General features: G+C 65.8%; 31 protein-coding genes. 13 read left to right on the forward strand and 18 right to left on the reverse strand.

The window, feature by feature from the left end:
* Positions 1–168: 168 nt before the first annotated feature.
* The 10 genes from EG244_RS16605 to EG244_RS20495 form a co-directional block, all read right to left on the reverse strand.
* Positions 169–1,542, reverse strand: a complete 1,374-nt coding sequence (locus tag EG244_RS16605) for a phosphomannomutase (RefSeq protein ID WP_124966302.1) — start codon at positions 1,540–1,542, stop codon at positions 169–171.
* Complete coding sequence (locus EG244_RS16610; protein ID WP_124966303.1) at positions 1,542–2,969, reverse strand: mannose-1-phosphate guanylyltransferase/mannose-6-phosphate isomerase; 1,428 nt, start codon at positions 2,967–2,969, stop codon at positions 1,542–1,544. The genes EG244_RS16605 and EG244_RS16610 overlap by 1 nt, the downstream gene beginning before the upstream one ends.
* A 51-nt stretch (positions 2,970–3,020) precedes the next feature.
* Positions 3,021–3,902, reverse strand: coding sequence for a glucose-1-phosphate thymidylyltransferase RfbA (gene rfbA, locus EG244_RS16615; RefSeq protein WP_124966304.1), 882 nt, complete (start codon positions 3,900–3,902; stop codon positions 3,021–3,023).
* On the reverse strand, positions 3,899–4,753 hold the full coding sequence (gene rfbD, locus EG244_RS16620; RefSeq protein ID WP_124966305.1) for a dTDP-4-dehydrorhamnose reductase: 855 nt from the start codon (positions 4,751–4,753) through the stop codon (positions 3,899–3,901). The genes rfbA and rfbD overlap by 4 nt, the downstream gene beginning before the upstream one ends.
* On the reverse strand, positions 4,750–5,799 hold the full coding sequence (gene rfbB, locus EG244_RS16625; protein WP_124966306.1) for a dTDP-glucose 4,6-dehydratase: 1,050 nt from the start codon (positions 5,797–5,799) through the stop codon (positions 4,750–4,752). Before rfbB ends, rfbD begins: the two co-directional genes overlap by 4 nt.
* Entirely contained in the window at positions 5,796–6,368 is a 573-nt protein-coding gene (rfbC, locus tag EG244_RS16630) for a dTDP-4-dehydrorhamnose 3,5-epimerase (RefSeq protein ID WP_124966307.1), read from the reverse strand. Before rfbC ends, rfbB begins: the two co-directional genes overlap by 4 nt.
* Positions 6,369–6,591: 223 nt before the next feature.
* Positions 6,592–8,394, reverse strand: coding sequence for an ABC transporter ATP-binding protein (locus EG244_RS16635; protein WP_124966308.1), 1,803 nt, complete (start codon positions 8,392–8,394; stop codon positions 6,592–6,594).
* Between the two features lie 693 nt (positions 8,395–9,087).
* Positions 9,088–9,714: a LysE family transporter gene (locus EG244_RS16640; protein WP_158617340.1), complete on the reverse strand. Its 627-nt coding sequence runs from the start codon at positions 9,712–9,714 to the stop codon at positions 9,088–9,090.
* 129 nt (positions 9,715–9,843) lie between these two features.
* Positions 9,844–11,586: a calcium-binding protein gene (locus tag EG244_RS16645; protein WP_124966310.1), complete on the reverse strand. Its 1,743-nt coding sequence runs from the start codon at positions 11,584–11,586 to the stop codon at positions 9,844–9,846.
* Positions 11,587–11,591: 5 nt separating this feature from the next.
* Positions 11,592–11,756, reverse strand: a complete 165-nt coding sequence (locus EG244_RS20495; RefSeq protein ID WP_158617341.1) for a hypothetical protein — start codon at positions 11,754–11,756, stop codon at positions 11,592–11,594.
* A 188-nt stretch (positions 11,757–11,944) separates the two neighbouring features.
* Between EG244_RS20495 and EG244_RS16650 the strand changes: the two genes are divergently transcribed.
* On the forward strand, positions 11,945–12,955 hold the full coding sequence (locus EG244_RS16650) for a glycosyltransferase (RefSeq protein ID WP_124966311.1): 1,011 nt from the start codon (positions 11,945–11,947) through the stop codon (positions 12,953–12,955).
* On the opposite strand, the gene EG244_RS16655 is transcribed toward EG244_RS16650, so the two are convergent.
* Positions 12,931–13,752: an ABC transporter permease gene (locus EG244_RS16655; protein WP_233589045.1), complete on the reverse strand. Its 822-nt coding sequence runs from the start codon at positions 13,750–13,752 to the stop codon at positions 12,931–12,933. The two genes, EG244_RS16650 and EG244_RS16655, sit on opposite strands and share 25 nt — an antisense overlap.
* 104 nt (positions 13,753–13,856) lie before the next feature.
* On the opposite strand from EG244_RS16655, the gene EG244_RS16660 reads away from it, so the two are divergent.
* The 6 genes from EG244_RS16660 (at position 13,857) to EG244_RS16680 (ending at position 20,486) form a co-directional block, all read left to right on the forward strand.
* Positions 13,857–15,173: a sugar transporter gene (locus tag EG244_RS16660; RefSeq protein WP_148097639.1), complete on the forward strand. Its 1,317-nt coding sequence runs from the start codon at positions 13,857–13,859 to the stop codon at positions 15,171–15,173.
* A gap of 4 nt (positions 15,174–15,177) precedes the next feature.
* A complete protein-coding gene (locus EG244_RS16665) occupies positions 15,178–15,867 on the forward strand; it encodes an ABC transporter ATP-binding protein (protein ID WP_124966313.1) in 690 nt (229 codons plus the stop codon).
* The gene (locus tag EG244_RS21335) at positions 15,864–16,565 is read left to right on the forward strand and encodes a UDP-galactopyranose mutase (protein ID WP_267900295.1); all 702 of its coding nucleotides are present in this window, start codon (positions 15,864–15,866) and stop codon (positions 16,563–16,565) included. The genes EG244_RS16665 and EG244_RS21335 overlap by 4 nt, the downstream gene beginning before the upstream one ends.
* Positions 16,566–16,579: 14 nt before the next feature.
* Positions 16,580–17,038 (forward strand): UDP-galactopyranose mutase, encoded by a 459-nt coding sequence (locus EG244_RS21340; protein WP_267900296.1) that lies wholly within the window; start codon positions 16,580–16,582, stop codon positions 17,036–17,038.
* Positions 17,035–18,507: a glycosyltransferase gene (locus EG244_RS16675; protein WP_124966314.1), complete on the forward strand. Its 1,473-nt coding sequence runs from the start codon at positions 17,035–17,037 to the stop codon at positions 18,505–18,507. Before EG244_RS21340 ends, EG244_RS16675 begins: the two co-directional genes overlap by 4 nt.
* A gap of 68 nt (positions 18,508–18,575) precedes the next feature.
* Entirely contained in the window at positions 18,576–20,486 is a 1,911-nt protein-coding gene (locus tag EG244_RS16680; RefSeq protein WP_124966315.1) for a calcium-binding protein, read from the forward strand.
* Here EG244_RS16680 and EG244_RS16685 read toward each other — a convergent pair.
* A complete protein-coding gene (locus EG244_RS16685) occupies positions 20,483–21,478 on the reverse strand; it encodes a ParB/RepB/Spo0J family partition protein (RefSeq protein ID WP_124966316.1) in 996 nt (331 codons plus the stop codon). The two genes, EG244_RS16680 and EG244_RS16685, sit on opposite strands and share 4 nt — an antisense overlap.
* 277 nt (positions 21,479–21,755) lie before the next feature.
* Positions 21,756–23,147, reverse strand: a complete 1,392-nt coding sequence (locus tag EG244_RS16690; RefSeq protein ID WP_233589047.1) for an AAA family ATPase — start codon at positions 23,145–23,147, stop codon at positions 21,756–21,758.
* Positions 23,148–23,615: 468 nt separating this feature from the next.
* On the opposite strand from EG244_RS16690, the gene EG244_RS16695 reads away from it, so the two are divergent.
* Positions 23,616–24,641 (forward strand): replication initiator protein A, encoded by a 1,026-nt coding sequence (locus EG244_RS16695; protein WP_124966318.1) that lies wholly within the window; start codon positions 23,616–23,618, stop codon positions 24,639–24,641.
* A gap of 6 nt (positions 24,642–24,647) precedes the next feature.
* On the opposite strand, the gene EG244_RS16700 is transcribed toward EG244_RS16695, so the two are convergent.
* Entirely contained in the window at positions 24,648–25,439 is a 792-nt protein-coding gene (locus EG244_RS16700; RefSeq protein ID WP_124966319.1) for a hypothetical protein, read from the reverse strand.
* 164 nt (positions 25,440–25,603) lie between these two features.
* Here EG244_RS16700 and EG244_RS16705 point away from each other — a divergent pair, with 164 nt between their 5' ends.
* A complete protein-coding gene (locus EG244_RS16705) occupies positions 25,604–27,424 on the forward strand; it encodes a glycosyltransferase family 2 protein (protein ID WP_124966320.1) in 1,821 nt (606 codons plus the stop codon).
* Positions 27,425–27,559: 135 nt separating this feature from the next.
* Positions 27,560–31,495 carry a glycosyltransferase family 2 protein gene (locus EG244_RS16710; RefSeq protein WP_124966321.1) on the forward strand — a complete coding sequence of 1,312 codons (3,936 nt, stop codon included), beginning with the start codon at positions 27,560–27,562 and terminating at the stop codon, positions 31,493–31,495.
* A gap of 8 nt (positions 31,496–31,503) precedes the next feature.
* On the opposite strand, the gene EG244_RS16715 is transcribed toward EG244_RS16710, so the two are convergent.
* Positions 31,504–32,754 (reverse strand): DUF2793 domain-containing protein, encoded by a 1,251-nt coding sequence (locus EG244_RS16715; protein ID WP_124966322.1) that lies wholly within the window; start codon positions 32,752–32,754, stop codon positions 31,504–31,506.
* 237 nt (positions 32,755–32,991) lie between these two features.
* Between EG244_RS16715 and cysD the strand changes: the two genes are divergently transcribed.
* The 3 genes from cysD to galE are packed head-to-tail and all read left to right on the forward strand — an operon-like array spanning position 32,992 to position 36,828.
* Positions 32,992–33,897 carry a sulfate adenylyltransferase subunit CysD gene (gene cysD / locus EG244_RS16720; RefSeq protein ID WP_124966329.1) on the forward strand — a complete coding sequence of 302 codons (906 nt, stop codon included), beginning with the start codon at positions 32,992–32,994 and terminating at the stop codon, positions 33,895–33,897.
* The gene (gene cysN / locus EG244_RS16725) at positions 33,897–35,804 is read left to right on the forward strand and encodes a sulfate adenylyltransferase subunit CysN (protein WP_124966323.1); all 1,908 of its coding nucleotides are present in this window, start codon (positions 33,897–33,899) and stop codon (positions 35,802–35,804) included. The genes cysD and cysN overlap by 1 nt, the downstream gene beginning before the upstream one ends.
* A gap of 10 nt (positions 35,805–35,814) precedes the next feature.
* A complete protein-coding gene (gene galE / locus EG244_RS16730; protein ID WP_124966324.1) occupies positions 35,815–36,828 on the forward strand; it encodes a UDP-glucose 4-epimerase GalE in 1,014 nt (337 codons plus the stop codon).
* A gap of 51 nt (positions 36,829–36,879) precedes the next feature.
* Here the strand turns inward: galE and glmM are convergent, their stop codons facing one another.
* From glmM to glmU, 3 genes are all read right to left on the reverse strand, one after another.
* Positions 36,880–38,214: a phosphoglucosamine mutase gene (gene glmM / locus EG244_RS16735; protein WP_124966325.1), complete on the reverse strand. Its 1,335-nt coding sequence runs from the start codon at positions 38,212–38,214 to the stop codon at positions 36,880–36,882.
* 5 nt (positions 38,215–38,219) lie between these two features.
* The gene (glmS, locus tag EG244_RS16740) at positions 38,220–40,037 is read right to left on the reverse strand and encodes a glutamine--fructose-6-phosphate transaminase (isomerizing) (protein WP_124966326.1); all 1,818 of its coding nucleotides are present in this window, start codon (positions 40,035–40,037) and stop codon (positions 38,220–38,222) included.
* Positions 40,038–40,159: 122 nt separating this feature from the next.
* On the reverse strand, positions 40,160–41,503 hold the full coding sequence (glmU, locus tag EG244_RS16745; RefSeq protein WP_124966327.1) for a bifunctional UDP-N-acetylglucosamine diphosphorylase/glucosamine-1-phosphate N-acetyltransferase GlmU: 1,344 nt from the start codon (positions 41,501–41,503) through the stop codon (positions 40,160–40,162).
* Between the last annotated feature and the right edge of the window lie 452 nt (positions 41,504–41,955).

Raw genomic sequence — 41,955 nt, forward strand, 5'->3', positions numbered from 1 at the left:
GGAGCCGGTGGAGAAGGACGGAAGACCGACACCTTCAGGGGCTGAGTCCACGGAATCGGTGGAATCACACCCGGGCTATAGGCTCTGGGCCGATCTGAGCGCCGCTTTCTTCGCCCCGGCGCGGTGCCCCCGGCAGGTCTGTAAGAGAGCCTGCCGGGGACACCGAGATTATTGCCGCAAAAAGGCCCTGAGCTGCGCGAGCCCGCGGGTCAGCAGATCTTCGGCAGCCCCGGCGCTTTCGGCCTCGGTATAAAGCCGCAGTTCCGGCGCATTGCCCGAGGGGCGCAGATGGATCACCCGGCCCGAGGCCAGATGCAGCCGCAGACCATCGGTGCGGTCCTGCTCTGAAAGCACCTCCCCTAAGGGAGTGAGCAGCGGCGCAAAGCCCGCAGCCTCCAGCCGCGCCATCAGGGCGCGGCTGGTCTCAGGCGCGATCTCTTCCAGCCGGTCGGCGGCGGTGAAACGCGCAGGCTCAGCCGCGACCAGCCCCGAAAGCGAAAGTCCCGCCGATTTCGCCAGCACCAGCGGGGCGATCAGCGGCAAAAGGCTGTCGCGCGTCCAAAGCGGCGGCAGCGCGCCGCCCGGAAGTGCCGCCTCAAAGCCCGCAAGAAATCCGCCATTGGCCTCATAGCCGACCACGCGGCCCCCGGCCTCTGCCATTCCCGCGATCACATAGGGAGAGCCGATCTTCGTGCGCAGCACCCGCGCGAAAGCCCCCGCCAGCCCGACCCCGCTGTTAGAGCTGACCGGGGTCACCACCACCTCTGCGCCAAGCGCGCGCGCCGTGATCTGCCCAAGGATATCCCCCGGCACGACCGCGCCTCTCTCATCCGCCATCAAGGGACGATCGCCATCGCCATCGGTTGAGACCAGCGCATCAAGGCCCTGCGCCGCGCACCAGGCGGCAATCTCTGCGCGGATCGCCGGGGGCACGGCTTCGGTATCGACCGGAATAAAGCTCTCACTGCGCCCAAGGGGGATCACCGCGGCGCCAAGCGCCAGAAGCGTCTCTGCAATCAGATCGCGGCTGACGGCCGAATGCTCCCAGACCCCGATCTTCAACCCGGAAAGCGCCCCCGCCCCAAAGGCCGAGACATAGCGCCGGACCCAAGGCCCCCCCGCATCCGCCTGCTGCAAAGCCGCCGACTGCCCGCCCGGCGCGCGCCCAAGGGCGGCCAGGATCGCCGTTTCATCGGCTTTGGTGATCTCACCGCCGGGCAGATAGAACTTCAGCCCGTTGCGATCAGTCGGAATATGGCTGCCGGTCACCATAATGGCGGCCGACCCCGCCGCCATCGCGGCCAGCGCCAGCGCCGGGGTCGGCACCGCGCCGCAGTCCGTCACCGGGACCCCTTCGCCCCGCGCGGCCTCTGCCACGGAAACTGCAATCCCGGGCGAGGAGGCGCGCAGATCGCGGCCGATATAAAGCCCCCGCCCGGTCGGACAGGCCGCCAGAAAAGCCCGGGTGTAATCTGCGATCAGGGCGGGCGTCAGATCGACCACCAGCCCCCTGAGGCCGGAGGTGCCAAACTTCGGAGCCATCAGCCTTTTTCCCCCTGCCCCCTCGCATAGAGGTCCTCATAGCGGATGATGTCATCTTCACCGAGATAGGTGCCGGTCTGCACCTCAATCAGCACCATCGGCACTTTGCCGGGGTTCTCAAGGCGATGCTTTGCCCCCAGCGGCACATAAATCGACTGGTTTTCCGTCACGAGGCGAACCTCTTCGCCCACGGTGATCCGCGCGGTGCCCGAGACCACGATCCAATGCTCGGCGCGGTGGACATGGCTTTGCAGGCTCAGCGCCGCACCGGGTTTGACGACGATACGTTTGACCTGAAAGCGCTCGCCCAGAGCCAGGGTCTCAAAATGCCCCCAGGGGCGCTGGTCCTGGGCAAATTTCTCGGCCTGACGCACGCCACGCGCACGCAATGTGTCGACCGCGAGTTTCACATCCTGCGCGCGGGAGCGGTCCGCGACCAGAACCGCATCGGGCATGGCCACCGCGATCAGATTGTCGAGCCCGATCCCCACCAGCTCCAGCCCCGGCGCCTCTGAGCGCAAAAGACTGTCTTTGCAGTCAATCGCCGTCACCGCGCCAAAGGCCACCACGCCATTGCTGTCGCCCGCCATCTCATCGGCGACCGCAGACCAGCTGCCCAGATCATTCCAGCCCGCCGAGAAGGGCACCACGGTCAGATTATCCGCCCGCTCCATCACCGCGTAATCGATCGAGTCTGCGGCAACCGCCTCCCAGGGGGTGGCGGCGAGACGCAGGAAATCGAGATCCGTCACGGCGTCCGACAGCGCGTTTTCCACCGGAACGATCATCTGCGGGGCGTGATCCTCAAAGGCTTTGCGCAGCACATCGGCGCGGAAGAGGAAAATCCCCGCGTTCCACAGAAAATGCCCCGCCGCCAGCATCTCAGCGGCCCGCGCGGCATCGGGCTTTTCCACAAAGCGCTTCAGCGGCACCGGGCCTTTGCTGCCCGCGCCTGCGCATTCCAGCCAGCCATAGCCGGTCTCCGGCGCGGTCGGCGTGATCCCGAAGGTGACGATCTGCCCGGCTTCAGCCGCAGGCACCCCGCTGCGCACCGCGGTCTGAAAGGCGGCCGTGTCGGGGATCACGTGATCTGAGGGCGCCACCAGAACCAGAGCCTGCGGGTCTTTGCGCGCAAGATGCAGCACCGCCGCCAGGATCGCCGGCGCGGTATTGCGCGCCGCAGGTTCCAGCAGGATCTGGCCGGTGGCTTCCGCCGCCTGCATCTGCTCGGCCACGAGAAAGCGGAAATCCGGGCCGGTGACGACGAGAGGCTCGGCAAAATCCGCGCCCTTCAGCCGGGCCAGCGTGGCCTCAAAGAGGCTTTGCTTCGGATCGGTCAGCCGCGAGAACTGCTTGGGAAAGCCTTTGCGCGACAAAGGCCAGAGCCGGGTCCCCGACCCGCCGCAAAGTATCACCGGATAGATCACAACAGCTTCTCCCCCGAAACATAGGTCTTTGCGCTGAAGCAGCCGGGCGGTTTAGCGCTCCGCCCCCCGCAGCAGGCCTTTCAGATAAGCACCATAGCCGGTTTTCCCAAAAAGCGAGGCGCGTTCCACCAGGGCTTCATCGGAAATCCAGCCGGCCGCCCAGGCGATTTCATCGGGGCTGCCGACCTGCAGGCCCTGACGCTCCTGCAGGGTGCGCACGAAGTTGCCGGCATCGAGCAGGCTCGCATGGGTGCCGGTGTCGAGCCAGGCATAGCCGCGGCCCATGGTCTCCACCCGCAGGCTACCGTCATGAAGATAGCTCTCCAGCAGCGTCACGATTTCCAGCTCCCCCCGCGGTGAGGGTTTGACGGCGCGGGCGCGCTCAGGGGCGGTGCCATCGAGGAAGTAAAGCCCGGTGACGGCGTAGTTCGAGGGCGGCGCGGGCGGCTTTTCGATGATCGCTTTCACGGTGCCGTCTTTGTCGAAATCGACCACGCCATACCGTTCAGGGTCGGAGACGTGATAGCCAAAAACCGTGCCACCGGCCTCAGGGGCGGCCTGCATCATTTCGGGCAGACCATGGCCGAAGAAGACGTTGTCACCCAGAACCATGGCCGAGGGCGCACCCTCCAGGAAATCCTCCGCCAGAAGGTAAGCCTGGGCCAGACCATCGGGCGAAGGCTGCACGATCCAGGTCAGCGCGATGCCCCACTGGCTGCCGTCGCCGAGCACGCGCTGGAACTGCTCCTGGTCATGCGGCGTGGTGATCACCGCGATCTCGCGGATCCCCGCCAGCATCAGCACCGAGAGCGGGTAATAGATCATCGGCTTGTCATAAAGCGGCAGCAGCTGCTTGGAGACGCCCATGGTCAGCGGATAAAGCCGCGTGCCGGAGCCGCCGGCGAGGATGATGCCTTTGCGATTGCTGCTCATGGCTGCTCTCCAATCTCTTTCAAAACGCGGGTGAGGCCGTCGCGCCAGTCCGGGCGCTGAATGCCGAAGTCGGCTTCCAGGCTTTGGCAGTCGAGCCGCGAATTGCCTGGGCGTTTTGCGGGGGTGGGATATTGATCGGTGGTGATATCGGTGACAGCGACTTTCAGGCCGCTTTGCGCAAAAATCTCGCGGGCGAAATCGGCCCAGGAGACATCCGGCGCACCGGAGAAGTGCCAGGTGCCGCCCTTCGCGCGGTCGGCCAGCATCGCGCGGCCCATGGTGATCAGCGCTTCGGCAATCGCGCCCGCCGGGGTCGGCCCGCCGATCTGATCGCCGACCACCGTCAGGTGATCGCGGCTCGCGCCAAGCCGCAGCATGGTTTTCACGAAATTATGGCCGTGGCTCGAGAAGACCCAGGAGGTGCGCAAAATGGCATGCTGCCCGCCCGCGGCCCGGATCGCCTCTTCCCCCGCCAGCTTCGTGCGCCCGTAAGCGCCCAGGGGTGCCGTCGGGTGATCGGGCGCAAAGGGGCGGGTCCCCGCGCCGTCAAAGACGTAATCGGTTGAGACATGCAGGAAGGGCAGGTGCTTTGCCGCTGCTGCCCGCGCAATCGCGCCGGGGGTCTCGCCGTTCACGATGAGGGCCGCCGCTTCTTCCGCTTCCGCCTTATCCACCGCCGTCCAGGCGGCGGCATTGATCACCAGATCACCGTCAAAGCCCGAAACCCGGGCCGCGCAACCCGCCGGATCCATCTGATCGGCCTCAGCGCGGGAGAGAAACACCGCCCCCGGCAGCCGGGCGCAAAGCTCCTGCGCCAGCTGGCCGGTGGCCCCGAAAACCAGCGCCTTCATGCTTTGGTCCCCAGCCGCTGGCCAACCCCGGCGCGCGCCTGCAAAGGCCGCCACCAGGCCTCATTGTCGAGATACCATTGCACCGTCAGCGCCAGCCCCTCTTCCACCGTGACCGAGGGACGCCAGCCCAGTTCCTCACGGATGCGGGAAGGATCAATGGCATAGCGCGCATCATGGCCCGGGCGGTCGGTCACAAAGGTGATCTGATCGGCGTAAGAGCCGCTGTCTTTCGGGCGCTTTTCATCGAGGATGGCGCAGAGCGTTTTGACCAGCTCCAGGTTGGTGCGCTCATTCTCGCCGCCGATGTTGTAGCTGCGGCCCAGCTCGCCCTTTTCGATCACCGTCAGCAGCGCATCGGCGTGATCTTCGACATAAAGCCAGTCGCGGATGTTCGAGCCATCGCCATAGATCGGCAACGGTTTCCCGGCCAAAGCATTGAGAATGACCACCGGGATCAGCTTTTCCGGGAAGTGGAACGGCCCGTAATTGTTCGAGCAATTGGTCAGCACCACCGGCAGGCCGTAAGTCTCGGCCCAGGCCCGCACCAGATGGTCTGACGCGGCTTTGCTGGCCGAATAGGGCGAGCGCGGATCGTAAGGCGTGGTTTCGGTAAACTGCACCGCCGGATCCGCGGGCAGCGAGCCGAACACCTCATCGGTTGAGATGTGATGGAAACGAAAGCCCGCGGGCTTGCCGGCACGCATCCAATACGCCCGTGCCGCCTCCAGCATATTAAAGGTGCCGGTGATATTGGTCTCGATGAAATCGCCCGGCCCGTCGATCGAGCGATCAACATGGCTTTCGGCCGCGAGATGCATCACCGCATCGGGGGCATGCGCCGCAAAGATCCGGTCCAGCGCCGCGCGGTCGCGGATATCGGCCTCTTCAAAGGCATAGGCGGAATGATCCGCCACCGAGGCGACATTGTCGAGGCAGGCGGCATAGGTCAGCGCATCAAGGTTCACCACGGCGTGCCCGCGCGCAATCGCCTGGCGCACCACGGCCGAGCCGATAAATCCGGCACCGCCGGTGATCAGAAGCTTCATGCCTGGCTCTCCATGGTGAAGGGGCTGTCAAAATCGGCGAAATCCTGTGCCTGCGCATCTTTGGGCGAGAGCAGCGCCTGATCGGACGTGATCCCCCACTCAATGCCCAGCGAGGCGCTGGCCCAATGCACCGCCCCGTCACATTCGGGCGCGTAATGATCGGTGCATTTATAGATGATCTCGCAATCATCGCTCAGCGTCACAAAGCCATGCAGGAAGCCCGCCGGGATCCAGAGCTGACGGCCATTCTCAAAGCTCAGCTCCTCGGCCACCCATTCGCCGTAAGTCGGGCTGCCGCGGCGGATATCCACCGCCACATCCAAAAGTGCCCCGCGCCCGCAGCGCACAAGTTTGCCCTGCGCATGCGGTGGCGACTGGAAATGCAGCCCCCGCACCGTGCCTTTGCGGGTCGAGAAGGAATGGTTGTCCTGCACGAACTCCGGCAGCTCCAGCCCCGCCTGTAAAAGCGTGCGCCGGTTCCAGCTTTCGGAAAAAAAGCCCCGGTCATCGCCAAAGCGCTTCGGTTCCAGCACGGCAACGCCCGCGAGTTTCGTCCGGGTTATCTGCATTCTCACTCTCGCAATTGGATCCCATTGCCCCGCAGCAGCGCCCGAAGCAGCCCTGCGATCATAAGCAAATCCTGCGGTTTTGTCAGCGCAGCCCGTAAAACACCGCGGGTCTTCGCCAGGGGGCAAAACGCGCCTTTGAAAACCACAACGCCGGGACAAGGCCCGGCGTTGCAGAGGATCTGAAAATCAGTCCCCGATGTCCTTCTGACGGCTCAGACGAGGGTCACTCAGACAGACGCTCCGCCCGCTCAACCCCGCCAAACTGCTGGTCATAAAGCTTGCGGAAGGCCCCGTTGCGGGCCAGCAGCTCTGCGGCCGTGCCATATTCCAGCACCTGACCCTGACCTAAGACATAGATCCGGTCGGCTTCCAGAATGGTGGAAAGCCGATGCGCGATGACGATGGTCGTGGCGCCTTCCGAGACGCGCTCAAGGCCCTCTTTCACAAAGCCCTCAGAGACCGAGTCGAGCGCCGAGGTCGCCTCATCGAGCAGCAGCACCCGGGCGCGGCGCAAAAAGGCCCGCGCAATCGCCAGCCGCTGGCGCTGCCCGCCCGACAGGAAGGTGCCGTTTTCACCCACCGGGGTCTGATAGCCCTGGGCCATCTTTTCGATGAACTCATGGGCATGGGCCGCGCGGGCCGCCTCCATGACCTCTTCATCGCTGGCCTCGGGGCGCGAGCAGCGGATGTTTTCCATCACGCTTGACGAAAAGAGAAAGGTGTCCTGCCCCACGAAGGACATCTGACTGCGCAGACTGTCAAAGGTGACCCCGGCGATATCGGTGCCGTCAAAGAGCACCCGGCCTGAGGTCGGATCATAAAACCGCATCAGAAGATTGATGATCGTCGATTTACCGGCCCCGGATTCCCCCACCAGCGCCGTGGTTTTGCCGCCCTGAAACTCAATATTAAGCCCCGAAACGGCCTTCTCGCCACTGCCATAAGCAAAGCTCACATCCTCAAAGCGCACCGCGCCTTCGGTCAGCTTCAGATCCTTTGCGCCGCTGGTTTCGCGGATGGTGATGTCGCGGTCGACCAGCTCAAAGAGCATGCCCGCGCCGATCTTCATCCCCTCCATGGAGACCCGCATCCGCGACAGCCGCTTGGCCGGCTCATAGGCCATCAGAAGCGCGGTGACGAAGGACATCAGCTGCCCCGCCGTGGTCGGCTCTCCGCCGGTGATATTGACGGCCGACAGCCAGACCACCCCGGCAATCGCCACACCCGACAGCGTCTCCATCATCGGAGAGGTGATCGCCTCCAGGCGGATCATCGAATTGGCGCGCTTTTCCACCTCGCCCACGGCCTTTTCCATCCGCGCATTCATCACCTTCTCCAGCGAGAAGATCTTGATGACGCGGATGCCGGTAGAGGTTTCCTGCAGCACCTTCAGGATCTCGGCCATGCCCGCCATCTGCTGGCTCATGATGGCGCGCACAAAGCCAAGGATCAGCCGGATGCCCACAAAAATCAGCGGCGCCAGAATGATCGAGGCGATCGACAGCACCGGCTGCTGGTAAAACATCACCCCAATGAGGCCGATCAGCGTCAGCAGATCGCGCACCATAGAGGTCACAATCAGATCAATCAGCGCCCGCGCGGCATTGGCGCCATGGGTCACGCGCATCAGAAGGTCTGAGGATTCCGTCAGATTGAAGAAATCCACCCCCTGCTTGAGCAGCCGGTCATACACCCGGCGCTGCTGCTGCGCGACGATGCCATTGCCCGCCCGTGCCATCGAGACCGACTGCACATAGGTCGCAAAGCCCTTGATGGTGAAAATCGCGATCACCATCAGCGCAACCGCCGTCACACGGCCGCGGTTGCCAGGATCGGTCATGGTGTCGACGATGGCCTGCATCGACCAGGCCGTCAGCGCCGACATGCTTGCAACCGCAACCATGGCGGCCACCCCGAGGGCATAATATTTGCCCTGACGCTTCAGCCCCATCTTCAGCAGGCGAAAGATCAGCCCGTCTTTCCAGCCCGGCTTCGTGGCAGGCGGCACATTGCTATTCTCAGCCATCAGACTTTTAAGTTTCCTTGGATCAGTGCATTTCCCTACTCAAAAAGCCGCATTCCCGCAACAATCCGCCTGAAAGAGCAGGCTGAGAGGCACAGAACGGCGCGGCTTTCCGCCCTCGTCAGCGGCAGTGCAAAGCAGGGTCCGGCACAGGGACGTCAGAGTTTCAGGCGGTAATTCAACACGATGCGGTGGTCCGGCGACGGCAGGACCGGCCCGGCAGGCGGCAGCGCGACATCCGCGCGTGATCGGGTATATGGGGCGGGCAAAGCGAAGTTACAGGCCCCCCCTCCTGCGACCCATTGGAAGACGCGGGCCTGAAGCGCCGCAACGCCCTCGCGAAGCAGGGACGATGTAATGCCCGGCCCCGCCGCTTCGGGCCGCCCGGTTGAGAGTTTCGCTTCGACACAAAACCCGCAGAGGCCTGATCTGATCTTCGGCAGAGCCCTGTCGCCGCCTGAAGGCCTTCACCGCAGATAAGGGCCGCGCGAAACCTGTTTCACAAAGCGCGTAAAACCCGGAAAGTCACAGGATTGCGCAGCCGCTGAGACGAATACGGGGATGTGATAAGTCCGGTTTATCGGATATGAAGCGGATGCTTTGACGAACGAAGCCCGGAAAGCCCCTTTCAGTCCGGGGTTTTCGCACCTCTGTCGCCATGACGGTCCGGTGCCTTTTCACACCACCTCAGGCGGTTCAGCGCGCGCGAAACGACGGCGCAAGCGTCGCGGCGCCAAGGGTCAGAAGAATGGCCCCCGCGCCCAGATCAATCCCGCGCTTCAGGCCGCGATAGCCGCGTTGCAAAGCCGGCAGGCCAAAGACCAGAGCCAGCAGCCCGTGCCAGACCACCGAAAGCCCCGTCAGCCCGGCCACCGCCGCCAGATGATAAGACAGCCCCGGCGCGTCAGGCGCGGTCAGCGCAAAGGCACTGCCGAAAAAGGCCAGCGCTTTAGGATTGGTGATGCTGGTCAGAAATCCCTTTGCAACCAAAGATCCCTGCGCCGGGACCTGCGCCTCCCGGGCGGGTCCGGCCGAGAGGCCGCTGCGCATCATCATCAGTCCCAGCCAGGCCAGATAAAGCCCCGCCCCGATCCGGATCGCGGTCTGCGCCCAGACCGCCGAAGCCAGAAGCGGGCCCAGCCCCAGAACGGTGAGAGAGGACCACACAAAGGTCGCCCCCGCCACACCAAGCGCGACCCGAAGCCCCGCCAGCCGCCCCGAGCGCGCCGAGACCGAAGCGATCAGCAGAAAAACCGGACCCGGACTGCAGCAGGCCAGCAGGAAAATTCCACCCAGAGCCAGAAGGCTTTGCTCAATGCTCACAAAAACTGTCCCGCTGTTTGCGCCAAGGCTAGCATCCCGCCGCTTTACGTCAACGCCGCAGAAAACAGAGCCCCGGGGCGCGATTGCAGCCGCCTCTGCAGGCCGCCCCCTGAAAGGCCGGACTTTGTGTCAAAGGAAAAAGATCCCGCCGGAAAGCTCCCCCTCACTGCCCGCAAGGCCTTCAAGGCGCAGGCTGAGATCGGCGGTGAAACGCAGCACCAGATCCTGGCCTTCCGACCGGGCAAAGCGGCTGACCACCTCTGCGGCACTCAGCCCGCCGCCCCAGATCTCGGGGCTGAGCCCCAGACGGTCCCCCGCGCCCCGGGAGAAATCGGTGATCCGCGCGGCCCCCGGCAGGGCATAAAACTCAAAGCTGTCGGCCCCGGCGCCGCCCTCCATCACGACATCGCCGCCGCCGCTTTGCAGCCGGTCGGCCCCGGCCCCGCCGTAAAGGTGGTCGGCCCCGCCGCCGCCATAAAGCACATCCGCGCCGCCGCCGCCAAAAAGCGTGTCATTGCCGCTGCCGCCGCCCAGCGTATCGTCGAACTCCGCGCCATAGATCAGATCATTGCCGCCACCGCCCCAGAGGCGGTTGTTGCCGTCCTGGCCCGCGTACAGAAAATCATCCCCCTCTCCGCCGTACAGCAGATCAGAGCCGGGCCCGCCGGTCAGACTGTCATTGCCCGCCCCCCCCCACAGGGTGTCCTGCCCCGGCCCGCCCAGAAGCCGGTCGTTGCCATCGCCGCCATAAAGGAGGTCATTGCCCCTTCCGCCCTCCAGGGTGTCATGTCCCGCGCCGCCCCAAAGGGTGTCCCAGCCCTCATCGCCCGCCAGAAGACTGCCGTGCTCTCCGGCGTAAAGCAGATCCTGCCCCGGGCCGCCCATCAGGGTATCGCGCCCGGCACCGCCATAAAGCGTGTCATCACCGCCCCCCGAGCCCATCAGATCATTGCCCTCATCGCCCATCAGCAGATCGCCGCCGCCGCCGCCCCAGAGCCGGTCATCCCCCGCGCCGCCATAAAGCACATCCTGCCCGTCGCCGCTGCCCAGCGTGTCATCGCCGTCACCGCCATAAAGCACGTTGCCGGTGCCATCGCCGGACCAGACCCGGTCATGGCCGGAGCCGCCATAAAGGCTGTCGCGCCCCCCGGCCCCAAACAGCGTGTCATTGCCCGCGCCGCCGTAAATCTGATCCTGACCATTGTGCCCCGAGAGCTTATCGCCCAAAGGCCCGCCCTTCAGCCCCAGCAGCACGGTCGGAGCAACCGTCAGGCTTTCGGCCAGGCCAAAGCCGTCATTCACCACCCGCCCCGCATAGGCATTCACCACCACCGGCTGCGGCCCTGCCGCCTGATAGGCGCCGCCGTCAAAGACCAGGGTCACCGCGCCATCACCGCTCAGCACATAGCTGTCGCGCCCCGCGCCCCCGGCCAGCTCAATCAGATGGCCCGCGCGGCTCTGGACCGAGAGCACATCCGCCCCGCCCGTGGCCAGCAGCACAAAACCACCCTGCCCGGCTGCGGCCCGCGTCAGGGCGTGGATCTGATCGGCCTCAGCGGCGGATTTACGGATCCACCCCTCGCCACTGCTCAGGTTCAGGGTGACGCTCAGCGGGCCGCTGAACCCCGCATAGCTCAGGATATTGCGGCCCTGATCCGCCCCCCCGGCCCCGTCATAGCGGATCACATCATTGCCCGCCGAGCCAAGGATCACATCACTCTCAGCCCTGGCCACACTGCCGGGATCAAGCAGATCATCGCCACCGCCGCCCATCAGGCGGTCCGCCCCCGCACCGCCGTAAAGCGTGTCATCGCCGCTGCCGCCGATCAGCGTGTCATTGCCCTCGCCGCCTGAAAGTTCCGCGCCGCGCATAGAGATTACTCCGATCTGCCCCCCTGCCCACTCAGAACCGCCAGACTGCCGAAGGTGAAAAAGCCTGCCACCCCCGCGCCTTCCGCGCCCTGCAGCGGATCGGGCCTCAGGTTTTCCTGCAAAGCCCCGGGGCCAAAACGCGGCCCGCCCGCTTCAATCACCAGCTCCATGCCGCGCAGCCCCCCTGCTTTGCCACCCCGTCATCAGGCCACAGCAGGATTTGAGACCGGGTTAACGGCGCGAAGTTTCCCGCAGCCACAAAGGCGGGACAGAAACCCCTTGAACCAAAGGGAGAGTTAAAAGAGCATCACACACGTCAAGCGTGTTTTTGCCTGAGGTATGAGGGGGGGGAGCGGTCATGAGTTTTACCGCAGGACGGCTGGTGGCTGTTGTGGTCACCTGTAACCGGCTCGATCAGCTGAAATGCAGCCTGCCGCGCTGGCTGGAGGCCCCGCCCGAGGTGTTAAGCGCGCTGCTTCTGGTCGATAACGCATCCACAGATGGCACGGCCGACTGGCTGAAGGGGGTGACAGACCCGCGTCTGACGGTGCTGCGCCTGGCCGAGAACCGCGGCGGTGCGGGCGGCTTTGAGGCCGGGATGCGCGCCGCCGCGAGGCAGTTTGATCCCGACTGGATGGTGCTGAGCGATGATGACGCCCGCCCCGATCCGGGGGCCCTCGCGGCCTTTCTGGCGGCGGATCCCGACCCGCGGTGGGAGGGCTGCGCCGCCGCCGTGCGCCATCCCGACGGGCGGATCTGCGCGATCAACCGCCCCGTGAAAGACCCCTTCCGCAGCCTGCGCGTTTTCCTGCAGACCCTGCGGCGGGGGCGGGCGGGCTTTCACCTTGGTGATGAAGCCTATGCCCCGAAGGCCCCGGAGCAGGCGGTGGACGGGGCCTCTTTTGTGGGGTTCTTTCTGTCGCGCAAAGGCCTCAGCCGCGCCGGGTGGCCGGACCCCGCGCTGTTTCTTTACGGCGATGATGCGCTTTACACCCTCGGCCTCAGCCGCGCGGGCGGGCGGATCGGGTTCCTGCCTCAGGTCAGCTTTGAGCATGATTTTCAAAGCCTGGAACCTGGCGGGCGGATGCGGCCCCTGTGGCGGATCTATTACTATCACCGCAACCTTCTGATGCTCTACCGGCTCTGCGCGGGGTGGCTGTTCTGGCCGGCCCTTCTGATCGTGCTGCCGGTCTGGGCGGGAAAAATCCGCCACTACCCCGGTGAGCGCCGGATCTTTGCGCGGCTGATGCGCCATGCTTTGCACGAGGGGCTGCGCCGTGACACCACCCGCAGCCATCTCTCGGTGCTCCGCCTGGCCGAAGCGCCGGGCCCGGCCCCCGCCGCTCAGAGATTGAGCAGATCGACGTGATGATGGCGCACCAGCAAAAGCCCCGCCGCCAGCGGCAAAAGCGCCGTGACCAGCACAAAGGGCACCGAGACCCAGGACGCATGATACATCGGATAAAACCCCTCGCGCATCAGCGCGATGATATGCACCAAAGGGTTATACCATAAGATCTCCTGCACCGCCCGGGGCATGCTCTCAAAGAGAAAGAGCACCCCTGAAGCCAGCAGCATCGGCCGGTTCAGAATGGCCCAGGTGTGCTCCCAGGCCGGGTAGCGCATGAAAAAGACGATATTGCAGACCCCGACCCCGGTGCCAAACAGCGCCGCCAGCGCCATGGCCAGCAGGATCAGCGGGAAATCAAGCAGCGTGCGCGTGTCGCTCCACAACAGAACCCCGGCGAAGATCAGCACCGCCACCAGAACCGTGGTGAGAAAATTCATCAAAACCCGCGCCAGCAGCGCATCCATCCAGGTCACCCCCGGATAGCGCAGCAGCGGCCGCGAGAAGCTGATCGCCGAAGAGGCCGCCCCGCTGAGGCTGCCATAGATCGCAAAGGGCATCATGCCGGTGGCCTTAAACAGCACAAAGCTGACCCCGAGCGGCGGCGACTGGATGAGAAAACTCATGGCCAAAGACAGCAGTAAAATCGTCCCCAGCGGATCCAGCACCGCCCAGATATAGCCCCCCGGCGAGCGGCCATAGCGCGTCGCCATCTCGCGCAGCATCAGCGCTGAGATCGCGCGGAACGCGCGAAAGCGCGGCGCCCCGGGGCGCTGTGGCACCGCGCGGCCGCCGGACATCTGTCCGCTTTCCTTCATCGGCTTTCTCCTGGCCTGCGCCTTGCCGCTCTGGTCTGCCAAAACATCCTTAACGTGAAATTAATGACTTGCGCCGAAGGTGAGGGGATCGACGGAGTTTCCTCTTGAGTGACACCAGCCTCTTCCCGACTGCGCAGATACCGCCCCGCCCCGGAGGTGCCCCGGTGGCTGTTGCGGGCGCACCCTCTGCGGGGCTGCAGACAGCGCCCCCCGCGCCCCCGCGCCCACCGGCACCGCAGCCCGCGCCGGTGACCGCGCCAGTGACCGCCCCTGTGCCACCGCCCGCCGGGCCTGCACGGATCCGGCCGCGCCACCGCTGGCTGGGGCTGAGCTTCATCGCTCTGGTGCTGCTGCCGCTGGCGCTGATCGCCGCTTACCTCTTTGGCCTGGCGCGCGATCAATATGCCTCGGATGTGGGCTTCACGCTGCGCCAGGAAGAGACCCCTTCGGCCGGGGCGCTGGCGGGGGGGCTGGCCTCAATGCTGGGGATGGGGGCGGGCCAGGCCAATACCCGGGTGCTTTACGAATATATCCGCAGCCCCGCTCTGGTGGCGCGGGTGGAAAGCCGTCTCGGGCTGCGCGCGATCTACAGCCCCGGCTGGCCGCAGGATATCCTTTACAGCCTGCCCCCCGATGCCACGATCGAAGAGCTGACCCGCTTCTGGCTGCGCATGGTCCGCATCGCCTTTGATGAAGCCAGCGGGCTGATGAGCATTCAGGTCCGCGCCCCGACACCTGAGCAGGCCACCGCCATTGCGGCCATGGTGATCGAAGAAGCCCAGAGCATGATCAACGGCCTTAATACCACCGCCCGCGCCGATGCCATGCACTACAGCACCGAGGATCTGACCGAAGCCGTGGCCCGCCTGCGCGCCGCCCGCAGCGCCATGAGCAGCTTTCGCGCCAGCACCCGCATCCTGGATCCCGCCGCCGATCTGAGCGGGCGGATGGGCATTCTGACAAGCCTCCAGGAGCAGCTCGCCACCGCTCTGGTCGAGAACGATCTGCTGTCAGAGACCACCGACCGCGCCGATCCGCGCCGCCGCCAGCTGGACCGGCGCATCGCGGTGATCCGCAGCCATATTGAGGATGAACGCCGGACCTTAGGCGGCGCGGCTCCGGCAGGATCGGCCGATCCCGGGGCCCCGGATTATCCTGAGCTGCTTGCGCGCTATGAAGAGCTGACGGTGGATGTCCAGGTCGCCGAGATGACCTATCGCACCGCCCAGGCCGCCCATGATCTCGCCCGCGCCCGCGCCGAGCGGCAGTCGCTTTATCTCGCGACCTATATCACCCCGACCCGGGCTGAAATGTCGGAATATCCCCGCCGCTTTCTGCTGTCGGGGCTGGGGTTTTTGTTTCTCACCCTGAGCTGGGTGGTCCTTGTGCTGATTGGCTACAGCCTGAGAGACAGGGGGTAGGTCTGTGATCCGCTTTGAGAATATCTCCAAGGGCTATATGATCCGCGGCCGCTGGCATCAGGTCATCGACCGGCTGAATCTGGAGCTGCCGGGCGGGCAGTCGCTGGCGCTTCTGGGCCGCAATGGCGCGGGCAAATCCACGCTTTTGCAGATGATCGCCGGGAATGTGCGCCCCACCACCGGGCGGATCGTGTCAGACGGCACGATCTCCTTTCCGGTGGGCTATGCGGGCAGCTTTCACCACGATCTGACCGGAGCGCAGAACACCCGCTTCATCGCGCGGCTTTACGGCGTCGACAGCGATGAGCTGGCCGGGTTCACCGAAGACTTCGCGGGGCTTGGCAAATATTTCCACATGCCGGTGCGCTATTACTCCTCGGGCATGGTGGCGCGGCTGAACTTCGGCGTCTCCATGGGGATCCGCTTTGACACCTATCTGGTCGATGAGGTCACCTCGGTCGGCGATGCCGCCTTCCGCGCCCGCAGCCAGGCGCTGTTTCAGGCGCGGATGGCGCAGTCGGGGGCCATTCTGGTCTCGCATAATTTCAGCGATATCTGGCGGTTCTGCTCGGCGGGGGTGGTGCTCGATCAGGGGCGGCTAACGCTTTATCACAACCTTGGAGAGGCCATTGCCCACCACAAAGAGCTGATGGCCCGCCCGCCCGCGCCCGTGGACGAAAGGCCCGGCGCATGAGCGGGCTTCGGGTGCTGATCGCGGGCGCGGGGCTGTCGGGCGCCACCTGCGCCAGGGTGCTGGCCGAAGCCGGGATCAATGTTGAGATCCGCGAAAGCCGCCCCCATGTGGCGGGCAACTGTCATACCGCGCGCTGCCCGGAGACGGGGGTGATGGAGCATATCTACGGCCCCCATATCTTTCACACCGACCGCGCCGATGTGCGGGCCTTTGTCACCCGCTTTGCCCGGTTTCGGCCCTATGCTCATCGCGTGAAAGCCAGGGTGGCGGGCCAGGTCTTCAGCCTGCCGGTGAACCTTCACAGCATCAACCAGCTCTTCGGGACCAGCCTCTCCCCCGCAGAGGCGCGCGCCTTTATCGCCGCGCGCTGCAGCGCCCCGCCCCATGGCCGCGCGCCGGAGAGTTTTCAGGAACAGGCCCTCGCCATGGTCGGCCCTGAGATCTACCGCGCCTTTCTGGAGGGCTATACCCGCAAGCAATGGGGCACCGAGCCCGGCGATCTGCCCGCCGCCATCCTGCAGCGGCTGCCTCTGCGCTTCAGCTATGATGACCGCTATTTCAGCCATGAATTTCAGGCGATCCCCGAAGCGGGCTATACCGAAATGACCAGGGCCATCCTGGCGCATCCGCTGATTTCGCTGCATCTCAACCGCCCGGCCCCCCCGAGGCCGCCCTGGCGGAGGGCTTTGACCATCTGATCTGGACCGGCCCGATCGATAGCTTTTTCGGCCAGGCGGAAGGCCCCCTTGGCTACCGCAGCCTGCGCTTTGAGCGCGAGGTGCGGCCCGGGTGCCGCGATGCTCAGGGCTGCGCGGTGATGAATTACCCCGATGCCGGCGTGCCCTTCACCCGCATCAGCGAGCATCGCCATTTCGCGCCCTGGGAAGATCCGCCCGGCACGCTGTTGCTGCGCGAATATGCCCAGGGGTGCGGGCCGGGGGATCCGCCGTTTTATCCGCTGCGCCTGACCGGCGACCAAAGGCGGCTGGACCGTTACCTCACCCGCGCCCGCGCCGCGCGGGGGGTGAGTTTTCTCGGGCGGCTCGGGACCTACCGCTATCTCGATATGGATGTCAGCATCGCCGAGGCTTTGCAGGCGGGCGCGGCAGTGGCGGCCTCTCTGCGGCAGGGACAGCCCCCGGCGGCTTTCCCCGGCGGCGGGGGCACATGAGGGTGCTTTTTTACAACTGGGTCAGCCCCTTTGACCCCGAGGGGCGCGGCGGCGGCGTGGCCGCTTATGAACGCGCCCTCGTACCGGCGCTTTCCGGGGCAGGCATTGAGGCGGGCTGGCTGAACTCGGGCCTCGCTCAGGATCTGCGCCCCGGTCCCCCCCGCTGGGAGCGCTGCGCCCCCGGTCAGTTTCGCCTGGTGAATGCGCGCCCCTTCGCGCCCTCGCATCTCTCCTTTGGCGACCCCGAGCAGATCAGCCATCCGCCCACCGAGGCCGCTTTTGCCGCCTTTCTGCGTGCAACAGGCCCCTGGGATGTTATCCATTTCAACAACTTAGAGGGACTTCCCGCCCGCGCTTTGCAAATCGCCCGCGCCCATGGCGCCCGCCTGGTGGTGATGCTGCACAATTACTACCCGCTCTGCCCGCAGGTGAACCTCTGGTTTCAGGAGCGCGAAAGCTGCGCTTCGGATCAGGGCGGCGCGGCCTGCGGAAGCTGCCTTGCCCATCCGCCCGCCCCGCGCCGCCGCCTGAGCCTCGCGCTTGCCACGGCGCTGCTTGAGCGCGGCGGGCCGGGCGGTCTGCGGCTTTACCGCCGCGGCACGGGCCTCTGGCGGGCATTGCGCGCGCGCAGATCCCGCCCGGGGCCGGGGGGGCTTGCCGCCCTGCCCGCCAGCGCGCCTCCGGCGCTGCAGGGACGCCGCGCCCTGATGATCCGGCTTTTGAATGAGAATGCCGATGCCATTCTCTGCGTCTCCGAGCGGGTGCGCAAACTCTCGGAAGGCTTCGGGCTGCGCGGCGATCTGCTGAAGACCTGCCGCATCGGCACGCCCGAGGCCGCGCGCCCCCCGGCCCCCCCGCGCCCGCTGCTCGATGCCTCGGGCCGTCTGACGCTGGCCTATGTCGGCTATATGCGCCGCGATAAGGGGTTCTTCTTTCTTCTCGACGCGCTGGAGCAGCTGCCCGCCGATCTCGCCGCCCGGGTCTCTCTGGTGCTGGCCGCACGGCTCAGCGATCCTGCGCTGCGCCCGCGCCTGCAGGCGCTTCGCGCCCGCCTGGCCGGGCTGAGCTGGGCCAATGGCTATCAGCGCGAAGATCTGGACCGCATTCTGGCCCCCGCCGGCTTAGGCGTGGTGCCGGTCTTATGGGAAGACAACCTGCCCCAGGTCGCGCTGGAGATGCATCTGCGCGGCCTTGCACTGCTCACCTCGGACCGGGGCGGCGCCCAGGAGCCAGGCAATTGCCCCGCGCTGGTCTTTCCCGCCGGAGATATCGCCGCCTTTCACAGCCGCCTGCGCGCGGTTCTGCAGGGGCAGATCACCCGCGCGGATTACGGCCAGGGCGGTGCCGCCCCCGCCGATATGCCAAGCCATCTGCGGGTGCTGATGCAGCACTGGCAGCCCGCAGAAAAACAACCTGAAGTTGCATTAGCTTCCGGCGGATTGAAGGCAAAAACCCCACCCCTGCCATAATCCCCGCGCCGCCCCGCCCCGCCCGCCTGCAAAACTGGCTTCGGGTGACGTGACGAACGGGTGAAGACATGGTGGCCTTTCGGCTGACGCAGATGCTCTCTGCGGCAGATGTGCGGTTTTTGTTGGGACTGCAGGACCTGGTGCTGCGCGAGAGCGGCGGCAGCGCCCAGCTTTACGGGCTGTCGCACAGCCGCCGTTTCGCAGCGAACAGCTGGGAGATCGGGGCTGATGGCCAGCTGTCGCTGATCGGGGCGCAGAACCTTTATGTGGATGACACCCCGGTGCGGACCGGCCTGGCGCTGGCCCCGGGCGGCGGGCATCTGCTGATCTCGGGCACCGAGCCCGGGATGATGCTGCGGCTGAGCATCGGCCCTGGCGGGCGCGCGGGTTCCCCCGCCGGTGAGGGCAGCCCCGGCTTTGAGGGGCGGCTTCTGGCGGTTGCCACCACCGCCACCTCGGTCTTTGGGCTGAGCGCGGGGGCGGGCAGCCCGCTGCGGCTTGATCCGAAGACCGGGGTGGCGGTGGGCAGCATCGGGGGCGCTGCGCCCGAACTCGCCTGGTCCGGCCTCGCCGCGCGCGACAGCGGCGGGGTCACGCTGCTGGCCACCACCCAGGCCGATGGCAGCGTGATGACCTGGCGCGCCGCCCCCGGCAGCTCTCCCACAGAGGTCAGCCGGATTCCCGCCCCCGAGGGCCCGGGGATCGCCGCCCCCACCGATCTGGGGATCGCGCAAAGCGGCGGCCAGCTGATCCTGGTGGTCAGCGCCGCCGGCAGCTCCAGCCTCAGCAGCTTCCGGCTCAGCGCGGATGGCACGCTGACCCCGGCCTTCCATCTGATCGACAGCCGCGGCAGCCGCTTTGAGAAGGTCCAGGGGATCGCTTTGGCCGAAACCCCGGTCGGGCGCAGCTTTCTGGTGGCGGGCGGGGGCGACGACGGGGTCTCGCTCTTTGAGCTGCTGCCCGACGGGCGGCCGGTCTTTTTGTCGAACTTCATCTGGCCGGAGATCGGCATGGCCCCGGGCAATCTGCGCAGCATGGTGCTGCGCGCATCCGACAGCGCCAGCGGCACCCGGCTTGATCTTTACGCCGCCGGTGAGACCCCCGGCCTGCTGGTCCTGAGCGCCGGGGCCGGATTTCTCACCGCCCCCCGCATCGCCACCCCGGAGGCTCCGGATCTGACCGGGACGCCCGGGGCGGATCTGCTGATCGCGGCCCCCGGCGGCGGGCATCTCTCGGGCGGTGCGGGCAATGACATCCTGGTGGGCGGCGACGGGGTGCGGATGACCGGCGGCAGCGGGGCCGATCTCTTTGTCCTTACTCCCGGGGGCACCAGCCGGATTTTGGATTTCACCCCCGGCGAGGACCGGATTGATCTGAGCGCCCTGCCGATGCTCTACAGCCCCGCCGCCCTGAGCCTTGAGGCGCTGCCCGGGGGCCTGACCCTGATCTGGCGCGACAGCCGCATGGAGATCCTGTCCGCCAGTGGCGCCCCGCTCAGCCTGCAGGACCTCGGGGCGGATCTGCTGCAGGGCCCCTTCCTTTGGGCGCTTCGCGGCGAAACACTGCCCCCCGAGCCGGAGCCGCCTGATCCCGATCCGCCGGGCTCCTCCGATCCCCTGCCCCTGCGGCTTGAGGGGACGGCAGGATCCGACAGCCTGACCGGGGGGGCGGCGGCGGATCTGCTCTTTGGCTATGGCGGGGATGATTTTCTTTTTGGCGGCGGCGGGGATGACTGGCTTTACGGCGGCACGGGCCAGGACCGGCTTTTTGGTGGCGCGGGGGCGGATCATCTTTACGCCGGACCCACAGGCGGCAGCCATCTCTTTGGCGGAGAGGGCGATGACCGCCTTTATGGCGGCGGGCCGGGCGATCATCTCGACGGCGGGGCGGGGGCGGATCTGCTCTTTGCCTCCGAGACGGCAGCCGCGGACTATGCGCTCTTTTTACAAAACAGCCCCGAGGCCGCGCTCTGGTTTTAAGCCGCGTCCGTTTCGCTGCGAAGCAGATCCGTCAGCCTTGCGATCAGATCCGGGCTCAGGGCCGCGCCGCCCAGCACCAGCCGCCCGCCGCGCGCTTCCATCCAAAGGCCGGGGCGCAGCTCCTGGCGCACCGCCTTTGGCTTCGGGGCGGCGGCAGGCATGCGGCCCGCCCCGGCGCTCAGCAGATCCTGCAGGCGGTTTTGCTCTTCTTCGGCGCTGAGCGCGGCGGGCAGGGCGGCCAGTCTTTGGCGCCAGTCCGCCCCGCGGCCCGCCTCCTGGGCAAGCGCCGCCGCCAGCGCAAGGCCCAGCCGCTCGGGCAGGGCGGCGGGGAACTGCACCACGCCGTCCAGGTCCTCTACCAGGCTCATGAACGAGCCGATCTTTGAGCGCCGCGCCCGGCTGGCACCGCTGAACAGCTGGCGCAGGGCGGCGCGCTCATCAGCAAAGACCCCGGCGCGGGCGGCCCGCAGCGCGATGGCCGCGCGCTCCCAATAAGACAGGCCCACCCGGATCTCGTTTTCCTCGACCATGGCGATATAGGCCTCTGCCGCGCTTTCAGGGCTGCGCACCAGGGCCAGCACTTCCGCAAAGCGGCCCGGCTCTTCCAGCGCCAGATCACGCAGCGCATGCAGCCTGCGCCAGCCCGAGATCAGCCCATAGCGCCCCGGGGCCAGCTCACAGACCTCAATCGGCGTGCGCTGCCCATGCGCCCGGATTGAGGTTTTGAGCGCCGCAAAATCTTCCGGATCCGACATCAGACGGTCGCGCAGCAGGTGGTTTTCCTCAATGGCCCCCGGGGGAAGGCTGACCACCATCCGGCCCTGATCACGCAAAGACTGCATCTCCAGACTGAGGCTGCGCAGCGCCGCTTCCGCAGCGCTTTCCGCAGCCACCCGCGCCACCGGCGGGCGGACGAAACCGCGCAGGGCAGCCGGGTCTTCGACCGGCAGATCAGAGACGGCAAAGGGCGGCGGCAGGCGGCGACGGGCCATCGGGTCACTCCCTCAGAGGGTGGAAATGTTTCGTGCGCGAAACATTCGGGTCAGGTGGCGGGGGGCAAATGTTTCGCGCGCGAAACATTTCCACAGCTCCCCAATGTTTCGCATGCGAAACATCTTCGGCTCATCAAACGTTTCGCGCGCGAAACATTCAAGGGCAAGTCCCGGCCTCTGCAGGGACCCTGAAGGATCGGTCCGGGCGGGGTGTTTCGCGCGCGAAACGCCGGACCCGGCCCCTCCGGAAGCGGCAAATGTTTCGCGCGCGAAACATTCAGCCCGAAGCCGACGCGGCCTGACGCGCCAGATCCTCGCGCCGCCAGATCCCCAGCAGCAGCTTTTTGAAGGCGGCATAGGTGGCGTCAAAGGTCTCGCGGCCGCGGATATAGGTCTCGCGGTTGAAGTCGCGGTAATCGGCCTCATAGATGCCATGCACCTGCTCTCCGACCTGACCGATCAGCGCGGTGAAATCCTGGCGCTCATTGGCCATGGTGCGCCCCAGCCAGGCCTGCATCAGCGCGGCCATCTCGGCCTGCTGGCTGCCGTCATAGCGCGTCAGCAGCACCCGCACCGCGTCCCATTCAAACTTCAGCTCTTCGCGCCCCAGGGCACGCGCGGCCATATTCTCGCTCTCCTCGATCGAGCCAAACGTCGAATGCAGCATGTCGAAAAACCGCCCCGTGCTGTCGAATTCCAGAAAAGAGGCCCCCGTCGGCACCAGCAGAATATCGGCTGCCGCCAGGCCATTGATGGTCAGATAGCCAAGCGCCGGCGGCGTATCGAGAAAAACGAGGTCATACTGATCAAGGATCCCGTCCTCGCTCAGCACATCCGTGAGGCTCTCCCACAGCTTCCAGCCCCGCGCCGCCATGCGCCAGACCGGGATCTGAAATTCCGCCCAATAGAGGTTCAGCTGTGCCCCGATCAGATCGATATTCGGCCAGTGGGTTTTGCGGATCAGATCCTTTGAGCCCACCTTCAGCGCCTCAGTCAGCGTCTCATCAAGGCTGAGGGGTGTTTCGCCGCGCGACACCCGGATGCGGTTCTCGCCCTGCACATGGCGCGCGTAGTGCCGCGCCAGCAGCGGAAAGACGGTTTGCCATTCATCCTGCACCTGGCCGCCAAAGACCGAAGTCATCGAGCCCTGGCTGTCGAGATCAATCACCAGCACCTTATAGCCATCGAGCGCTGCCGACATCGCCAGATGCGCCGCGGTTGAGGTCTTGCCGACGCCGCCTTTGAAATTCGCCACCGCCACGATCTTGGCCGGCAGCCCCTCGGGGCGCCAGGGCAGATAGGGCTTGGCCTTGGAGCCTTCGGCCCCGAAATGCGCGCGCAGCCGCAGCACCTCATCGAGGGTGAACCACTTTGCGCCGCCTTCGGTTTCCGATCTGCCCTGGGGCAGATCGGGATGGGCTTTGAGCACGCGGCGGAAGTGGGCCTGGGCCACCGGGATCAGATAGCGGGTGATTTCCCAGGTCGAAAACAGCCGCAGACTGCGCTCGCCGCTCTGGTCAAGGCCGCGGGCGGCCAGATCGTCACGCCCCCTTGCGCAGGACCCCGCAATGGTGGCAAAGCTGTCGGTTCCAACCACGGGCCCCAGTTCCTGCAACGCCGCATCGGGCGAAAGCCCGATATAGGGCGGCAGACTGCGGTTGTCCCGCATCGGGGACCGGGCAGGTTTCTCAGCGTTACGACGCGGGTGACGGGCGGGTCCGGCGGCCATGCTTGATTCTCCCGACAGGCCGGCTTTCCCGGTCATGTGCTGTGTTTCACACAATATACCTTAAAACAAAGCACTTCCCAGTGTTTTCAGCACGCATTCAATTTTCCTAAGCAATTCAAAGCTCTGTCCCTGGCTGAAAAGTTATCCACAGGGCGCGCTTCGTCGCGGCTCTTAGTTATATATAGTTAATATAAGAGTTAAGCAGATTGTCTGACAATTTTTTATCAATAATATCAATATGTTACAGGCGTTTTTGGGCGTCATGCGTATGTGAAACCACGTTTAAGTGAATCCAGAACCACGAAGATGCGATTCCAAAACCACGTTGAAACCCGCTTCATTGCCTTGCTGCTCCGGGCGCTCTTCGCTAATTTGGGTGTCAATGAAACCACGATAAAAGGCAGGCAAATGGCAGGTACGGTCGTTGCACCGTCGCAGGGGCTGTTGCCGGATCCTGGTGCGACGGATTTCTTCTACTGCGACATCCTCGATGCGCTTCCGAAAGATGATATGGCGACGATGGAGCATCCGCTCTTTTCGCTCTCCACCCGGCCCGATCTGCGGGTGCTGCGCTACGATCACAACGGCGCTGAGGTCACGGTAACCCCTTCGGTCAAAGGGCTGGCGACGCTCTTTGACAAAGACATTCTGATCTATTGCGTGAGCCAGCTGGTGGCGGGTCTGAACGCAGGCCGCGATGTCTCGCGCCGCGTCAGCCTGACCGCGCATGATCTGCTCGTTGCCACCGGGCGCGAGACCTCAGGCGACAGCTACCGCCGCCTGCGCGAGGCCTTTGAGCGGCTCGCAGGCACCCGCATCACCACCAATGTGGTGACGGGGGGCGTGGAGATGACCACCGGCTTTGGTCTGATTGAAAGCTGGCAGATCCTGCGCCACAGCCGCGGCGGGCGCATGGTCATGGTCACGGTGGTGCTGTCGGAATGGCTTTACCGTGCGGTGCTGTCGAAATCGGTCCTGACGCTCAGCCGCGATTACTTCGGGCTCAGAAAACCGCTGGAGCGCCGGGTCTATGAGCTGGCGCGCAAGCACTGCGGACGGCAGAACGAATGGCGCGTGTCAATTTCCGTGCTGCATCTGAAGTCGGGCTCCAACTCGCCGCTGCGGGTGTTCCGGCAGATGCTGCGCCAGATGATCAGCGCCGATCACCTGCCCGATTATCACCTGGCCGAAGAGCCCGGCGATATGCTGCTGGTCACCCGCCGCGGCATTGTGCTCGAAGCGGGCGAGGGTCCGGCGCTGAAGGTCAGCACGCTGGAAAAGGCCCGCGTGCTGATGCCGGGCGCAGATGTCCATGCTCTGGCGCAGGACTGGCGCGCGGTCTGGGCCCGCACCGGACGCCAGCCTTTGCGCGCCCCCGATGCAGCCTTCCTTGGCTGGGTGAAAAAGCGGCTCACGGCGACGGACGAAAGCTGAGGCCCTTCAGCCGCGCGGCCCGGCAGGCGGTCGCGCGCGCCAGGAGAAGGGCAGCCGTGCTTCGGTCTCGCGCAGGGCGGCGCGCAGCCCGGCGATATTGGGCAGATACTCAAGGATCCGTCCGCTGTCCTGACCGCTGCTCTCCAGCGCCGCGCGGATGCGCGGATCGGGTCCGGGCCTGGCCGCGCCGGAAAGCGCCAGCCGCGCGATGAGATCGGCCACCCGCAACACCCCCTCTGCGGGGGTGTCATAGACCTCTTCAAAAAGCACCACCTCCGGGCAAAGGCCGCGGGCTTTGAAAGCTTCGGCCAGCTGGCAGCGCCGCTGCCAGCCGTTCCAGAGCCCGCGGCGCGCGGCCTCCAGATCGGCGGGCGGCAGGCTGCGGAGACCGGCCTCGCAGTCGCGCACCACCTGATCGGCCAGGGCCCTGCCCCAGGCCCCGGTCAGCTGCGCGGTGATGAGAGAGAGCATCCTTGCGCTGTCGCTTTGACGGTCGAGGATCAGCGGCCGCCAGCCGGCGGCTGTGGTCTCTTCCATCAGGATCTCATTGAGGCGCGGCGGCACCAGCTCGTGGCAGTGCTTCATGCTGCCCGCGCCGCTCAGGGCCTCGCGGATCCCTGCGCGCAGCGCCGCCTCATCCTGGGTCTGCAGAAAGGCTTTATGCAGCCCGCCCAGACGGCGGTCGGGGTTGAAGGGCTCATGCCCGAGGCTGGGCGCCTGAGAGAGCGTGATCAGCAGATGCGCCAGCGTGGTGCCGCCGGTGCGCTGCAGGGTCCAGATGATGAAAGGGACAGACACGGGGCTCAGGCTCCTGCGGGAACAGCCGGCGGGGCCGGGACTTTCGGGACGCATGTGCGAGGGTAGGGCGGTCCGGCTGCATTAATCAACCTTAGATTGTATCTATCAGGGGTTGTAATGGCGCAGGGATCTGCTTTCCTGCGTCAGGGGGCAGGAGAGATATCATGCGCAGGGATCCGCCGGAGATCTCGGTGATCGTGCCGGTTTTTAATCTGGGCGCTTTCGGAGTGGCTGCAGTGCACAGCCTGCTCGCGCAGGATTTTGACGATTATGAAGTGCTGCTGGTCGATGACGGCTCCACCGATGGTTCGGGCACGGCGGCCTTTGCGGCGGCGGGGGGCGATCCGCGCTTCCGGCTGCTGCGCCAGCAGAACCTTGGCCTGCCGGCGGCGCGCAACCGGGCGCTGGCGGCGGCCCGCGGCCGCTTCATTGCCTTTCTCGATGGCGATGACCGCTACAGCCCGGTCTTTCTCAGCCGGATGCGGGCGGCGCTTCTGGAGGATGGCGGCGACTGGGTGGCCTGCGCCTTTGCCGATTGCCTGCCCGACGGGCGGCAGATCCCGCAGCCGGCGCTTTATGACCGGCCCATGCCGCGCGCCGCCGCACGCTGGCCGCTGGCGAGCCTCGAGGGGATCCTCGCGCATTACCCCTCGGTCTGGAACAAGCTTTATCGCCGCGAGCTGCTGGCGGGCTTAAGCTTTGAGCCGGGCTGGTTTGAAGATCACGTCTTCTGGCTGCGCGCCGCGCTGCGCAGCCCGGCGATCCTGCATCTGCCCGAGCCGCTTTATCTGCAGACCCGCGGGCGGAAGGGGCAGTTGACCACCAGCGATGATGAGCGCGTCTTTGACCAGTTCCCGGTGCTTGAGCGGCTGCGCCATTTGCTGGTGTCCTCAGGCCGCCCCGGCGCGGCGGAGGCCTTTGAGGATCTGGCGGGGCGGCTGCTGGCCGAGCGCGCGCAGGTGCTGCGCGATCCGGGGCGGCGCTCGCGCTGGATCGGGGCGACGCGGCACTGGCTCAGCCGCCAGGGCTTTGACTTTCCCGCCCGCCATTCGCCCTCGCTGGCCACGGCCCTTGCCGGGCGCATGCCCGTGGGCGTAGTCGCGGATCTGAGCGCGGGCGGCGATCTCTCAGAGGCCGCCCTTGAGGGGCTGGCGGGTCAGGACATCTCCGCCTTCAGCCTGATCGCTCTGACCCGGCCCGGAGCGGCGCTGCCGCCGCGGCTGGCCGAGTTTCAGCGCCGCTGCCCTGACCGGCTGCTGATAAGGCTGGAGATGCCTCCCGCGCGGCCCGCCCCGCTGCGCTGGCGCGCCGCGCTGACCGGCTCAGAGGCGGAGGCGCTGGTCCTTTGCACCGGCCAGGAGGGCTTTGAGCCCTCGGCCCTCCGGCTCTGGGCGGATGCGCGCCGGCGCGGGCGGGCCGATCTGGCGGTCTCGGGGCTGCGGCTTCCGGCGGGGGGCGGCTGGCATGACGGCTGGGGCGACAGCGCGGCGCTGTCGCAGCCGCCCGCAGAGGGGCTGGCGCTGCAGCCGCGCCCCGGTGGCCTGCCGCTGCTGCCGCTGACGGCCAATCTTCTGATCAGCCGCCCGCTGCTGTCAGAGGCGCTGCCGCCGCCCGACAGCCCCTGGCCCGAGGGCGATCTGAGCCTGCGGCTCAGCGCCAAAGCGGCGCGCATCGTCTGGCTGGGCTTTCCCGCGGTGCATCCGCCGCTTTGCCCGGCCCTGCGCGGAACCCGGGTCTTTGAGCGGGCCGAAGATCTGGCGGTGACGCGCGGCCTGAGCGGCGCGCAGCGGCGGCAGTTTTTGCTGAGGGTTTTGCAGATGCAGATGGATTTCGGCCCCCCGGGCGCGGGACGGCTGCGCCCTTTGTGGCTGCTGCCGGGGGTGTTTTACGGCCGCAGGCGGCTCAGCCGCGCCGGGCTCTGGCCCGGAGAGGGGCCGCTGGATGCGCGGCTTTCGCGGCTGCTGCGCCCGCAGGGATGGCGCTGAGACCGGAAAATATCGGCGGAAAATCTTTTCCGGGAATACACGTTTAAGTTGCAAATTAACGCCGCTCTGGCAGACTGACAGGGTGCGAGTGACCGGGCGGCCGGATCTCTTCCGGTTGTAAAAGCGGATGTGTTCATGATTGCCTTTCAGCCCCGCCCCGGGGCGCAGTTTTGCTGTGAGACGGATTTTTCACAGCACAGCTTTGCGTCACTGCATTTCTGCACCGCGGATGCCGCCGCCATCCCGCTGCATCTGTCGCTGCGCCCGGGGGAGGGGCTGGTGGTGCTGAACCGGCGCGACCGCGCGGGCTGGCGGCGCGAGCTGCCGCTGGCGCACCGCTTTGCGCAGCCCCGCGGCCATCTGCAGCTGACCTTCGGGCAAAACGGCGTTCTGCTGGAGGTCGATGGCCGGAGGCTGGGCCGCTTTGACCCTTTCCCCCGCCCCGACCGCAGCGCCAGGCTGAAGCTCAGGCGCGGCTTTCCGGGGCTGCAGCGCATCACCGGCGTCCTGGCCGAGGGCGGGATTTTCCCGAAAACCCTGCCCGACACCCATCCTGAGATCGCGCCCCGGTGGCTGACCGGGGGGCGGGCGCTCTGGATCAGCCGCAGGCTGGAGCTGATCTCTCCGCGGCCCGTGGCACCGCTGCCGCTGCCGGGGGGCGACGTGCTGGATCTGCTGCCGCTCGCAGGCGGCGGCTATGGCGCGGCGCTGCCCGGGCGGATCTGGCAGGGCGGAGAGGTCTTCTCTCCCGGGGAGGGGCTTTCGTTTTCGCGCCGCGATCTGGCGCGGCTGATGGATCAGGTGCTGGCGGAGGGCCAGGCCGATCTGGATGATTTCCTGGCGCTGCAACTGCTTGAGCACAGCCGCTGGAGCGGCGCGGGCGCGGATCTGTCCGCGGCCACCCGCCGCGCGCTGCTGCGTCTCGCGGCGCGTTTCGGGCTGCAGGCATATCTGGCCGCAGGCGGGCTGACGGCAGAGGCCGCCCCGCTCCCGCTGCCCCTGCCGCAGGAGGACGCACAGGCGCGCCGCTATGCCCTCAGTGGCGGGCTGATGGCCCGGCTGCGGGCGGGAGGAGATCCGGACGACAGCGCCCTCTCAGCGGCGCTGTCCGGGCTGCCCACGGCTGACGAGCGCGGGAGCTTTCTCGCAGAGCTGACCGAGAGTTACTGCCTGACGGGCAGCTTTGAGCGGCTTTTGGCGGCGGCGGAGCGCAGCGGGGCCGCCGGGGTGCTTCTGGCCGCCCCGGACAGCTCCTGGATGCGCTCGGTGCTGTTTGCCTGGCAGGCGGCGCGGGGGCGCAGCCTGCCGGAGATGACGGCCGGGCTGGCCGCTCTGACGGGGGCGCGTGACTGGATCGTCACTCCGGCGGTTGCCGAGGGGCTGACGCGGCTTCTGACCCGCCCTGCGCTGCCGCTGAGCGATCTGGAGCCACTTTTAAGCGCCTGGTTCGCCTTTCATGAGGCGCTCGCCTGGCAGAGCTTCAGCCGCCATGGCTGTCAGGCCCTCTGCCGCGCCTCGGCGGGGCTTTTGCAGCTGCACCCGGCGCTGCCCGGGGATCTGCAACAGCGCCTTGAGGGGCATTGGCTGCGCTGTCTGGGCCTGACCACGGCCTTTTATGACGCGCTGTCAGAGCTTTGTGGCGCTTCGGAGCTGCCGCCCCGGCTGCGGGCCGCCGCACTGCAGTTCCGCAGGCTCTCCGACCCCGACACCCCGCCCGGCGAAGCGGAGGAGGCCGCCCGCTTCTTTGAAGCGGCAGGCACCCCCGGGATCGATCGGTTCCGCCGCGCCCGCTTCGGTCCCGCCGGGGCGGGGCTGGAGGTGCCCTCCGCCCTCAGCGGCGAGGCGCTTTTGCGCCATCTGCTCGCGCCGCTGACCCCGGGCGGAGAGGATCTGCCCCCTGAGGACCGCGCCCGCGCCGCCCGCGCGGTGAGCGGGCTTTGGGAGCGGGTGCCCGAGGCGCTTTTCGCCCCCGTTCAGGCCCGTCTGGGGCGCGATCTGGCGCGCTTTATGACAGAGGGCCTGCCGGGGGGAGAGGCGGGCCGCGCGCTCTGGCGGGATCTGCGCGCCTTAAGCGGGCGGGAGGCCCGTCACCTCGGCCTCGCCCTGGCGCTTTTGCTGCTCGAAGAGGCCCCGCCCCGCCCCGGAGATACGGCCCTGCGCGCGAAGCTGCAGGCGCTGATCCCAGGCGCAGAACCGCTGGGAGAGGCCCCGGCCCTTGCTGCGCTTCCCGCGCGGATGACGGGCCGGATCTCGGGGCTGATCCCCGCCCCCGCCCCCCCCGAAGGACTGCCGCCCTGGGGGGAGCCGGTCTCAAAGCTGCATGATCTGATCGTGGTGGTTTTCTCCTGCAAAGCCCATCTCGGCACCCGCATTCCGGCCATGGAAAAGGGCTGGCTGTCTGATCTTCAGGCCTTTGAAATCCCTTATATTATCGTGACCGGCGGGGGGCTTCCTGGAGAGGTCCGCCGCGCGGGGCGGCATGTCACGCTTGATTGTCCCGATGACTATGAGGGGCTGCCGCAAAAGACCCTGGCGGTGCTGCGCTATATCCGCGATCACACCCCTTTTGCGCGGATGCTGAAGATCGATGACGACTGCTTTCTGGCGACAGAAAGCCTCGTCACCGGGCTGCCGCATCTGATGTCGGACTGGGCGGGGCGGGTGCTGAGCCGGGCGCGCGGCAATACCGACCGGCTCTGGCATCAGGCGAAATCGCAAAGCCCGCGCGGGCGGCAGGATCTCGACAAATCGCCCGAGCCTTCGGTCTATACCGACGGCGGCTCGGGCTATGTGCTGAGCCGCCGCGCCATCACAGCCGCCCTTGAGATGGCGGCGACCCCGGCGGGGCAGCGGCTCATCAGCCTGTCGTTTCTCGAAGACAAACTGCTGGGGGATCTGCTGAGCCGCGCCGGATTTCGCCCCGATCCGACCGGCTGGCGTATGCCCCAGGAGCGCCGCACCGCGCTGCAGGGCCGCACGGTGCCGTTCTGGCACAATGGCCCCCGCCCCTTTGCCGGAGCGGGGATCCTCGGCCTGCATCTCGACGGGCCTGAGCAACAGGTTGAGGTGCACCGGGCCGCGCGGCTGGATCTGCCGCAGAAGGGGCGGATCTGGCCCGCCTCTCAGGGGGTGAAATTCGGCTGGGCCTCAAATTGTCTGACGCTGATCAGCCCGGTTGCGCGGCTCTCACAGCTGGCGCGGGCAGAGGTCGCGGTGGTCTGTGCCCTGCGCAATGAGCGCGAGATCCTGCCGCAGTATCTGGCGCATTACCGCAGTCTGGGCGTCGGGGGCTTTCTGATTGCCGACAATGGCTCAGATGATGGCAGCCTGGAATATCTGGCGGATCAGCCCGATGTGGCGCTGTTTTCCGTCGATACGCCCTATAGCCTGTCGCATTACGGCGTCGACTGGCAGGAGGCGCTGCTGTCGTCTTTCCGGCAAAACCGCTGGAGCCTGGTGGCCGATGCCGATGAATTTCTGGTCCCCGACCCCGGCAGCGATCTGCCCGCGCTTTTGCGCGGCGCTGACTTTGCCGGGGCCGATGCGGTGCGGGTCTTCATGCTGGATCTTTATCCCAAAGGCCCCCTGTCAGAGGCGGATTTCACCCGTGCCAGCCCCTTTGAGGCGGCGGGCCATGCCGATCTGACGCCCTTTTTGACCACCTCCGGGGCGCGGGGGCCTTTCTCGGATCAGCCGACCTGGACCAGCGGGCTGCGCCACCGTCTGATGCCCGGATCGCGGCCCGAGCTTTTCGTGGCGCAAAAGATCGCGCTTTTGCGCTTTGGCCCGCAGATGCAATTGAGCGAGGGGCTGCATTACGTCTCGGGCTGCCGCCCTGCGCCGCGGGATCTGCTTTTCGGGCATTTCAAATATACCCCCTGGTTTGCCGCCCGCGTCGCGCGCGAGGTCGCGCGCGGGCAGCATTTCAACGGCGCTGAGGAATACCGCCGCTATCTCAATCTCCTGGCAGAGGGGCGCGACTGCCTGTGGCAGGAAGGTGCCTCAGGCCCCTGGACGGACAGCGCCTTCATCCGCCACCTCTTCGCCACCGGACAGGCACCGGGGCGATGAGGGGCCCCTTAATACCAGCGCCCGATGGCGGTCAGATGCAAAGGATCGGCGCGCCGCGCATGATCGGCCCCGCGCAGGCTGAGGCTCGCCGAGGTGGTGCCGGGCGCGGCATCCAGACAAAGCGCCGAGAGCACCGTGGCCTGGGCCGTGCCGCTGATCACCGGAGGCGCGGTGAAGGGCTGCGGATAGCTCCAGGTTGTGGCCGCCGAAGCCGAGGGCGTCAGGCTTCGTCGGCAGATCTGCGTGCCATCGGGCAGCCGCAGCCAGGAGCCATTGGCCGTGCTGCCGCTGCTGCTGCTCTGGCGCATCCAGGGCTGCCAGGTTCCGGCGCTGTCCGCCCCCCGGCTCCAGAGCGTGCCGCTTTGGGTGATGTAAAGCTGCGCCGCCCCCGCGCCAGGCCGGGCGATCTGCACCAGGGCCCCGGCGGCGGCCTCGGGATAATGATTGCCCGCCGTCAGCGCCGCCGAAGCGCAGACCCAGACCCCGCTGCCCGGCAGATCATCCGGATCATCGCCTGCATCAAGCGCGAGCCCCAGCGGCCAGCCGTAATCGCCGGATTTCACCAGCCGTCCCGGCACCTCATCCGTGGCGCTTTGCGTGATCCCCGCGCCGCTGAGAAGCCCCGTGGCGCGGGCCACCGACAAAGCGGTGATCCAGGTGCTGCCATCGGCGCTGACCTTCAGCGCAAAATCATCCGTCCCGGAGGTGCCCATCTCGGCCCGCCCGCCCCAGGCGGTCTGAAAGAGCAGGCTTGCGGTTTCCGCCGCGGCGGCCTTGTTGATCTTGATCTGATGGCCCGCGCCCTGATGGGTGAACAGCGACGCCTCTCCCGCAAGGGCAAGCCGGTTGGCCCCCTCAGCCGTTGCCCCAACCCCGAGCCGCGCGACCTGCAACGGCAGATCCTGCGCCGCCACCCAGGCGCCGCCCTGCCAGCGCAGCGCCAGAGCCTCATCCGCGACCCAGATCTGCCAGCCCTCAGCCGGGGTCAGAAAGACCCAGGCGCCCTGCGCAAAATAGCCGATCTGCCCGCCCCGCCCGTCCCAGGCCCCGGTGGCCCCGGCGGGGATCAAAAAGCGCGCGCCCTCTGCGGGATCATCGGGGGGCGCGCTTTCGCTGCGGCTTGCGACCCCGGCCTGCACCAGCACCTCCAGCAGGCGCAGCGCCTCATTATGGGGGATATGCTTTTGCGCCTGGGCCGGCCGGATCATCGGCAAAGCCAGAACGGGCGTAAGATCGTCAGAGGCGAAAAGATCAGACATGGCCACTCCGGCGTGAGGAAATCGCCGCCATGCTCGGCGAAGGGCTTTGCAGCAGGGTTAACGCTGCGTACGCTCAAACCTCTCAGGGGCCGTCATCCTGCCCCGCTTTTGCCCGAAGTTGCTTTTATCATGGGTGTGCAACCGCCGATCCGTCAGCGGAATTTTAAGACAAACCCCTGCTCTTTCAGGGGGATCCGGCCCTGCGGGCCATGTTTGAAGGATTGAAGTGATTTGGCTGTGCTGTCTTCCGCGCTGACCCATCTGCAACGGCTTGAGGCCGAGAGTATTCATATCTTCCGCGAAGTGGTGGCCACGGCGGAAAAGCCGGTGATGCTTTATTCGGTGGGCAAGGATTCCGCCGTTATGCTGCATCTGGCGAAAAAGGCCTTCTGGCCCGCGCCGCCGCCCTTTGCGCTGCTGCATGTCGATACGACCTGGAAATTCCGCGATATGTACGCTTTGCGCGACCGCGCCGCGGCAGAGGCGGGGATGAAACTTCTGGTGCATCAAAACCCCGAGGCTCTCGCCCAGGGCATCAATCCTTTCGACCACGGCGGGCTGCACACCGATCTGTGGAAGACCGAAGGGCTGAAACAGGCGCTGGATAAATGGGGCTTTGACGTGGCCTTCGGCGGCGCGCGCCGCGATGAGGAAAAATCCCGCGCCAAAGAACGGATCCTGTCGTTCCGCTCGGCCGCGCATCGCTGGGATCCGAAAAACCAGCGCCCTGAGCTCTGGCAGATTTATAACACCCGCAAAGCCCGGGGTGAGACGATCCGCGCTTTTCCGATTTCCAATTGGACCGAGCTGGATATCTGGCAATATATCCGCGCCGAAGGCATTGAGATTGTGCCGCTTTATTTCGCCAAACCCCGACCTGTGGTCGAGCGCGGCGGGCTTTTGATTATGGTAGATGACAAGCGCTTCCCGCTGGCGGCGGGCGAGGTGCCGAAGATGGCCTCGGTGCGCTTTCGGACGCTGGGCTGCTACCCGCTGACGGGGGCGGTCGAAAGCACCGCCGCCACGCTGTCAGAGGTGATCCGCGAGATGCTGTTAACCACCACCTCCGAGCGGCAGGGGCGGGCGATTGATCACGATCAGTCGGCCTCGATGGAGAAGAAAAAGCAGGAGGGCTATTTCTGATGAGCTCTTATGTGACCGACAGCCTGATCTCTGAAAACATTGAAGAATATCTGGCTTTGCATGAGCGCAAAAGCCTGATGCGCTTCATCACCTGCGGCTCGGTGGATGACGGCAAATCCACCCTGATCGGGCGGCTGCTTTACGACACCAAGATGATCTTTGAAGACCAGCTGGCAGGGCTTGAGGCCGACAGCAAAGCCATGGGCACACAAGGTCAGGACCTTGATTTCGCGCTGCTGGTCGATGGCCTTGCCGCCGAGCGCGAACAGGGCATCACCATCGATGTCGCCTACCGCTTTTTTGCGACGGAAAAGCGCAAATTCATCGTCGCCGATACCCCCGGCCATGAGCAATATACCCGCAATATGGTCACCGGGGCTTCGACCGCGGATCTGGCCGTCATCCTGATCGATGCGCGCCAGGGCGTGCTGACCCAGACCCGGCGGCACAGCTATCTGGTGCAGCTTTTGGGCATCCGCAATGTGGTGCTGGCGATCAATAAGATGGATCTGGTGGGCTGGTCTGAGGCCCGCTTCAACGAGATCGTCGCCGAGTATCAGGCCTTTGCGGATCTGATCGGCATGGCGGCTTTCACCGCGATCCCGATCTCGGGTCTGAAGGGCGACAATATCGCGACCCGCAGTGAGCGCAGCCCCTGGTATCAGGGCCCCGTGCTGCTGGCGCATCTCGAAGAGGCGCCTTTGCAGGAAAGCCGCATGGAGGAGCGCCCCTTCCGCATGGCGGTGCAATGGGTGAACCGCCCCAACCTCAATTTCCGCGGCTTTACCGGGCTGGTGAGTTCCGGCCAGGCCCGCCCCGGCGATGCCCTGCGGGTGCTGCCCTCGGGCAAAACCACCCGCCTCAAAGAGATCCCCGCCTTTGGCGGATCGCAGGATCTGGCGCGGGCCGGGCAGTCGGTCACGCTGACCTTTGAAGATGAGATCGACTGCTCGCGCGGCGATGTCATCGTCCAGGCCGATGCCCCCTGCGAAGTGGCCGATCAGTTTGAGGCCACCCTCGTCTGGATGGGCGAGGCCGAGATGCTGCCGGGGCGGCCCTACTTGCTGAAACTCGGCACCCAGGTGGTGACCGCCACGGTCACCGCCCCGAAATATGAGGTCAACGTCAACACGCTGGAGCATCTGGCCTCCAGGACCCTGGGCCTCAATGCCATCGGCGTGGTGAACCTCTCAACCGACCGCCCCATTGCCTTTGAGGCTTTTGCCGATAATCCCGCGCTTGGCGGCTTCATCCTGATCGACCGGATGAGCAATGCCACCGTGGCGGCGGGCATGATCCGCTTTGCGCTGCGGCGCAGTCAGAACATTCACTGGCAGGCGGTGGATGTGAACCGCGAGGCCCATGCCGCGCTGAAAAACCAGCGCCCGAAGGTGGTCTGGTTCACCGGGCTGTCGGGCTCGGGCAAATCCACCATCGCCAATCTGGTCGAGAAGAAACTCCACGCGCTTGGCAAACACACCTTTCTTCTTGATGGCGACAACGTCCGCCACGGGCTGAACCGCGATCTGGGCTTTACCGATGCCGACCGGGTGGAAAACATCCGCCGCGTGGGCGAGGTGGCAAAGCTGATGACCGATGCGGGGCTGATCGTGCTGACGGCCTTTATCTCGCCCTTCCGGGCCGAGCGGCGCATGGTGCGCGAGCTGATGGCCCCGGGCGAATTCATGGAGGTCTGGGTCTCAACCCCCCTTGAGGTGGCCGAGGCCCGGGATGTGAAGGGGCTTTATAAAAAGGCCCGCGCGGGACAGCTGAAGAACTTCACCGGCATCGACAGCCCCTATGAGCCACCGCAGACGGCGGAACTGATCGTTGACACCGTGAGCCTCTCTGCCGAAAACGCTGCCGATCGGGTGGTGGCCGCGCTGCTGGGCGGGGCGGAGAACTGAGGGGAGTTTCATGCGCATTCTTCTGACCGGCGGGGCCGGCTATATCGGCAGCCATACGCTGCTGGAACTGCTGTCAGACGGGCATGAGCTTTGTGTGACCGAGACCTTTGCCAACAGCTCGCCCGAGGCTTTGCGCCGCGTGGCCGGGCTGACCGGCCGCAGCTTTCGCACCGAGACCGCGGATGTCTGCGACACCGCCCGGATGACCCGGATCCTGCAGGACTTCCGCCCCGAAGCGGTGGTGCATTTCGCGGGCCTCAAAGCCGTGGGCGAGGGCGAGGCAGAGCCTTTGCGCTATTACGCCACCAATGTCGGCGGCACGGTCTCGCTGCTGGCGGCCATGGATGCGGCGGGCTGCCGGAAGGTGATCTTTTCGTCGTCCGCCACGGTCTACGGCGATCCGGCCTATCTGCCCTATGATGAGAACCACCCCCTGGCGCCGACCAGCGTCTATGGCCGCAGCAAGCGCATGGCCGAGCAGGTGATCACCGACTGGGCGCGCGCCACGCCGGGCGCTTCGGGGGTGCTTTTGCGCTATTTCAACCCGGTCGGCGCCCATGAGAGCGGCCGGATCGGCGAAGACCCCCAGGGCATCCCCAATAACCTCATGCCCTTCATCGCCCAGGTGGCGGTGGGGCGGCGCGCGGCTCTGGGGATTTTCGGCGATGATTACGACACCCGCGACGGCACCGGAGAGCGGGATTATCTCCATGTCACCGACCTCGCCCGGGCCCATGCGGCGGCGCTGGCCTATCGCCCCGCCCCCGGTCAGGCCGAGGCTTTCAACATCGGCACCGGCGCGGGCGTTACCGTGCAGGAGATGCGGCGGGCCTTCTCGCAGGCCTGCGGGCGGGATCTGCCCTTTGAGGTGCTGCCGCGCCGGGCGGGCGATCTTCCGGCCTATTACGCCGATCCTGCCATGGCGCGGGACAAGCTGAACTGGCAGGCCCGCCTCGGCCTGACCGAGATCTGCGAAAGCACCTGGCGGTGGCAGTCGGCAAACCCCGAAGGCTACCGCAGCTGACAGGGCCACACTCCGCAGATCACGCCCCCTTCGGTCCTCCCTGATAAAGCTTCAGGATGAGGGCCGAAGTCCGGCCTCAACCGTATCCAGAACATCCTCAAGAAGACCACTGTCCTCAGCCTCAACCATAACGCGGATCAGCGGCTCAGTGCCCGAAGGACGCACGAGGATGCGGCCGGTTTTGCCTAAGCGGACTTCCTGCGCTTTGATCAGAGCGCCGATCTCAGGGCGCTGCAAAAGCGCGGTGTCGAGCCGCAGATTGCGCAGCACCTGCGGCACCGGGGTAAAGCGGCGCACCAGCTCGCTGGCGCGCAGGCCCGTCTGTTTCATCAGCGCCATGAACTGCAGACCCGCCATCAGACCATCGCCGGTGGTGGCATAATCCGACATCACGATATGGCCCGACTGCTCGCCCCCAAGGTTAAAGCCCCCCTCGCGCATCCGCGCAACGACATGGCGGTCGCCGACCTTCGTGCGCTCAAGGGTCAGGCCCTTGCCTTCAAGAAACCGCTCAAGGCCAAGGTTCGACATCACGGTGGCGACCAGGGTGCCGTTCTTCAGCTTACCCTCTGCGCCCCAGTGTTCGGCAAAAAGCGCCATGATCTGATCGCCGTCCGCCACCGCCCCGGTCTCATCGATCAGGATGATGCGGTCGGCATCGCCATCAAGACAGATCCCGAGATCCGCGCCGGTGGCCCTGACCATGGCGGCCGCGGCCTCGGGATGGGTTGAGCCGCAGTCGAGGTTGATGTTGAAGCCATCGGGTGCCACGCCCATCGGCACCACATCGGCGCCCAGCTCCCACAAAGCCTCAGGGGCGGTGCGGTAAGCCGCGCCATGGGCGCAGTCCACCACCACCTTCAGCCCGTCAAAGCGCGCGCCATTGATGGTGGTCTTGGCAAATTCGACATAGCGCCCGCGGCCGTCTTCAAGGCGGCGCAGACGACCGATCTGATCCGGCTCGACCGCCTCGGGCTGGTTCTCAAAGAGATCCTCAATGGTGGCTTCATCTTCATCGGGCAGCTTGAAGCCATCGGGGCCGAAGAACTTGATGCCATTGTCCCGGGCCGGATTGTGGCTCGCGGAGATCATCACCCCCAGATCCGCCCGCATCGAGCGGGTGAGAAAGCCCACCGCAGGCGTCGGCACCGGCCCCAGCAGGATGACATTCATCCCCGCCGACGACAGCCCCGCCGCCAGCGCATTCTCCAGCATATAGCACGACCGCCGGGTGTCTTTGCCCAAGACCACGCGGTGGCCGTTGCGACCGTCGCGCCGAAAAAAGCTGCCCGCCGCGATCCCAAGCTTCAGCGCGGCTTCCGCGGTGATCGGGAACTGATTGGCGGTGCCGCGCACGCCATCGGTGCCAAAGAGTTTGACTGCCATAGGATTTACTCCACCGTCACCGATTTCGCGAGATTGCGCGGCTGATCCACATCGGTGCCTTTGGCGACCGCAGTGTGATAGGCCAGAAGCTGCGCGGGCACCGCATAAAGGATCGGCGCCCAGACCGGCGGCACTTCCGGCAACGCCAGCGATTGCCAGAGGCCGGGCCCGGCCTCTTCGATGCCCTGCGCATCCGAGAGCAGCAGCACCTTGCCCGAACGCGCCATGACTTCCTGCATATTCGAGATGGTCTTCTCAAAGAGCGCATCGCGCGGGGCCATGACGATGACCGGAACCTGATCGTCGATCAGCGCGATGGGGCCGTGCTTCAGCTCGCCAGAGGCATAGGCCTCGGCATGGATATAGCTGATTTCTTTGAGTTTCAGCGCGCCTTCCAGCGCCAGCGGATACATCGCCCCGCGGCCAAGGAAGATGATGTCGCGCGCCCGCGCCAGCTCATCCGCCAGCGCCGTCACCGGCTCTGAGAGCGCCAGCGAGACATTGAGAAGCCCCGGCAGACGGCGCAGATCTTCGAGATGCGCGGCCAGCGCCGTGGCATCCAGACGGCCGCGGTCCGCGCCCGCTTTCAGCGCCATCAGCGCCAGCACGCCCAGCTGGCAGGTGAAGGCCTTGGTCGAGGCCACGCCCACTTCGACGCCCGCATGAATGGGCAGCGCCAGATCGCTTTCCCGCGCGATCGACGACGTCGGCACATTCACCACCGAGACCACTTTGGCGACTTTGCCTTTGCCATAGCGCAGCGCCGCCAGGGTATCGGCGGTCTCGCCCGACTGGCTGACAAAGATCGTCATCGCGCGCTCTGAGAGCACCGGATCGCGGTAGCGGAATTCCGAGGCGATATCGATTTCCGCCGCCAGACCCGCGACCTGTTCAAACCAGTATTTCGCGACATGGCAGGCATAAGAGGCCGTGCCACAGGCCACCAGCATCACCCGGTCGATGCCGGTAAAATCAAGCCCCTCGGGCAGGTTCAGCGCGCCCTCCGGGGTCGAATAGCGGCTGATGGCATCGGCGAGAACCACAGGCTGCTCGGCAATCTCTTTCGCCATGAAGTGGCGGTGACCGGCCTTTTCGATGCGCACGGAATCGAGGGCCACGCGGGTCATGCGGCGCTCAACGAGCTGGTCCTGCTCATCGCGGATCACCGCGCCCTGGCGGGTGACCACGGCCCAGTCGCCCTCTTCGAGATAGGTGATGCGGTCGGTCATGGGGGCCAGCGCAATGGCGTCCGAGCCCACGAACATCTCGCCCTCGCCATGACCGATGGCCAGCGGGCTGCCCTTGCGGGCGCAGATCATCAGATCCTCTTGCCCCTCAAAGAGAAAGCACAGCGCGAAGGCACCGTGGATCTTCTTCAGGGTGCGCTGCACGGCCTCGACCGGATCTGCCCCGGCAGACAGCTCGCGCTGCGCCAGAAGGGCCACGACCTCGGTGTCGGTCTCAGACTGCGCGGCATAGCCGGCAGCCTCCAGCTCGGCGCGCAGCTCGCGGAAGTTCTCGATGATGCCATTGTGCACCACCGCCACCGGACCCGCCTGATGCGGATGGGCATTGCCGACAGAGGGCACGCCATGGGTGGCCCAGCGGGTGTGACCGATGCCGGATTTCCCGGCCAGCGGCGCATGCACCAGCAGATCCGAGAGGTTCACCAGCTTGCCCACCGCACGGCGGCGATCCAGCGTGCCGCCATTGATGGTGGCAATGCCCGCGCTGTCATAGCCGCGGTATTCCAGCCGCTTCAGCGCCTCAACCAGCAAAGGGCCCACTTCATTATGGCCCAGAACGCCGACGATACCGCACATGAGAAATCTCCTGTTAAACGGGCCGCCGTTCGGGGGCCGATATTGAAATGGTGTTTAAAACAAGCACTGACCCCGAGCCACCCCGGCGCGAACCGGGGCGATCAAGGCTTTGAAATGATATTTCAGCCTTTGGCCGCTTTGATCGCGCGCAGCTTTTCAAAGAGCCGCGTGGCGAGGCCCTCTTTGGTCACCTGCCGCGCCCGGCCAAGCGCCACGGCCCCCGCGGGCACATCCTCAGTGATCACCGAGCCCGAGCCGGTCATCGCGCCGTCGCCCACTTTCACCGGGGCCACCAGCATGGTGTCCGAGCCGATGAAGGCGTTTTTACCGATCACCGTGCGGTGCTTCATGACGCCGTCGTAATTGCAGGTCACGGTGCCCGCACCGATATTGCTGCCATCGCCGATATCGGCATCCCCGATATAGGTCAGATGGTTCACCTTCACGCCCTCGCCCAGAATGGCGTTTTTCACCTCGACGAAATTGCCGATATGGCCGTCTTCGCCGATCTCTGCGCCAGGACGCAGACGGGCAAAGGGACCGACCGTGGCCCCGCGCGAGATATGGCAGCCTTCCAGATGACAGAAGGCTTTGATTTCCGCACCGGATTCCACCGTGACGCCCGGCCCGAAGACCACATTCGCCCCGATCACCGCATCGCGGCCGACCACGGTATCAAGCGCAAAGAACACCGTCTCCGGCGCGGTCAGCGTGATCCCGAGATCCAGCGCCTCAGCCCGGGCGCGGGTCTGAAAAGCCGCCTCAGCTTTGGCAAGCTCGGCCCGGGTGTTGATCCCCATGGTCTCAGCTTCATCGCAAAGCACCACCCCCGCCGAGAGCCCGCCTGCGCGGGCCAGACCCACGATATCGGTGAGGTAATATTCGCCCGAGGCATTCTCATTGCCGACCGCCGCCACCAGCTCAAAGAGCGTGGTGGTATCGGCGCAGATCACCCCCGAATTGCAAAGCCGCACCGCGCGCTCAGTCTCCGTCGCGTCTTTGAACTCAACGATCTTTGAAAGCGTCTCACCTTCGAGGATCAGACGGCCATAACGGCCCGGATCGGCCGCCTCAAAGCCAAGGACCACCACCGCATGGCGCTGCCGCGCCTCCAGCATGGCCTCCAGCGTCTCGGGGCGGATGAAGGGGGTGTCGCCGTAAAGCACGATGGCATCGCCGGCCTGCACCAGCAGCGCCTCTGCGGCCTGGGCCACGGCATGGCCGGTGCCAAGCTGCTCGGCCTGCAGAACGATGCTGACCTCTTCATCAAAGGCGCGGGCGGAAGCCGCCACCTGATCGGCGCCATGGCCGGTCACCACCACGGTCTTGCCCGGATTGAGCTGCCGCCCCGCCGTCATCGCATGATGCAAAAGCGGCGCGCCGGCCACCTTATGCAGCACTTTCGGCAGATCGGATTGCATCCGGCTGCCCTGGCCGGCAGCGAGAAGGATCAGGGAGAGGGACATCTGGAACTTTCGTGCTGCAGGGCAGAGTAAAGGTTTGTTGCAACCCTGCTAGGGGATCGCGCCAAACGGATCAAGCTTTCCGCGTAAAACCGACGGCAAAGTTGCGCCGCTTTGTTTCAAAACGCGTGATCGCCGAAGAAAAAAGCACGCTTTCTGCGAAGGGTGAGGATCAGGCCTCCGGAATACAATCCTGAGCGGAACTTATTCAGGTTTCAGAGGAATCCGGAAGGGGAAATCAGGAATTAAAGACAGCCTTCTCAAGATATAAATTCCGTAACAAGTTGTGATTTTAAGGATCATCAGGAGAAATAAAAGCGGCAATTTCAGAAAATGGGACTCATGCCTTAAACATGAATAGTGCCACCCATGATATATAATAAAACAGCCTAATATATTAAACATCTGATAGGCGCTGTTGCACAAATCTATTTGGATTCAGTGTTTTGCCTGAT

The sequence above is a fragment of the Falsigemmobacter faecalis genome (genome assembly GCF_003863335.1).
Lineage (GTDB): Bacteria > Pseudomonadota > Alphaproteobacteria > Rhodobacterales > Rhodobacteraceae > Wagnerdoeblera > Wagnerdoeblera faecalis.

What these genes read in the sequence shown, in the direction of transcription:
- EG244_RS16605 (WP_124966302.1), bottom strand. Translation starts at nt 1,542, where the DNA reads ATGGCTCCGAAGTTTGGCACCTCCGGCCTCAGGGGGCTGGTGGTCGAT.
- rfbA (WP_124966304.1), bottom strand. Translation starts at nt 3,902, where the DNA reads ATGAGCAGCAATCGCAAAGGCATCATCCTCGCCGGCGGCTCCGGCACG.
- rfbD (WP_124966305.1), bottom strand. Translation starts at nt 4,753, where the DNA reads ATGAAGGCGCTGGTTTTCGGGGCCACCGGCCAGCTGGCGCAGGAGCTT.
- rfbB (WP_124966306.1), bottom strand. Translation starts at nt 5,799, where the DNA reads ATGAAGCTTCTGATCACCGGCGGTGCCGGATTTATCGGCTCGGCCGTG.
- rfbC (WP_124966307.1), bottom strand. Translation starts at nt 6,368, where the DNA reads ATGCAGATAACCCGGACGAAACTCGCGGGCGTTGCCGTGCTGGAACCG.
- EG244_RS16635 (WP_124966308.1), bottom strand. Translation starts at nt 8,394, where the DNA reads ATGGCTGAGAATAGCAATGTGCCGCCTGCCACGAAGCCGGGCTGGAAA.
- EG244_RS16645 (WP_124966310.1), bottom strand. Translation starts at nt 11,586, where the DNA reads ATGCGCGGCGCGGAACTTTCAGGCGGCGAGGGCAATGACACGCTGATC.
- EG244_RS20495 (WP_158617341.1), bottom strand. Translation starts at nt 11,756, where the DNA reads ATGGAGCTGGTGATTGAAGCGGGCGGGCCGCGTTTTGGCCCCGGGGCT.
- EG244_RS16650 (WP_124966311.1), top strand. Translation starts at nt 11,945, where the DNA reads ATGAGTTTTACCGCAGGACGGCTGGTGGCTGTTGTGGTCACCTGTAAC.
- EG244_RS16655 (WP_233589045.1), bottom strand. Translation starts at nt 13,752, where the DNA reads ATGAAGGAAAGCGGACAGATGTCCGGCGGCCGCGCGGTGCCACAGCGC.
- EG244_RS21335 (WP_267900295.1), top strand. Translation starts at nt 15,864, where the DNA reads ATGAGCGGGCTTCGGGTGCTGATCGCGGGCGCGGGGCTGTCGGGCGCC.
- EG244_RS16675 (WP_124966314.1), top strand. Translation starts at nt 17,035, where the DNA reads ATGAGGGTGCTTTTTTACAACTGGGTCAGCCCCTTTGACCCCGAGGGG.
- EG244_RS16680 (WP_124966315.1), top strand. Translation starts at nt 18,576, where the DNA reads ATGGTGGCCTTTCGGCTGACGCAGATGCTCTCTGCGGCAGATGTGCGG.
- EG244_RS16685 (WP_124966316.1), bottom strand. Translation starts at nt 21,478, where the DNA reads ATGGCCCGTCGCCGCCTGCCGCCGCCCTTTGCCGTCTCTGATCTGCCG.
- EG244_RS16690 (WP_233589047.1), bottom strand. Translation starts at nt 23,147, where the DNA reads ATGCGGGACAACCGCAGTCTGCCGCCCTATATCGGGCTTTCGCCCGAT.
- EG244_RS16695 (WP_124966318.1), top strand. Translation starts at nt 23,616, where the DNA reads ATGGCAGGTACGGTCGTTGCACCGTCGCAGGGGCTGTTGCCGGATCCT.
- EG244_RS16705 (WP_124966320.1), top strand. Translation starts at nt 25,604, where the DNA reads ATGCGCAGGGATCCGCCGGAGATCTCGGTGATCGTGCCGGTTTTTAAT.
- EG244_RS16710 (WP_124966321.1), top strand. Translation starts at nt 27,560, where the DNA reads ATGATTGCCTTTCAGCCCCGCCCCGGGGCGCAGTTTTGCTGTGAGACG.
- EG244_RS16715 (WP_124966322.1), bottom strand. Translation starts at nt 32,754, where the DNA reads ATGTCTGATCTTTTCGCCTCTGACGATCTTACGCCCGTTCTGGCTTTG.
- cysN (WP_124966323.1), top strand. Translation starts at nt 33,897, where the DNA reads ATGAGCTCTTATGTGACCGACAGCCTGATCTCTGAAAACATTGAAGAA.
- galE (WP_124966324.1), top strand. Translation starts at nt 35,815, where the DNA reads ATGCGCATTCTTCTGACCGGCGGGGCCGGCTATATCGGCAGCCATACG.
- glmM (WP_124966325.1), bottom strand. Translation starts at nt 38,214, where the DNA reads ATGGCAGTCAAACTCTTTGGCACCGATGGCGTGCGCGGCACCGCCAAT.
- glmS (WP_124966326.1), bottom strand. Translation starts at nt 40,037, where the DNA reads ATGTGCGGTATCGTCGGCGTTCTGGGCCATAATGAAGTGGGCCCTTTG.
- glmU (WP_124966327.1), bottom strand. Translation starts at nt 41,503, where the DNA reads ATGTCCCTCTCCCTGATCCTTCTCGCTGCCGGCCAGGGCAGCCGGATG.